At 70.9% G+C, this 53,999-nt stretch carries 52 protein-coding genes, 1 tRNA gene and 3 pseudogenes; 31 read left to right on the forward strand and 25 right to left on the reverse strand.

Annotated elements, in window-relative coordinates:
* Positions 1-91: 91 nt before the first annotated feature.
* Positions 92-1,717, reverse strand: a pseudogene (locus EAO72_RS27765) (ABC transporter permease).
* Entirely contained in the window at positions 1,714-2,652 is a 939-nt protein-coding gene (locus EAO72_RS27770) for an ABC transporter ATP-binding protein (protein WP_148019909.1), read from the reverse strand. Before EAO72_RS27770 ends, EAO72_RS27765 begins: the two are co-directional and overlap by 4 nt.
* A gap of 114 nt (positions 2,653-2,766) precedes the next feature.
* On the opposite strand from EAO72_RS27770, the gene EAO72_RS27775 reads away from it, so the two are divergent.
* Positions 2,767-3,324, forward strand: coding sequence for a GbsR/MarR family transcriptional regulator (locus EAO72_RS27775; protein ID WP_148019910.1), 558 nt, complete (start codon positions 2,767-2,769; stop codon positions 3,322-3,324).
* Positions 3,325-3,497: 173 nt separating this feature from the next.
* Here the strand turns inward: EAO72_RS27775 and EAO72_RS27780 are convergent, their stop codons facing one another.
* On the reverse strand, positions 3,498-4,352 hold the full coding sequence (locus EAO72_RS27780) for a diacylglycerol kinase (RefSeq protein WP_148019911.1): 855 nt from the start codon (positions 4,350-4,352) through the stop codon (positions 3,498-3,500).
* 186 nt (positions 4,353-4,538) lie between these two features.
* Between EAO72_RS27780 and EAO72_RS27785 the strand changes: the two genes are divergently transcribed.
* Positions 4,539-5,822, forward strand: coding sequence for an adenylosuccinate synthase (locus EAO72_RS27785; protein ID WP_148019912.1), 1,284 nt, complete (start codon positions 4,539-4,541; stop codon positions 5,820-5,822).
* A 63-nt stretch (positions 5,823-5,885) separates the two neighbouring features.
* On the opposite strand, the gene EAO72_RS27790 is transcribed toward EAO72_RS27785, so the two are convergent.
* Positions 5,886-7,421, reverse strand: a complete 1,536-nt coding sequence (locus tag EAO72_RS27790) for a substrate-binding domain-containing protein (protein ID WP_148019913.1) — start codon at positions 7,419-7,421, stop codon at positions 5,886-5,888.
* Positions 7,422-7,597: 176 nt separating this feature from the next.
* On the opposite strand from EAO72_RS27790, the gene EAO72_RS27795 reads away from it, so the two are divergent.
* Positions 7,598-8,569: a glycoside hydrolase family 19 protein gene (locus EAO72_RS27795; RefSeq protein WP_148019914.1), complete on the forward strand. Its 972-nt coding sequence runs from the start codon at positions 7,598-7,600 to the stop codon at positions 8,567-8,569.
* A gap of 526 nt (positions 8,570-9,095) precedes the next feature.
* On the opposite strand, the pseudogene EAO72_RS27800 reads toward EAO72_RS27795, so the two are convergent.
* Positions 9,096-9,539: pseudogene (locus tag EAO72_RS27800) on the reverse strand (MarR family winged helix-turn-helix transcriptional regulator); the annotation flags it as partial.
* Positions 9,536-10,129 (reverse strand): type 1 glutamine amidotransferase family protein, encoded by a 594-nt coding sequence (locus EAO72_RS27805; protein WP_148019916.1) that lies wholly within the window; start codon positions 10,127-10,129, stop codon positions 9,536-9,538. The pseudogene EAO72_RS27800 and the gene EAO72_RS27805, both read right to left, overlap by 4 nt.
* A 170-nt stretch (positions 10,130-10,299) precedes the next feature.
* On the opposite strand from EAO72_RS27805, the gene EAO72_RS27810 reads away from it, so the two are divergent.
* The 3 genes from EAO72_RS27810 to EAO72_RS27820 all read left to right on the forward strand — a co-directional run bounded on the left by EAO72_RS27810 (position 10,300) and on the right by EAO72_RS27820 (position 13,203).
* On the forward strand, positions 10,300-11,661 hold the full coding sequence (locus tag EAO72_RS27810; RefSeq protein ID WP_148019917.1) for an aspartate aminotransferase family protein: 1,362 nt from the start codon (positions 10,300-10,302) through the stop codon (positions 11,659-11,661).
* Positions 11,662-11,727: 66 nt separating this feature from the next.
* Positions 11,728-12,492: a GntR family transcriptional regulator gene (locus EAO72_RS27815; RefSeq protein WP_148019918.1), complete on the forward strand. Its 765-nt coding sequence runs from the start codon at positions 11,728-11,730 to the stop codon at positions 12,490-12,492.
* 165 nt (positions 12,493-12,657) lie between these two features.
* On the forward strand, positions 12,658-13,203 hold the full coding sequence (locus tag EAO72_RS27820; protein ID WP_148019919.1) for a hypothetical protein: 546 nt from the start codon (positions 12,658-12,660) through the stop codon (positions 13,201-13,203).
* A 53-nt stretch (positions 13,204-13,256) separates the two neighbouring features.
* Here the strand turns inward: EAO72_RS27820 and EAO72_RS27825 are convergent, their stop codons facing one another.
* Positions 13,257-14,051, reverse strand: a complete 795-nt coding sequence (locus tag EAO72_RS27825) for an SLATT domain-containing protein (protein WP_261991653.1) — start codon at positions 14,049-14,051, stop codon at positions 13,257-13,259.
* A gap of 378 nt (positions 14,052-14,429) precedes the next feature.
* On the opposite strand from EAO72_RS27825, the gene EAO72_RS27830 reads away from it, so the two are divergent.
* The 4 genes from EAO72_RS27830 (at position 14,430) to EAO72_RS27845 (ending at position 16,877) form a co-directional block, all read left to right on the forward strand.
* On the forward strand, positions 14,430-14,765 hold the full coding sequence (locus tag EAO72_RS27830; protein ID WP_148022075.1) for a YbaB/EbfC family nucleoid-associated protein: 336 nt from the start codon (positions 14,430-14,432) through the stop codon (positions 14,763-14,765).
* A gap of 142 nt (positions 14,766-14,907) precedes the next feature.
* Positions 14,908-15,507: a recombination mediator RecR gene (gene recR, locus EAO72_RS27835; protein WP_148019920.1), complete on the forward strand. Its 600-nt coding sequence runs from the start codon at positions 14,908-14,910 to the stop codon at positions 15,505-15,507.
* A gap of 101 nt (positions 15,508-15,608) precedes the next feature.
* The gene (locus EAO72_RS27840; RefSeq protein WP_148019921.1) at positions 15,609-16,268 is read left to right on the forward strand and encodes a DUF5063 domain-containing protein; all 660 of its coding nucleotides are present in this window, start codon (positions 15,609-15,611) and stop codon (positions 16,266-16,268) included.
* Between the two features lie 57 nt (positions 16,269-16,325).
* A complete protein-coding gene (locus EAO72_RS27845; protein ID WP_148019922.1) occupies positions 16,326-16,877 on the forward strand; it encodes a GNAT family N-acetyltransferase in 552 nt (183 codons plus the stop codon).
* A gap of 51 nt (positions 16,878-16,928) precedes the next feature.
* Here the strand turns inward: EAO72_RS27845 and EAO72_RS27850 are convergent, their stop codons facing one another.
* The gene (locus EAO72_RS27850; protein WP_148019923.1) at positions 16,929-17,756 is read right to left on the reverse strand and encodes an alpha/beta fold hydrolase; all 828 of its coding nucleotides are present in this window, start codon (positions 17,754-17,756) and stop codon (positions 16,929-16,931) included.
* A gap of 389 nt (positions 17,757-18,145) precedes the next feature.
* Here EAO72_RS27850 and EAO72_RS27855 point away from each other — a divergent pair, with 389 nt between their 5' ends.
* The 4 genes from EAO72_RS27855 (at position 18,146) to EAO72_RS27870 (ending at position 22,744) form a co-directional block, all read left to right on the forward strand.
* Positions 18,146-19,417: an aspartate kinase gene (locus EAO72_RS27855; protein ID WP_148019924.1), complete on the forward strand. Its 1,272-nt coding sequence runs from the start codon at positions 18,146-18,148 to the stop codon at positions 19,415-19,417.
* Complete coding sequence (locus EAO72_RS27860; protein ID WP_148019925.1) at positions 19,414-20,478, forward strand: aspartate-semialdehyde dehydrogenase; 1,065 nt, start codon at positions 19,414-19,416, stop codon at positions 20,476-20,478. Before EAO72_RS27855 ends, EAO72_RS27860 begins: the two co-directional genes overlap by 4 nt.
* A gap of 359 nt (positions 20,479-20,837) precedes the next feature.
* Positions 20,838-21,413, forward strand: coding sequence for a SigE family RNA polymerase sigma factor (locus EAO72_RS27865; RefSeq protein ID WP_148019926.1), 576 nt, complete (start codon positions 20,838-20,840; stop codon positions 21,411-21,413).
* Positions 21,410-22,744: a hypothetical protein gene (locus EAO72_RS27870; RefSeq protein ID WP_261991654.1), complete on the forward strand. Its 1,335-nt coding sequence runs from the start codon at positions 21,410-21,412 to the stop codon at positions 22,742-22,744. Before EAO72_RS27865 ends, EAO72_RS27870 begins: the two co-directional genes overlap by 4 nt.
* A gap of 158 nt (positions 22,745-22,902) precedes the next feature.
* Here the strand turns inward: EAO72_RS27870 and EAO72_RS27875 are convergent, their stop codons facing one another.
* Both EAO72_RS27875 and EAO72_RS27880 read right to left on the reverse strand, forming a co-directional pair.
* Positions 22,903-23,757 (reverse strand): SURF1 family protein, encoded by an 855-nt coding sequence (locus tag EAO72_RS27875; RefSeq protein ID WP_148019927.1) that lies wholly within the window; start codon positions 23,755-23,757, stop codon positions 22,903-22,905.
* Between the two features lie 77 nt (positions 23,758-23,834).
* The gene (locus tag EAO72_RS27880; protein ID WP_410090511.1) at positions 23,835-25,679 is read right to left on the reverse strand and encodes a S9 family peptidase; all 1,845 of its coding nucleotides are present in this window, start codon (positions 25,677-25,679) and stop codon (positions 23,835-23,837) included.
* A 143-nt stretch (positions 25,680-25,822) separates the two neighbouring features.
* Here EAO72_RS27880 and EAO72_RS27890 point away from each other — a divergent pair, with 143 nt between their 5' ends.
* Both EAO72_RS27890 and EAO72_RS27895 read left to right on the forward strand, forming a co-directional pair.
* Positions 25,823-26,653: a class I SAM-dependent methyltransferase gene (locus tag EAO72_RS27890; protein WP_148019929.1), complete on the forward strand. Its 831-nt coding sequence runs from the start codon at positions 25,823-25,825 to the stop codon at positions 26,651-26,653.
* A gap of 93 nt (positions 26,654-26,746) precedes the next feature.
* A complete protein-coding gene (locus tag EAO72_RS27895; RefSeq protein ID WP_148019930.1) occupies positions 26,747-27,160 on the forward strand; it encodes a nuclear transport factor 2 family protein in 414 nt (137 codons plus the stop codon).
* 120 nt (positions 27,161-27,280) lie between these two features.
* On the opposite strand, the gene EAO72_RS27900 is transcribed toward EAO72_RS27895, so the two are convergent.
* Positions 27,281-28,075: an SGNH/GDSL hydrolase family protein gene (locus EAO72_RS27900; RefSeq protein ID WP_148019931.1), complete on the reverse strand. Its 795-nt coding sequence runs from the start codon at positions 28,073-28,075 to the stop codon at positions 27,281-27,283.
* A 268-nt stretch (positions 28,076-28,343) separates the two neighbouring features.
* Complete coding sequence (locus EAO72_RS27905) at positions 28,344-29,540, reverse strand: cobalt-precorrin-5B (C(1))-methyltransferase (RefSeq protein WP_148019932.1); 1,197 nt, start codon at positions 29,538-29,540, stop codon at positions 28,344-28,346.
* A gap of 11 nt (positions 29,541-29,551) precedes the next feature.
* Between EAO72_RS27905 and EAO72_RS27910 the strand changes: the two genes are divergently transcribed.
* Complete coding sequence (locus EAO72_RS27910) at positions 29,552-30,307, forward strand: cobalt-precorrin-6A reductase (protein WP_148019933.1); 756 nt, start codon at positions 29,552-29,554, stop codon at positions 30,305-30,307.
* Positions 30,308-30,319: 12 nt separating this feature from the next.
* Here the strand turns inward: EAO72_RS27910 and EAO72_RS27915 are convergent, their stop codons facing one another.
* Complete coding sequence (locus tag EAO72_RS27915) at positions 30,320-30,946, reverse strand: precorrin-8X methylmutase (protein WP_148019934.1); 627 nt, start codon at positions 30,944-30,946, stop codon at positions 30,320-30,322.
* A 231-nt stretch (positions 30,947-31,177) separates the two neighbouring features.
* On the opposite strand from EAO72_RS27915, the gene EAO72_RS27920 reads away from it, so the two are divergent.
* Positions 31,178-31,366, forward strand: coding sequence for a hypothetical protein (locus EAO72_RS27920; RefSeq protein WP_148019935.1), 189 nt, complete (start codon positions 31,178-31,180; stop codon positions 31,364-31,366).
* Positions 31,363-32,394: a LacI family DNA-binding transcriptional regulator gene (locus tag EAO72_RS27925; protein ID WP_148019936.1), complete on the forward strand. Its 1,032-nt coding sequence runs from the start codon at positions 31,363-31,365 to the stop codon at positions 32,392-32,394. Before EAO72_RS27920 ends, EAO72_RS27925 begins: the two co-directional genes overlap by 4 nt.
* 35 nt (positions 32,395-32,429) lie before the next feature.
* Here the strand turns inward: EAO72_RS27925 and EAO72_RS27930 are convergent, their stop codons facing one another.
* Together EAO72_RS27930 and EAO72_RS42240 are read right to left on the reverse strand one after the other, a co-directional pair.
* Positions 32,430-33,437 carry an ROK family protein gene (locus tag EAO72_RS27930; protein WP_148019937.1) on the reverse strand — a complete coding sequence of 336 codons (1,008 nt, stop codon included), beginning with the start codon at positions 33,435-33,437 and terminating at the stop codon, positions 32,430-32,432.
* A 393-nt stretch (positions 33,438-33,830) separates the two neighbouring features.
* Positions 33,831-33,980, reverse strand: coding sequence for a hypothetical protein (locus EAO72_RS42240; RefSeq protein ID WP_187285243.1), 150 nt, complete (start codon positions 33,978-33,980; stop codon positions 33,831-33,833).
* Positions 33,981-34,194: 214 nt separating this feature from the next.
* On the opposite strand from EAO72_RS42240, the gene EAO72_RS27935 reads away from it, so the two are divergent.
* Together EAO72_RS27935 and EAO72_RS27940 are read left to right on the forward strand one after the other, a co-directional pair.
* Entirely contained in the window at positions 34,195-34,398 is a 204-nt protein-coding gene (locus EAO72_RS27935; protein ID WP_148019938.1) for a hypothetical protein, read from the forward strand.
* A 59-nt stretch (positions 34,399-34,457) separates the two neighbouring features.
* Positions 34,458-34,958: pseudogene (locus EAO72_RS27940) on the forward strand (tyrosine-type recombinase/integrase); the annotation flags it as partial.
* Positions 34,959-35,037: 79 nt separating this feature from the next.
* Here the strand turns inward: EAO72_RS27940 and EAO72_RS27945 are convergent.
* A tRNA-Pro gene (locus tag EAO72_RS27945) sits at positions 35,038-35,111 on the reverse strand.
* Between the two features lie 116 nt (positions 35,112-35,227).
* Positions 35,228-36,169 carry a metallophosphoesterase gene (locus EAO72_RS27950; protein WP_148019939.1) on the reverse strand — a complete coding sequence of 314 codons (942 nt, stop codon included), beginning with the start codon at positions 36,167-36,169 and terminating at the stop codon, positions 35,228-35,230.
* 79 nt (positions 36,170-36,248) lie between these two features.
* Between EAO72_RS27950 and EAO72_RS27955 the strand changes: the two genes are divergently transcribed.
* Positions 36,249-36,713: a GatB/YqeY domain-containing protein gene (locus tag EAO72_RS27955; protein ID WP_148019940.1), complete on the forward strand. Its 465-nt coding sequence runs from the start codon at positions 36,249-36,251 to the stop codon at positions 36,711-36,713.
* A gap of 147 nt (positions 36,714-36,860) precedes the next feature.
* Here EAO72_RS27955 and EAO72_RS27960 read toward each other — a convergent pair whose 3' ends face one another.
* Positions 36,861-39,104, reverse strand: coding sequence for a transglycosylase domain-containing protein (locus EAO72_RS27960; RefSeq protein ID WP_148019941.1), 2,244 nt, complete (start codon positions 39,102-39,104; stop codon positions 36,861-36,863).
* 398 nt (positions 39,105-39,502) lie between these two features.
* Between EAO72_RS27960 and EAO72_RS27970 the strand changes: the two genes are divergently transcribed.
* Complete coding sequence (locus tag EAO72_RS27970; protein WP_018551136.1) at positions 39,503-39,853, forward strand: WhiB family transcriptional regulator; 351 nt, start codon at positions 39,503-39,505, stop codon at positions 39,851-39,853.
* Positions 39,854-39,883: 30 nt separating this feature from the next.
* Here the strand turns inward: EAO72_RS27970 and EAO72_RS27975 are convergent, their stop codons facing one another.
* Positions 39,884-41,272, reverse strand: a complete 1,389-nt coding sequence (locus EAO72_RS27975; RefSeq protein ID WP_148022078.1) for an ArsA family ATPase — start codon at positions 41,270-41,272, stop codon at positions 39,884-39,886.
* Between the two features lie 116 nt (positions 41,273-41,388).
* Positions 41,389-42,378, reverse strand: a complete 990-nt coding sequence (locus EAO72_RS27980; protein ID WP_148019942.1) for an ArsA family ATPase — start codon at positions 42,376-42,378, stop codon at positions 41,389-41,391.
* Between the two features lie 82 nt (positions 42,379-42,460).
* On the opposite strand from EAO72_RS27980, the gene EAO72_RS27985 reads away from it, so the two are divergent.
* The 4 genes from EAO72_RS27985 to EAO72_RS28000 all read left to right on the forward strand — a co-directional run bounded on the left by EAO72_RS27985 (position 42,461) and on the right by EAO72_RS28000 (position 44,966).
* Complete coding sequence (locus EAO72_RS27985) at positions 42,461-42,619, forward strand: DUF4177 domain-containing protein (RefSeq protein ID WP_003967454.1); 159 nt, start codon at positions 42,461-42,463, stop codon at positions 42,617-42,619.
* Positions 42,619-43,089, forward strand: coding sequence for a RidA family protein (locus EAO72_RS27990; RefSeq protein ID WP_148019943.1), 471 nt, complete (start codon positions 42,619-42,621; stop codon positions 43,087-43,089). Before EAO72_RS27985 ends, EAO72_RS27990 begins: the two co-directional genes overlap by 1 nt.
* A gap of 147 nt (positions 43,090-43,236) precedes the next feature.
* A complete protein-coding gene (locus EAO72_RS27995; protein ID WP_148019944.1) occupies positions 43,237-44,139 on the forward strand; it encodes an NUDIX hydrolase in 903 nt (300 codons plus the stop codon).
* A complete protein-coding gene (locus EAO72_RS28000; RefSeq protein WP_148019945.1) occupies positions 44,136-44,966 on the forward strand; it encodes an MBL fold metallo-hydrolase in 831 nt (276 codons plus the stop codon). Before EAO72_RS27995 ends, EAO72_RS28000 begins: the two co-directional genes overlap by 4 nt.
* Positions 44,967-45,127: 161 nt before the next feature.
* On the opposite strand, the gene EAO72_RS28005 is transcribed toward EAO72_RS28000, so the two are convergent.
* A complete protein-coding gene (locus EAO72_RS28005) occupies positions 45,128-45,802 on the reverse strand; it encodes a Crp/Fnr family transcriptional regulator (protein WP_123460131.1) in 675 nt (224 codons plus the stop codon).
* A 470-nt stretch (positions 45,803-46,272) separates the two neighbouring features.
* On the opposite strand from EAO72_RS28005, the gene EAO72_RS28010 reads away from it, so the two are divergent.
* The 4 genes from EAO72_RS28010 (at position 46,273) to EAO72_RS28025 (ending at position 50,278) form a co-directional block, all read left to right on the forward strand.
* On the forward strand, positions 46,273-47,274 hold the full coding sequence (locus tag EAO72_RS28010; protein WP_148019946.1) for a hypothetical protein: 1,002 nt from the start codon (positions 46,273-46,275) through the stop codon (positions 47,272-47,274).
* 73 nt (positions 47,275-47,347) lie between these two features.
* The gene (gene nth / locus EAO72_RS28015; protein WP_148019947.1) at positions 47,348-48,181 is read left to right on the forward strand and encodes an endonuclease III; all 834 of its coding nucleotides are present in this window, start codon (positions 47,348-47,350) and stop codon (positions 48,179-48,181) included.
* 60 nt (positions 48,182-48,241) lie between these two features.
* Positions 48,242-48,985: an NUDIX hydrolase gene (locus tag EAO72_RS28020; RefSeq protein WP_148019948.1), complete on the forward strand. Its 744-nt coding sequence runs from the start codon at positions 48,242-48,244 to the stop codon at positions 48,983-48,985.
* 87 nt (positions 48,986-49,072) lie between these two features.
* A complete protein-coding gene (locus tag EAO72_RS28025) occupies positions 49,073-50,278 on the forward strand; it encodes a MarP family serine protease (RefSeq protein WP_148019949.1) in 1,206 nt (401 codons plus the stop codon).
* 310 nt (positions 50,279-50,588) lie between these two features.
* Here the strand turns inward: EAO72_RS28025 and EAO72_RS43385 are convergent, their stop codons facing one another.
* From EAO72_RS43385 to nhaA, 4 genes are all read right to left on the reverse strand, one after another.
* Positions 50,589-50,792 (reverse strand): hypothetical protein, encoded by a 204-nt coding sequence (locus EAO72_RS43385; RefSeq protein WP_148019950.1) that lies wholly within the window; start codon positions 50,790-50,792, stop codon positions 50,589-50,591.
* Positions 50,793-50,897: 105 nt separating this feature from the next.
* Positions 50,898-52,049: an alpha/beta fold hydrolase gene (locus EAO72_RS28035; RefSeq protein ID WP_148019951.1), complete on the reverse strand. Its 1,152-nt coding sequence runs from the start codon at positions 52,047-52,049 to the stop codon at positions 50,898-50,900.
* Entirely contained in the window at positions 52,046-52,576 is a 531-nt protein-coding gene (locus EAO72_RS28040; RefSeq protein ID WP_148019952.1) for a phage holin family protein, read from the reverse strand. The genes EAO72_RS28035 and EAO72_RS28040 overlap by 4 nt, the downstream gene beginning before the upstream one ends.
* Before the next feature lie 39 nt (positions 52,577-52,615).
* The coding region (gene nhaA, locus EAO72_RS28045) for a Na+/H+ antiporter NhaA (protein ID WP_148022079.1) at positions 52,616-53,999 on the reverse strand (1,384 nt) is incomplete at its 5' end.

Below are 53,999 nucleotides of genomic sequence, written 5' to 3' on the forward strand. Positions count from 1 at the left end.
GGAACGGCGTCAGGGGTGAGGGCGGAACGGCGTCAGGGGTGAGGGCGAGGGTGCCTGCGCGCCGCCCGCCTTGCCGCCCGCCCCCGTCGCCTCAGGTCAGCATGTCGCGCCGGCGCAGCGCCGCCAGGCCGCCCGCCGCCAGCACCATCGCGGTCGCTGTGAGGAGTGCCACCGGCCCCCACTCCATGGCCGCCCCCGGCAGCTTGGGCAGGTGCGTGAACGGCGACACGTCCATCACCGGCTGCGGCAGATCCAGGGCGGGGCCTATCCAGCCCAGCGCCAGGCAGAGACCGACCAGGCCTCAGCCCGCCGCCGCGGCCTTCGGCAGCGCCCCGTACAGCAGGACCGTCAGCCCGCCCAGCAGCCAGACGGCGGGCAGTTGTACCAGCGAGGCGCCCAGCACGGCGGGGAGTTCGTGTCCGTAGCCCGCCGCCAGGCCGAGGCCGCCGAGCGTCATGATCAGGGCAGCGCCGCCGAAGGCGATGAGCAGATGGCCGGCGGCCCAGCCCGTCCGGCCGACGCCGCCCGCGAGCACCGGTTCCGCGCGCCCGGCGGTCTCCTCGCCGTGCAGCCGCAGTACCGAGGAGACGATGTACAGCGCTGCCACCGTGCCGAGCACGGAGACCATCGAGGCGAGGAACGCGTCGGTCAGACCGGACTGGCCGCCCATCCGCTCGAAGATCTCCCTCGTCTTCTCGTTGTCCCCGACGAGATCCGCCGCGCCGCCGGTCAGCCCGCCGAAGACGACGCCGACCACGGCGAACGACGCCGCCCACCCCAGGAGCGCGCCGCGCTGGAGGCGCACCGCGAGGCCGAGGGCCGTGGAGATCCGGCCCCGGGCGGGCCCCGGCCGTGTGGCGAGGAAGCTCATGCCGACATCGCGGCGCCCGGTCAGCGCGTACGCCACGGCGCACTGCACGGCCACGGCGCCGGCGATCACCAGAAGGACCCACCACCGCTCGTCCGCGTACGGCCGGACGTTCTCCGCCCAGCCGAGTGGGGAGAGCCAGGTGAGGACCGACGAGCCGTCGTCCGTCGCGGAGTCGCCCGCCGCCTTCAGGACGAAGGCCGCACCGATGACCGCGGCCGTCAGCCCCTTCGCCAGCCGCGCGCTCTCGGTGAACTGCGCGGCGATCGCGGCGGTGCACGCGAACAGCGCACCGACACCGGCGACGGCCGAGGCGAGCGCCACCGCCCCGGCACCGCCCGCGCCTGACGCGGCCGTCCCCGCCACGATCACCAGCCCCAGTGCGGCGTTGGCGATCAGGGCGGCGAGCAGCGCGGCGGTGAGCGGCGCCCGGCGCCCCACCATGGCGGAGGAGAGCATCTCCTGACGGCCGGTCTCCTCTTCCTCCCGGGTATGGCGTACGACGACGACCAGGCTCATCACCGCGGCCAGCGCGGCGCCGAAGGCGGTCATGCGCCAGCTGACGAGCGCGCCCACGGAGTCGCCGAACACGGGTCCGTACATCGCGCGCAGCGAGCTGTTGCCGTTCATCGAAGCGGCGAGCTCGGCGCGTTGTGCGGCCGTCCCGTAGAGCGAGGCGATGGACTGCCCGACGGACGAGAACGACCCGCCGAGCACCAGCACCCAGACCGGCATGATGATGCGGTCGCGCCGCAGCGCGAGCCGCAGCAGGGGCCAGGTCCCGGCGAGCTGCCCGGTCCCCGTCCGGCGTCCTGTGCGGTCCGGCGCGGTCATGGTCGCGGCAGTCATCGAGCCGACACCCCCGCGCCCTGATCGGCGCCCTGTGGCGTGCCCTGCTCCGCGTCCGCCGTGTAGTGCCGGAGGAAGAGTTCCTCCAGGGTGGGCGGAGTGCTGGTCAGGGACCGGACCCCGGATGCGGAGAGCGACTTGAGGACGCCGTCCAGCTTGTCCGTGTCGACCTGGAGCGAGACCTGATGGCCCCGGATATCGAGGTCGTGGACCCCTGGCAGCTGCGCCAGGCCATGGGGGGAGTCCGCCAGCTCGGCGGTGATGTTCGTCCGTGTCAGATGGCGCATGCCGGCCAGTGAGCCGGTCTCCACCGTCCGGCCCGCCCGGATGATGCTGACGCGGTCACAGAGGGACTCGACCTCGCTGAGGATGTGGCTGGAGAGCAGCACCGTCCGCCCGCGGTCGCGTGCTTCGGTGACGCAGCTCTGGAAGACCTCCTCCATCAGCGGGTCGAGCCCGCTGGTCGGCTCGTCCAGGATCAGCAGGTCCACATCGGAGGCGAACGCGGCGATCAGGGCCACCTTCTGCCGGTTGCCCTTCGAGTACGTCCGCCCCTTCTTCGTCGGGTCGAGCTCGAACCGCTCGACGAGCTCCGCGCGCCGGCTGCCGTCGAGGCCGCCGCGCAGCCGCCCGTACAGATCGATCACCTCGCCGCCCGAGAGGTTGCGCCACAGCGTGACGTCCCCGGGGACGTACGCCACGCGCGGGTGCAGTTCCACCGCGTCGCGCCAGGGGTCGCGGCCGAGCAGTTGGGCGGCGCCGGAATCGGCCCGCAGCAGCCCCAGCAGGACCCGGATGGTGGTGGACTTCCCCGAGCCGTTCGGCCCGAGGAAGCCGTGGACCTCACCGGACTCGACGGCCAGGTCGAGCCCGTCCAGCGCATGTGTCCGGCCGAACGACTTGTGCAGTCCGGCCACGGTGATTGCCTTCGTCATGATTTTGAACGTACGCTACTTTCACAAACTTGTGAAGTTAAGGAAGCGTATAAACTCAGTACGGGTGACATGCGGGCGCCGAGAGCCCGAGGATGTCGGAGGGACGAGGGGTCGATGAACAGCGAAACCGCAGACACACGCGAGCCGAACGGTGCCGCCGTCCACGGGCGCGAGGGCCGGGACGCCGAGGCGGTCTCGCGGTTCGTCGAGCGGTTCGCGTCGGAGATGACCGAGGCGGGGATGCAGCGGATGGCGTCCCGCGTCTTCGCCGCGCTGCTCGCCGACGACGACGCCTCCATGACCTCGGCCGAGCTCGCCCTGGCCCTGCAGATCAGCCCCGCCGCCGTGTCCGGCGCGATCAACTACCTCACCCAGGTCAGCATGGTCGGCCGGGAGCGGGACCCCGGCTCACGCCGTGACCGCTACCGGCTGCACAACGAGATCTGGTACACCACCTTCGCCAGCCGCGACCGTGTCCTCACCCGCTGGGAGAACACCCTCAGGGACGGCGCCCGCACGCTCGGGGAGCACACCCCGGCCGGCGCCCGGATCGCCGAGACGGCGGCGTTCTTCGAGTTCATGCAGTCGGAGCTGGGCGCGATGATGGACCGCTGGGAGGAACACCGCAAAACCCTCGACCTGCCGACGGCCGAGGACGCGCGCGACGCCTGAACACCCGCACGGCTTGTGGCGCACGGCTGCTCATGTGCCGCTTGAACGGCGCCCGGCCCCTGGCGCACGCCTCACGTGGCGCCTGAACGCCCCACGGCCTATGGCGCACGCCTCACGTGGCGCCTGAACGGCGGACGGAGGCGTCCGCCGTTCAGGCACACCTCGGTCCGCGCTCAGCTCTCCACCACCGGCAGCATCAGCCCCCAGGCCCCCGCCCGTACCGTCCACGTCCGGGTCCGCACCGGGCCCGCGACCTGTATGTCCGCCCGGTAGCGGAAGTCCGCGCCGGAGACCGTGACGGCCTTGGCCTCCGTGGTCATCGGGTCGCCGCCCGGCGCGTGGATCGTGACCTCGGCCATTCCGCCGCCGCAGCCCGATGTCAGCGTCACCGACTCGACCGGGCGGCCCAGATCGTTCAGCACGACCCCGTCCGCCTCGACGCGCAGCCGGTGGGTGGCCGGCGGGCCGGCCGGGGCCGAGGGGGCGGGGCGGACCAGGGTGCGGACCAGGGAGCGGCAGGTGTCCCAGACCGCGGTGACGCCCGTGCGGTCCGGCTGCGTGCCCGGTGCGCCGGTCAGGGCCGGGATCCGCAGCGCGTCGAGGACGACGCCGTCGCTGTCGTCGACCAGCAGGTCCAGCCGGCGCACCGCGCCGTCCAGCGCGGTGCGCGCTGCCGCCACCGCACCCGTCGGCACGCCGAGCCGGTGCGCGAGTTCCAGCGCCGCCGCGGCCCCGACCGGGATGAGCGAGAGGGCGCTCATGGCCGGTTCTCGCTCCCGGTGGAGGAGGGCCACCGCACGCCGCAGCGCCCGGTCGTCGCCGATCACCACCGGCCGGCGGGCACCTCGCCGGGCCAGGGCCCGGGCGAACTCCTCGGGCCCGTCCGGGAGGCAGATCTTGGCGTGCGAACCGGCGCTCAACACGTCTTTTGCGATCCGGACGGACTCACCGTCCGTGCGGCGGGCGACCGGATCGATCACCACCAGCAGATGGGGCGCACCGTTACCGGAGGGCTGGGCAGCCGACACCTCGGTCCTTCCTCGGGTAGCATCTTGGTGCAAGAGCCCCTTGCGCTATTGCGCCAGGGGCTTCGTCTATTCCGGGGCACCCGGTTCGACGGTTCAGGCCTTGTCGTACAACGTCGTACGGCATGTACGGCGTTTACGTACGCCCCCTGACCTTGGACATGCCCCGCCCGGAAGGGGTGTACGCCTGTGCCCGCACTTGTGCTGCTCGGTGCTCAGTGGGGTGACGAGGGCAAGGGAAAGGCCACCGACCTCCTCGGTGGATCCGTGGACTATGTGGTGCGCTACCAAGGCGGCAACAATGCCGGCCACACGGTGGTCGTCGGTGACCAGAAGTACGCACTTCATCTCCTCCCCTCCGGAATCCTGTCACCGGGGTGTACCCCGGTCATCGGTAACGGTGTCGTCGTCGACCCTGCGGTCCTGCTCTCCGAGCTGAGTGGGCTGAACGACCGCGGCGTGGACACGTCCAAGCTGCTGATCAGCGGCAACGCTCATTTGATCACCCCGTACAACGTCACCGTCGACAAGGTGACGGAACGGTTCCTCGGGAAGCGCAAGATCGGTACGACCGGGCGCGGTATCGGCCCGACGTACGCGGACAAGATCAACCGGGTCGGCATCCGTGTCCAGGACCTCTACGACGAGTCGATCCTGGAGCAGAAGGTCGAGGCGGCCCTGGAGCAGAAGAACCAGCTTCTGGCCAAGGTCTTCAACCGGCGCGCGATCGAGGCCGGCAAGGTCGTCGAGGACATGCTCCAGTACGCGGAGCAGATCAAGCCCTACGTCGCCGACACGACGCTTATCCTGAACAACGCCATCGACGAGGGCAAGGTCGTCCTCTTCGAGGGCGGTCAGGGCACGCTGCTCGACGTCGACCACGGCACGTACCCCTTCGTCACCTCGTCGAACCCGACCGCGGGCGGCGCCTGCACCGGTTCCGGCGTGGGCCCGACGAAGATCAGCCGGGTCATCGGCATCCTCAAGGCCTATACGACGCGTGTCGGCGCCGGTCCGTTCCCGACGGAGCTGCTCGACGAGGACGGCGAGGCGCTGCGCAGGATCGGTGGCGAGCGCGGTGTCACCACCGGCCGTGACCGCCGCTGCGGCTGGTTCGACGCCCCGATCGCGCGGTACGCGACCCGGGTGAACGGCCTGACCGACTTCTTCCTCACCAAGCTGGACGTGCTGACCGGCTGGGAGCAGATCCCGGTGTGTGTGGCGTACGAGATCGACGGCAAGCGCGTCGAGGAACTCCCGTACAACCAGACCGACTTCCACCACGCGAAGCCGATCTACGAGATGCTGCCGGGCTGGTCCGAGGACATCACCAAGGCGAAGACCTTCGGCGACCTGCCGAAGAACGCCCAGGCGTACGTGAAGGCGCTGGAGGACATGTCCGGCGCCCCGATCTCCGCGATCGGTGTCGGCCCCGGCCGCACCGAGACCATCGAGATCAACTCGTTCCTGTAGGCACACGGGAGCGGAGGAGGGCCGGAGCGGCGTCGTCGCCCCGGCCCTTCCTCATATCCGGGCTCAGTCCTCGCCGCAGATCCGCAGCCCTTCCGGAGTCGCGCACGGCAGGTGGCCGTGGGTGCGGATGACGTCCTGGCCGCTGCCCCTGCTGAGGTAGGAGAGGAAGCTGGAGGCCAGCGAGTCGGCGGGCGGGCTGCCGTACGTGTACGCGTACTCGATCTCCCGGTACGGGTAGGTGCCGGTGCCGATCGTGTCGACGGACGGGGCGGCGCCGTCGATGGCGATCTGGTGCGCCCCGGCCGGTCTGGTCCCCGTCCGCAGTTCGCTGTAGCCGATCGCGCCGTCGAGCCGGCCGACCTCGGCCAGGACCTGGTCGGTGGAGTCGAGTTCGCAGCGGATGACGAGGGCCTCGGGGTCGTCCTTCGTGGCGCAGTCGCGGGAGGACTGGGCGGGTTCGTTGCGGCCGAGGACGCGGCGCTGGAAGACCTCGCGGGTGCCGGAGTTGGCGTCCCGGCTGACCAGCAGGACGGGCAGGTCGGGGCCGCCGAGCTGCTTCCAGTTGCGGATGTCGCCGCGGTAGAGGGAGCGGATCGCGTCCCGGCTGAGGTTCTTCAGCGGCACCTTGTCGTTGACGACCAGGCGGAAGAGCGAGACGGCGACGCGGTTCTCGCGCAGTTGCGGGAAGCCGCTCGGCTTCGGGCCGTCGGAGAGGGCCACGAGGGCGGGCGATCCGGACTTCCCGGCCGCGGCGCCCCGTTCGGCCAGTTCTCTGATCCCGGCGGTGCTGCCGTGCGGGTCCACGGTGACGGTGGCCCCGTCGCACGCCTTGCCGTACTTCTCCGCCAGTTCGTCCAGGACGGGTTTGAAGGCGGTGGAGCCGGTCACGGTCAGCTCGCCGCGGGCGCAGCCGATCGGGGGCGGGGTGTCGTCCCGCACCAGGATGATGGAGGCCAGGGTGACGACGCAGACGGTCAGGGCCACGGTGATGAACCGGGCGGCCCGGCCGAACATCGGGGGCTTCTCGTCCGGGCGGGCCGCGGTGTTCGTCCTGACCTCGCCGTCCCGGATGCCGCCGGTGACGCGGACGGGGCTGCCCACGCGTGAACCGGTGAGCAGGACCAGGAGCTTGAAGTGCTCGCCCCGGTTGAGCGGGACGCGGGGCAGCCGGATCAGGGACCCGCTGCCGCGGAGTCCTTCGGACGGGGTGAAGTGGTCCATGAGGTGGTCGGCGCCGGGGGAGTGGGTGACTGCGATGCCGCGTACGCGCCGGTCGGTGAATTCGACGACGAGCCCGTGGAGCTGTCCGTCCGGTCCGGTGTAGTCGCCGCGGTCGATGGACTGCGAGCCGTCGTTCTCGATGCGGAGCAGGACGAGGGTGGCGTCGGCCATGTCCGGGGTCTCGTCGAACAGGCCGAGCCGCACGTTGGCCCGCGCCTGGCTGACGTCACTGCCGATCGGCGTGTCCATCTGGACGCGGTAGCCGATGCGCTTGCGGCGGGGCACGCGGCGCTCGTACCAGAGCACGCCCACGGAGGCGAGGACGCCCAGCACTGCGGTGAGCACGGCCACGATGTTCTCGGCGCTGAACCACTCCACGGCCCGTTCCTCCTCGGCTGCCGGACGTCTGTACGAGTGCGGGTCACCGTATGAGGCGTGGGGTGCGGGTGGCGGTGAGTACCCGGTCCCGTCGTCAGGTGTTCGCCCGCCGTTCGGACAGCGGGCGATTGGTCCAGACCTTGACAGGTCCAGACCAATCGGGGTTGGGTGTCGGGATGCCCGGACGGCATGCGGAGCCTGTTCGGGCGCCCTGCCGAAGGAGTGAGCAGCGCTTGAACCGCATCAAGAGCCTTCTGACCGCACTGAGTGCCGTCGTCGCGACGGCGGCCTTCCTCCCTGTTACCGCGAACGCCGTTCCCGCGAATGTCGTCCCCGTGAAGGTCGTCTCCGCGAACGCCGTTCCCGCCGCCGCGTGCGCGTCCCTCTGGAACTCCTCGACGGCCTATACGGCCGGTGGCACCGTCGCCCATCACGGCCGCAACTGGACGGCGAAGTGGTGGACGCGGGGCGAGAACCCGGGCGCCACCACCGTCTGGTCCGACCGCGGCGCCTGTACGGGTGGGGTCTCCGACTTCGTCATCAGTGAGGCGGAGTTCGACGAGCTCTTCCCGGACCGCGACCCCTTCTACACGTACCAGGGCCTGATCGACGCCCTGCACGCCTACCCGCGCTTCGCGAACACCGGTACCGAGGCGACGCGGAGCCGGGAGGCTGCCGCCTTCCTGACGCACGCCGACTTCGAATCGGTCGGCCTCCAGTACGTGAAGGAGATCAACGAGGCCAACTACTGGATCAAGTGCGACTACAGCCAGCCGTTCGGCTGCCCGGCCGGCCAGTCCGCGTACTACGGGCGTGGACCGATCATGTTCAGCTGGAACTTCAACTACAAGGCGGCGGGCGACGCGCTCGGCCTCGATCTGCTGAACGATCCATGGCTGGTGGAGCGGGATCCGTCCGTCGCCTGGCAGACCGCGCTCTGGTACTGGAACACCCAGAACGGCCCCGGCACCATGACCTCGCACGACGCCATGGTCGGCGGTGCGGGCTTCGGTGAGACGATCCGGTCGCTCAACGGGGCGCTGGAATGCGACGGCGGCAACCCCGCGTCCGTGGCGGCGAGGGTCGCCAAGTATGAGCGGATCACGGCCGTCATCGACACCAGTCCTGGTTCTGGGCTCACCTGCTGACGGTCGGGCACGTGCTCCCGGACTGAACGTCCTGCCCCGCCCGGTGTCCCGCATGGTGGACGCGCCCGAAGGTTTTGCCTTCGGGCGCGTCGGCGTTCCGGACCGTGATCCGGACCGACTGCCTCCGCAATCACCGCTGTTGAGGGATCGTTTCGGGTCGGGCGCAGGGTGGCGGGGAGGATGACGACCGTCGCGACGACCGCGACCAGCGCGGCGAGCAGGCCCATGACGCGTTTGATCATGTGATCACTCCTTCGGCGCGGCGCACCGAGCTCATCGGTGCGCCGCCATGGGGGGTGCCGACACTCAAGCGTCATGGTCTGGACCTGTCAAGGGGGCTTGTCCGTGCGGGCGTCGGTCAGGGGTGGACGCGGACGTGCCCTCAATCGCCCGACGGGCCAGGGGAGTCGGCCGGGTCCGAGGCATCGGCCGGGTCCGAGGCATCGGCCGGGTCCGGAGCGCCGGCCAGGCCAGGGGCGTCGACCGGGCCCGCGGACCCCGTCAGGCCCGCGGACCCCGCCAAGTCCGGCGGTCCAAGGGTTTCCATCGCCCAGGTCAGCCGCTCCAGTACCCGTACCGTCTCCGTGAAGCCCTCATCCCCCAACTCCCGTGCCAGGCGCGCCGCGAACTCCGCATGACCCGGGTTGATCCGGGACATCGCGGCCCGGCCCTCCTCCGTGGGGCGGAGCAGTTTCGCGCGGCGGTGGGCCGGGTTGGGGAGGTACTCCGCGAGGCCCTTTCCCACCAGCAGATCGGCGATGCGCTGCACGGCCTGGCGGGTGATGCCCATCGAGCGGGCGATCCCGGAGACCGGCAGCGGCTCGGTGATCACCGCGCCGAGCACCTGCCACCACGCGGCCGTCAGTCCGGCCGGAGCGGCCAGCCTCTCCGCCACGGAGAGGAACCGGCCGTTGAGGTGGAAGATCCCGAGGGCGGTCCGGCTCAGCCGGTCCTGGTCCGCGTGGCTCATCCCTGCAGCACCTCGTACGCGCTCGGGTCCGAATCGTGGAAGAGCCGGTACCAGGCGTCGAGCTTCTTCCCGTCGTACACCCCGAGCCGGGCGAAGACCTCGCGGGCGAACGCGACCGGTTCGGTGGGTCCGGCGGTGATCAGGTCGCCGTCGGTCACGGCGTCGGCTTCCGTGTAGTGCGCGCCGCCCGCGTATCCGGTGGCCGCCAGGTAGAACGGGACCGCGCTCGTGTGCGCCCGCTCGTCGAGCAGTCCCTCGCGGGCCAGTCCCGCCGTCGCCCCGCAGATCGCGGCGACCGGCACGCCCGCGTCCAGGAAGGCGCGTGCGGTGCGGGCGAAGGGGGCGAGCGCGTCGCCGGAGTCCCACAGCGTGGCGCCCGGCAGGATCAGCAGCGCACTGTCCCCGGGGCTCAGCTCCGCGAGCGGGAGATCGGGCCGGACGGTCAGTCCGCCCATGCTGGTGACGGGGGCGGTGGTGGGGCCGACCGTCCGGACGGTGAAGCCGTTCTGGGCGAGATGGGCGGTCGTGTGCCCGGTCTCCCAGTCGGCGTAGGTGTCGTACACGGCCAGGTGCGCGGTCCTGAGGGTCATGACGGCCTCCTCGACAGGAAGAACGTATATGACAACATGTTGTCGCTACGACAGCATGTTGTCAATATCTCGTGGGGTGTGCGGCGACCCGACACCCTGCCGAACCAGGCGGCCCACGGCATACAAGGTGGCCATACCGGACGCCGCCCGCCGCCGCCTACGCTCGTCGCATGACCCCTCATCCCCCTGTCGACTCCGCTGCCGGCGCGGCCGTCAAGGCCGCCGACCGCGCGCACGTGTTCCACTCCTGGTCCGCCCAGGGCCTGATCGACCCGCTCGCCGTCGCCGGCGCCGAGGGCTCGTACTTCTGGGACTACGACGGCAACCGCTACCTGGACTTCACCAGCGGCCTCGTCTTCACCAACATCGGCTACCAGCACCCCACCGTCGTCGCCGCGATCCAGGAGCAGGCGGGGAAGCTGACGACCTTCGCGCCCGCCTTCGCGGTCGAGGCGCGCTCCGAGGCCGCCCGCCTCATCGCCGAGCGGACCCCCGGCGACCTGGACAAGATCTTCTTCACCAACGGCGGCGCCGAGGCCGTCGAGAACGCCGTCCGGATGGCCCGGCTGCACACCGGCCGTACCAAGGTGCTCTCCGCCTACCGCTCGTACCACGGCGCCACGTCGACCGCGATCAACCTGACCGGTGACCCGCGCCGCTGGGCGTCCGACAACGGCTCGGCGGGCGTCGTCCGGTTCTGGGCCCCGTTCCTCTACCGTTCGCCGTTCTACGCGCAGACCGAGGCGGAGGAGTGCGCCCGCGCGCTCCAGCACCTGGAGGACACCCTCGCCTACGAGGGCCCGTCGACCATCGCCGCGATCATCCTGGAGACCATCCCGGGCACCGCCGGCATCATGACGCCGCCGCCCGGCTACCTCGCCGGCGTCCGCGAGATCTGCGACCGGTACGGCATCGTCTTCGTCCTCGACGAGGTCATGGCCGGCTTCGGCCGCACCGGCAAGTGGTTCGCCGCCGACCACTTCGACGTCACACCCGACCTGATGACCTTCGCCAAGGGCGTCAACTCCGGTTACGTCCCGCTCGGCGGCGTCGCCATCTCGGCCGAGATCGCCGCCACCTTCGAGACCCGCCCCTACCCGGGCGGCCTCACCTACTCCGGCCACCCGCTGGCCTGCGCCGCCGCCGTCGCCACCATCCAGGTGATGGAGGACGAGAAGGTCATCGAGAACGCCGCCCACATCGGCGAGCACGTCCTCGGCCCCGGTCTGCGCGAACTCGCCGCGAACCACCCGTCGGTCGGCGAGGTCCGCGGCCTCGGCGCGTTCTGGGCGCTGGAGCTGGTCCGCAACAAGGAGACCCGCGAGCCGCTGGTCCCGTACAACGCGACGGGCGAGGCCAACGCGCCGATGGCCGCCTTCGGCGCCGCGGCCAAGAAGAACGGCCTGTGGCCCTTCATCAACATGAACCGCACGCACGCCGTTCCTGCCTGCAACGTCACCGAGGCCGAGGCCAAGGAGGGCCTGGCCGCTCTCGACGCCGCACTGTCCGTGGCCGACGAGCACACCGCGTAACGCTGCCGCGCCCCTTCCCGCCGCCCTCGTCTAAGGTGACCCGAGGCCGAAACGGGGAGGGGCGCCATGCGCGCGAGCGGAGCTGTCACACGCAGTACGCTGCGGCAGCAGATCGCGGACGCGTTGCGTGACGAGGTGCTCGCCGGGCGTTTGCAGCCGGGACGGGAGTTCACCGTCAAGCAGATCGCCGAGCAGTACGGGGTCTCCGCGACGCCCGTCCGCGAGGCGCTCTTCGACCTCTCCGCGCAGGGCCTGCTCGAATCCGACCAGCACCGCGGCTTCCGCGTCCACGAGTTCACCGTCGCGGACTACCGCGCGATGGTGGAGGCCCGCACCCTGGTCATGGACGGGGTCATCCGGGACATCTTCGCGGGGCCGCTCCCCGGACCCGCGCGCCAGGCCGTCCACCGGGACGCGCTCGTCTCCGTACGACGCCGGGCCGAGGAGGCCTCCCGTGCGGCGCGCGGCGGCGACCTGGACATCCTGATCGGCTACGACCTGCGCTTCTGGCGCGAACTGGGCGCCCTCGTCGGCAACACCTACATCACCGACTTCCTCCACCGGCTGCGCGTCCAGGCGTGGGTGTTCGCCGTGCCGTATCTGCGCGGCGACGGCAATGCGCGGAACTGGCTGTGGAACGGCCACCCCGAACTCGTCGCCGCCATCTCGCACCGCGACCGTGACGCCCTGCGCAGGGCCGTCGAGGACTACAACAACCACGCCCTGAGCTGGGCGGACCGGCTGGCGGCCGGAGATCCGGCCCGTCCGGGGGACGCGCTGCGGCCGGGCGGGCCGGACGGGCCGGCGGACCGGTCCCGCCCCACGCACTGAACCGTTCCGACCGGCGGGGCGAGCAGGGCGCGCCCTCCTGCGGACATGCCGGGCGGAGCAGGCACGAGCCGGTCCCGATGGGCCACTGTCCGCGACGCCCCGACCGCATTACGCTGTCCCGACCATCGCACCACCGCACGCATCCCCGCATGAGAGCGAGACTTCGTGGCCTGTGACCTGTGGCTGGTCCCCCTCGTCGATGTGCTGTGCCACAGCCCCGACAACCCGTTCGCCGAAGAGATAGCCGTCTACGACAAAGCGCTCGGCGAGGCAGGGCTGCCGCCCGTGCCCGTCTACGCGTACATGCCCGGGCTGACCGGTGACGTGGCCCCGGTCGCGGGCTTCGACTACGACGCGCTGCACTTCCTGCGCCGCGCCTATCTGCTTCACCTCAGCGGCCTCGCCGTCACACCCGTCGACGAACTGGGCGGGGACTACGAGCAGTTGCTGGAGATGTTCGAGCCGACCGCCCAGCAGTCGCACCTGGTGTGGCACTACGACCACGCGGGTGCGTACGTCCCCGTGGACTTCGCCATGCCGCTGTCCACCGACGCCCTGCTGGAGGGTGGCGGTCCGCTCGGCTCGGCGCACGGCCTGCTGCGCGAGCTGCAGTTCGTCGGCCCGTCCATCGGCATCGCCGGCTCCTCCAGCGAGGTGGGCGCGGCGGTCACCCGCAGCCTCGCCCAGGGCTCGATGATCATCTTCAGCTGAAGGGCTGTCGGGTGCGGCCTCCGCCGCTCCCCGCGGTGCTCACCGGTGACCGGTCACCGCGGGGACTCCGGCGGCCGCTGCCGCGGCATGTTCGGCCGGCCCATCGACTGCAACGGGAACCTTCCCGGCTGGACCCCGGAGTCCGCGCGCCCGCCGCCCGAGCCGCCCGAGACCAGCGCCTGCATGCCCATCGGGGCGGGACCGGCGCGGAACTCCACCATCCAGTCCGCGGTCTCCGACCGTACGAGTTCCGTGATGTCCTCCGAGAAGCGCCGCAGGACTCCCAGGCACCGTTCGGCCGCCTCGCTCGCCGTTCCCTCGGCCGGGCCGAGCACCTCGCGCACGCACTCCGACGCCCAGTCGAACTGGAGCACCTGGAGCCGGCGCTGGACCGCCTGGGCCGTGGCGAGATTCCTTATCCAGCCCGAGGTCAGGCCGAAGTACCGGTCGCACGCCATGCACGCGGCGCCCAGCAGCAGCGACAGATAGCCCCAGCCCGCCGCGCCGTGCAGCGCGCCCGTCAGGTCCAGCAGCGGCAGCGCGGCTCCCGCGACCACCCCGGCCGCCGTGCCCAGCCGCAGCGCCCTGGCGCCGCGCCGCTTCCACACCCGGTCGCCCAGATACCAGTCGGCGGTGCGCAGCGCGTCGGCCTCGACCCATCGGTACAGCTCGTCGAGCCGCTGGGCGGGTTCGCCCCAGTCGCCGAGCGGGAACGGCGTCCCGGTCAGGTCCCTGCCCCGCGCCTCACGGCTCCGAGCGCCGGAGCCCGCACCGGAAGGAGTGGCCGGACCGGGCACACCGGATTCGTTGCGGGGCGGCCCTTCGGGCTGCATCTCCGGCTGACTCACCGGGGTACTCCTCTGCATGCTGCATAGCGACGCGTGTTCTCGACCGCGTACTCGACGATGGGCGGATCTCTGCTCTCTGTGCACTCGCTGCTCACTGGCCCCGGTGCGACCCGCAGTCCCCCGTACGTAACCTTGCGTGACGGGAGATGAGCGTGCGCGTACCGGGACGCACCCCTTCCTACCGCCGAATGGTGGGCCGTGGGGTCGAAATCGCGGTATTCCCGGGTGCACAGGGCCTCTGGTCAGGTATAGGAGCCCCGCCACGGTCTGCGGGAACTCACTCGAAAGAGTTGCTCGCCAGTGGGTGGGGCGCGCCGCGCGGGGAGCACGTAGGCTCGGCTTACCGAAACATTTGTCGTCGAAATGCCTGGAGTGACCGTGATTCCCGGTGGTGGTCAGCCCAACATGCAGCAGTTGCTGCAGCAGGCTCAGAAGATGCAGCAGGACCTCGCCCAGGCCCAGGAGGAGCTGGCCAGGACCGAGGTCGACGGCCAGGCGGGCGGTGGCCTGGTCAAGGCGACGGTCAACGGCTCCGGCGAACTGCGCGGCCTGGTGATCGACCCGAAGGCGGTGGACCCGGAGGACACCGAGACGCTCGCGGACCTCGTCGTGGCGGCGGTCCAGGCGGCGAACGAGAACGCCCAGCAGCTCCAGCAGCAGAAGCTGGGCCCGCTCACCCAGGGCCTGGGCGGCATGCCCGGCCTCCCCTTCTGACCCGGACGCACCGCGCCGCCGCCGCACCCGGCCGCGGACGCACCGCACCCGTACCGCACGCGACCGCGGACATACCCAAGACCGTGCGTACCCCCTACGGTACGTACCACGAAGCAGCCGACCCGGCCCGAAAGGCGTTCCGTTGTACGAAGGCGTGGTTCAGGACCTCATCGACGAGTTGGGCAGGCTGCCCGGCGTCGGTCCCAAGAGCGCGCAGCGGATCGCCTTCCACATCCTCCAGGCCGAGCCCACGGATGTGCGCCGTCTCGCCCACGCCCTCCTGGAGGTCAAGGACAAGGTCCGCTTCTGCGCCGTCTGCGGCAACGTGGCCCAGCAGGAGGAGTGCGGCATCTGCCGTGACGCGCGCCGCGACCGGACGGTCATCTGCGTGGTCGAGGAGCCGAAGGACGTCGTGGCGATCGAGCGGACCCGTGAGTTCCGGGGTCGCTACCACGTGCTGGGCGGGGCGATCAGCCCCATCGAGGGCGTGGGCCCGGACGATCTGCGCATCCGCGAGCTGCTGGCCCGGCTCGCCGACGGCTCGATCACCGAACTGATCCTGGCGACCGACCCCAACCTGGAGGGCGAGGCCACCGCGACGTACCTGGCGCGGATGGTCAAGCCGATGGGTCTGCGCGTCACCCGGCTGGCCAGCGGCCTGCCGGTGGGCGGCGACCTGGAGTACGCGGACGAGGTCACTCTCGGCCGCGCCTTCGAGGGGAGGCGCCTGCTCGATGTCTGACCGCCTTCCGGCCGTCGGCCTGCGGCCTCACGACGGCTTTACGTTCAGCGCCGTTATCTTCTTCCCACCGTCTGCGACCGTGCCCACGGGAGGTCTCCTCGATGTCTGACGCCACGCTGAACACTGTCACTCAGGACCCGGACGACTTCGCCGTCCAGATCGCCGACCAGATCAAGACGTTCATCGTCGCGGTCACCGAGGTGTCCCACGTCGAGGAGCCGGAGGAAGCCGTTCCGGTCCTGCTCCTCCAGGTCTCCCAGCTTCTGCTGGCCGGCGGCCGGCTGGGCGCGTACGAGGACATCCTTCCCGACGAGCGCTACGAGCCGGACCTGGGCGCCGAGCCGGACGCGGACGGGCTGCGCGAGCGCTTCGCGACCCTGCTGGAGCCGATCGACGTCTACTCCGAGGTGTTCGACCCGTACGAGCCCCGCAAGGCCCCGGTCCCGGCGCGTATCTCCGACGACCTGGCCGACCTGGTCACGGACCTGCGCCACGGCCTGGCCCACTACGACGAGGACCGCACCACCGAGGCCCTGTGGTGGTGGCAGTTCTCGTACTTCTCCAACTGGGGCTCCACCGCCTCCGCGGCCCTGCGTGCGCTCCAGTCCCTGATCGCGCACATCCGGCTGAACCAGCCGCTCCAGGAGCTCGACGGCCTGGACACCGACCAGGACGCCGGCGACGACGACCTGGCCGAGGAGGCCGGCCGGGTCATGGCCGAGGAGATCGCGGGACCGCTGGGGCTGCGTCCGGTGAAGTAGTTCCGGGGCGCCCGCTTTTCAAGATCACTACGGGCCGGCCGGGAATATGATCACCGGATGATCGAAGGCACATCGGTAAGGCTGCGCGCGTTGCGCGCGGAGGATGCGGCGCACCACCTCCGGTGGCGCAACGACCCGGAGGTCGTGCACTGGGCTACGGCCGGTGACCCCCGCTTCGGGCCGGTGACGGAGGAGGCGCTCGCGCTCGCCTTCGAGACGATGCTGCGGCTGCCCCCGAGGGAGTCGGCCGTTTTCACGGTCGAGGACCTGACCGACGGCGCGGTGATCGGCATGGCGGACTACCGGGACCTGGACCCGTTCGCCGGAGTGGTGACGGTGGGCGTCACCGTGGGCAGCCGGGACCACTGGGGCCGCGGGTACGGCTCCGAGGCGCTGAGGCTGCTGGTGGGGCATCTGTTCGGCTCCTTCGGGCTGCACCGGATCGAGCTCGACACCTGGAGCGGCAACGAGCGGGCCGTCCGCGCCTTCACCCGGGCGGGCTTCCGCGAGGAGGGCCGACGCCGGGAGACCGTACGGGTGGCGGGCAGGCGGTACGACACGGTGCTGTTCGCGATGCTGCGCGGGGAATGGCCGGACGCGGCGGTCTGAGGACGCCTCCGGCCGGGTTCCCGCGGTCTCCTCCGCCGGGGCTCGCGGGCGCTACTTCTTGAGGAAGTCCAGGAGGTCCTTGTTGAACCTCTCCTTGTCGCCGGGGACCAGCGCGATGCCGTGGGAGCCGCCCTCGTAGACCTTCAGCTCGGCGTCGGAGATGATCTGCGCCGACTTGCGGCCGGTGGCGTCGAGGGGCACGACCTGGTCGTCGTCGCCGTGGACGATGAGGGTGGGGACGTCGAACCGCTTCAGGTCGTCGGTGAAGTCGGTGTACGCGAACGCGTCGACGCAGCGGACACCGCCCTCGATGGTCTGCGCCATGGCCATGTACCAGAACGCGTCCTTGTTGCCCTGCGTCACCTTGTTGCCGGGCTTGTCGGTGGAGAAGAAGCCCTCCGCCGTGTCCTTCCAGAACTGCGAGCGCTCCTTCAGGATGCCTGCCTTGATCTGGTCGAAGACCTCCTCCGGCACGCCCTCGGGGTTGGTGCCGGACTTGAGCATGAGCGGGGGCACCGCCGACAGCAGGACGGCGGACCGGATGCGCTCGGTGCCGTGACGCCCGATGTAGCGGGCGAGTTCGCCGCCGCCCATGGAATGGGCGACGAGCGTGACGTCCCGCAGGTCCAGGCTCGTGATCAGGTCGTCGAGGTCGTCGGCGAAGGTGTCGAAGTCGTAGCCGTCCCAGACCGGCGTGGAGCGTCCGTGGCCGCGCCGGTCGTGCGCGATGCCCCGGAACCCGGCGTCGGCCACCGCCTTGAGCTGGTCGTGCCAGGCGTCGCCGTTGAGCGGCCAGCCGTGGATGAACACCACGGGCCGGCCCCGCCCCCAGTCCTTGTAGAAGATCTCGACACCGTCGCGGGTGGTGCAGACAGGCATGGCCGGTCCTTTCGGTGCAGGAGACGGCGCCGGGCGGGCGCCGGCGTCGCCGCGTGGAACTCGGCAAGGCTTTCGATCCCCCAGTGACCGATCCTGGGACGACGGCCGTGAACCGCAAATCGGGGCGCGGCTCCCCGCGAGCCCGGGGCCGGGTACCGGGTCGGCCGTGCGGGGCCGGCAGGCCCTTCGACCGCCCGGCGTGTGGGCTGGGCCACATGGGGGAGTGGCGCGGTGATCAGCGGGCAGCAGCCTCGTACGAGCAGTTCGGAGCGACACGCCGTTGATCACGTGGTGAGCGGGACATCTCAGCATGTGGTAGTAACGGGGCGTTTCCGGACTGCTCGTTAAACTGAGCCGACCGCGATAAATGGATTGAGCGAGGAGCGCACGTGGGCCTTGTCGTGCAGAAGTACGGAGGCTCCTCCGTAGCCGATGCCGAGGGCATCAAGCGGGTCGCCAAGCGAGTCGTCGACGCCAAGAAGAATGGCAACCAGGTGGTTGTCGTGGTGTCCGCGATGGGTGACACGACGGACGAGTTGATCGATCTCGCCGAGCAGGTATCCCCGATGCCGGCCGGGCGTGAGTTCGACATGCTGCTGACCGCCGGGGAGCGGATCTCCATGGCCCTGCTGGCCATGGCGATCAAAAACCTGGGCCATGAGGCCCAGTCCTTCACGGGCAGCCAGGCCGGTGTCATCACCGACTCGGTCCACAACAAAGCGCGCATCATCGATGTCACGCCCGGCCGCATCCGGACCTCGATCGACGAGGGCAACATCGCCATCGTCGCCGGGTTCCAGGGCGTCAGCCAGGAGGGCAAGAACATCACCACCCTCGGCCGCGGCGGGTCGGACACCACCGCGGTGGCGCTCGCGGCCGCGCTGGACGCCGAGGTCTGTGAGATCTACACCGATGTGGACGGCGTCTTCACCGCCGACCCGCGGGTCGTGAAGAAGGCCCGGAAGATCGACTGGATCTCCTTCGAGGACATGCTGGAACTGGCCGCGTCCGGTTCCAAGGTGCTGCTGCACCGCTGTGTGGAGTACGCACGCCGCTACAACATCCCGATCCACGTCCGCTCGTCCTTCTCGGGACTGCGCGGAACCTGGGTCAGCAACGAGCCGCAAGGGGACCAGCAGGTGGAGCACGCCATCATCTCCGGAGTCGCCCACGACGTCTCCGAGGCCAAGGTCACGGTCGTCGGCGTGCCCGACAAGCCGGGCGAGGCAGCGGCGATCTTCCGCGCGATCGCGGACGCCGAGATCAACATGGACATGGTGGTGCAGAACGTCTCCGCCGCGTCGACCGGTCTGACCGACATCACCTTCACGCTCCCCAAGGCGGAGGGCCGCAAGGCCATCGACGCCCTGGAGCGCAGCCGGGCCGGCATCGGCTTCGAGTCGCTGCGCTACGACGACCAGATCGCCAAGATCTCCCTGGTCGGCGCGGGTATGAAGACCAACCCGGGGGTCACCGCGGGCTTCTTCGAGGCGCTGTCCGACGTCGGCGTGAACATCGAGCTGATCTCGACGTCCGAGATCCGCATCTCGGTGGTCACCCGCGCCGACGACGTCAACGAGGCCGTGCGCGCCGTGCACACCGCCTTCGGACTCGACAGCGACTCCGACGAGGCAGTCGTGTACGGGGGCACCGGCCGATGACCGCACGCCGCCCTTCGCTCGCGGTCGTCGGCGCGACCGGGGCGATCGGCGGCGTCATGCTCCAGATCCTCTCGGAACACGCGGATGTCTGGGGCGAGGTGAAACTGATCGCCTCACCGCGTCTCGTCGGCCGCAAGCTGATGGTGCGCGGTGAGGAGTCAGAGGTCCTCGGACTCACCGAGGACGTCTTCGACGACGTCGACGTGGCGCTCTTCCTGGTGCCCGACGAGGTGTCCGCGCGCTGGGCGCCGCTCGCCGCGTCCAAGGGCACGGTCGTCATCGACGACTCCGCGGCCTTCCGGACGGACGGCGAGGTCCCGCTGGTCGTGCCCGAGATCAACCCCCATGCCGTACGGATCAGGCCGCGCGGCATCGTCGCGAGCCCGAACTGCACGACGCTGTCGCTGATCGTCGCGGTCGGCGCCCTGCACGCCGAGTTCGGGCTGCGGGAACTGGTCGTCTCGTCCTACCAGGCGGTGAGCGGGGCCGGGCGCGACGGCGTCGCCGTCCTGCGCGAACAGCTCTCGATGGTGGCCGGTACCGAACTCGGTACGAAGCCGGGCGACGTGCGGCGCGTCGTGGGCGACACGGACGGCGGCCCGTTCGCCGCTCCCGTGGCTCTCAACGTCGTGCCGTGGGCCGGTACGGACGCGGGCGACGGCTGGTCGTCCGAGGAACTGGCGATCCGCGACGAGTGCCGCAAGATCCTGGACCTGCCCTCGTTGAAGGTCTCGGCGACCTGTGTGTACGTGCCCGTGATCGCCACGCACTCGATGTCCGTGCACGTCCGCTTCGAGAACGAGGTAGCGGTCGACCGGGCCCATGAGATCCTGGCGACCGCGCCGGGCGTGGTGCTCTACGACAACCCCGGAGCCGGCGACTTCCCCACCCCGTCCGATGTCGTGGGCACCGATCCCACGTGGGTCGGCCGGGTCCGCCGCTCGCTGGACGATCCCCGGGCGCTGGAACTCTTCCTCTGCGGCGACAACCTCCGTAAGGGAGCGGCGCTGAACGTGGCTCAGATCGCCGAAGCGGTCGCCGCGGAATTTCCCCGGTCCTGATCGAACCTGTTTTGTACGCTCTGTGAATGCCCTGTGAGCAAGTTGCTGGTCTGAACCTCTTGAGCTGGGGTATCGCGGTGGCCGACGATGACCTTTCGGCCCGTCGCAACCGCCGGCCGGCCGACAGGCGTCTCAGCGGTCACTTCTTGCGCGGCGGGGCGCACATTCGGGGCATTTGGGGAAGATCGGGTACGTATGAGGGCTTATCGCATGGAGCCAAACGCGGTGCCGTATGCGTACAACCCTGACGGGGGGAAACGTGTCCAACTGGCGTGGCAGAGGTTCTCGATATCACAGTGGTGGGCCCCCTGCGCGGCGCTTCGGTGCGACCGCTCAGACGGCCCCGCGCGTCCGGTGGTATGCCGGTGATCGCGCCCATGCCCGCAACGCGCGCCGCGGGGCTGCCGTCGCAGCGCGAGGGCGCTGAGGAGAGCGTGGCAGCCGGAACCACCGTCGACCACCTCACCGAGACCTACCGCGCCCACTACCGTTCGCTGCTCGGCCTCGCCGCCCTGCTGCTGGACGACACGGCGTCCTGTGAGGACGTCGTGCAGGAGGCGTTCATCCGCGTCCACTCGGCGCGCAACCGGGTACGCGAGCCCGAGAAGACGCTCGCGTACCTGCGTCAGACCGTCGTCAACCTCTCCCGCTCCGCGCTGCGCCGGCGCATCCTCGGGCTGAAGCTGCTCTCCAAGCCCATGCCGGACATGGCGAGCGCGGAGGAGGGGGCCTATGACCAACTGGAGCGGGACGCGCTGATCAAGGCGATGCGGGGGCTGCAACGGCGCCAGCGGGAGGTGCTGGTGCTGCGCTACTTCGCGGACATGACCGAGGCGCAGGTCGCCGAGACGCTGGGGATATCCCTGGGCTCGGTGAAGGCGTACGGCTCCCGCGGCATCGCGGCGCTGCGCGTGGTGATGGAGGCGCAGGCATGAGCGGGCGTCACGACGACGATCACCTGCGCGGCAATGAGAACAGCACCGAGAACGGCAACGAGAACAGCAACGAGAACAGCAACGAGAACGAGAACGGGAACAGGCGCCGGTCTGCCCGCGGACATCGGAATGACCGGACTGGAAACGGAATTGTGAACCACGGGCCGGAGAACACTCCGCACAGGGACGGCGACTCGGGCCAGGAAGCGCCTCCGGGCGCTGACGGCGTCGTTTCCGGTCCGGTCGGTCCGGTCGGTCCGGTCGGTCCGTTCGGTCCGGGCCCGGGCTCACTCGGCGGCGACCTCCTCGACGAGGCCGCGCTGCGCCGGATGATGCGCGGCGCCGTGCAGGGCCTCGAACCGAGCGACGGCACCCTCGACCACCTGTACCGCGCGGTGCCCGCCCGCCGTGCGCGGCGCCGCCAGGCGCTCGTCGGGGTGGCCGCGGCCGCCCTGCTCATCGGTACCGCGGTCCCCGCCTTCGTCCATGTGGCCGGCTCCGAGGGCTCCAGCACCGCCAGCCCCGCCATCGCCGGTCACGGTGAGCAGGCGCAGGGCGGCAACGGCGAGGAGCCCGGCGCGGAATCCGGCAACGGGGGCGGCACCGGCGGCAGCGACGGTCAGCAGAGCGGGACACAGGGCCTGCCGGACAGCACGGCGACGCCCTCCGACAGCAGCGGTCAGGGCGCGGACGAGGAGACGAACGGCGGCTCCGCGGACGATCCTTCCGCCAGTGCGCAGGCCGTCATGCCGGCCTGCGCCCCGGACCAGCTGGGGGTCGCCTCGGCGAGCACCGGCGCGGTGGGTGCCGACGGCACGGTGTACGGGACCTTCCGCATCGCCAACGTGTCCGGCAAGGACTGCTCGGTGAGCAGCGGCGGCACGGTGGGCTTCGCGGCGGCGGGTGCGGCCGACCCGGCGAGGATCGTGGTCGTCCGGCACACGCAGGGGGACCCGGCGTCCGGACTGCCCGATCCCGCGCAGGAGGAGGCGAGCATGCTCCTGAAGCCGGCCATGGTCTACGAGGTGCAGTTCGCCTGGGTGCCCCAGGAGACCTGTCCGACCACCGGCGGCTCACCCTCCCCGACGCCCACGGACGGAGCGGCCGGCACTACCGGCGGCGCGACCGGGGCGACGACGGGCAGCGCGACCGGGGACGGCGAAGCGGGTACGGAGACACAGCTCGGCAGCGACGAGGGCGACGGCGCGGCCAAGGGCACCGTGTCCGTGATGCACACACCGGAGCCGGGGGCGCCGATCGCCGAGACGACGATCGCCAACGCCTGCGCGGGCACGATCTACCGCACGGGCGTGCTGGCACCGCCTTCTTAGGGGCGGGGCGTGGCCCGGCCCGCCGGAGCCGCCCGGCACCGCGTGGCCCGGCTCGCCGACGCGCCCGGTGCCTCGTGTCTCCGCGTGTCGCCGGGGCGCGCGGGCGGGTCAGTTCGCCGGGGCGCGCGGGCGGGTCAGCTGGCCGGGGCGCGGGCGGGTCAGCCGGCCGGGGTGTCCTCGTCGGCGACGAGGCCGAGCTTCAGGTCCCGGGCCGCTTCGGCCTCGCGCCGGAGCAGCCGGAACCACATGAAGACGACGAACGCGGCGAAGACGAACCACTCGCCCGTGTAGCCGAGGTTCTGGAACGCCTTCAGGTCGAGCCCGCTGCCCTCCGGCGCGGCGGCCGGCACGGGACGCAGTCCGGCGCCGCCCTTTCCCGGTGAGTCGGTGAGGGCGGCATCGGCGGTCCCGGACGCACCCGTCCCCGACGCACCCGTGCGGGCGCCGGTGTCCTGGAGGGTCACCCAGGCGTCGTAGACGTCGTACTGGACGAGGTTGACCAGCGAGGCGGCGCTGATCATGCCGACCTGCCCGTCGGGGAGGCCGCCCTTCGCGTCGACGCCGTCCGTCCCCGTGTTCTCCGAGGCCTGGAGGTCGCCGGTCACGGTGACCCGGCCGGCCGGTGCGGCCGGCACCGGGGTCTGTCCGGCCTTCCCGGGCAGCCAGCCGCGTACCACCGGCAGGGCCTTGCCGCTGTCGGTGCGCAGCATGTCCAGCACGTAGAAGCCACTGCGGTCGCCCAGCTTCCGGCCGGGCACCAGGAACTGATCGGCGTACCGGCCGCTCGCGGTCGCGGGGCGGCCGGAGGTCACCGTGTCGACGGGCAGCAGCTCGTCGAGCGGCTCGGCGGCCATCGAGCCGGGGGCGGGCTGCTTCTCGGCGGCCTCGTGCGTCTGCACGCGGTCCTCGAAGCGGCCGAGCTGCCAGGTGCCCATGAACACGCAGAACGGGATGGCCAGCACGACGAAGAGGTTGATCCCCCACCATCGCGGGGTCAGCAGGAACCGGTACACCCCTCCACGGTACGGTCCCCGCTCCGGCCCCCCGGAGCTGGGGCACCCCGTACACCGCCCTTTATCCGGCCCCTACGTCACCGTTGGGCGGCCTCGGCCGGGTCTCCGAGGTGGCGCCGGGCGAAGTCGAGTTCCAGGCGCACCTGCTTGATGCGCTCCTCCACGACGAGCGAGCCGTGGCCCGCGTCGTACCGGTAGACCTCGTGCACGGCGTCGCGGCCCTTCAGCCGGTCGACGTAGTTCTCCACCTGGCGGATCGGGCAGCGCGGATCGTTGACGCCCGCCGAGATGTAGACAGGGGCCCGCACGGCGTCGACATAGGTGAGGGGAGAGGATGCCTCGAACCGCTCGGGCACCTCTTCCGGGGTCCCGCCCAGCAGCGTGCGGTCCATGGCCTTCAGGGCCTCCATCTCGTCGTGGTACGCCGTGACGTAGTCCGCGACCGGGACCGCGGCCAGGCCCACGGCCCAGTCGCCGGGCTGGGTGCCGAGACCGAGCAGCGTCAGATAACCGCCCCACGAGCCGCCGGCCAGCACCAGTTTCGCCGGGTCCGCGAGGCCAGACTTGACCGACCACTCCCGCACCGCCGCGATGTCCTCCAGCTCGATCAGCCCGACCCGGTGCTTGAGCGCGTCCGTCCACGCCCGCCCGTAGCCGGTCGATCCGCGGTAGTTGACCCGGACGACCGCGTAGCCGTGGTCCACCCAGGCGGCGGGTCCCGCCGCGAAGGCGTCGCTGTCGTGCCAGGTCGGTCCGCCGTGGATCTCGAAGACCGTCGGGAACGGGCCCTCGGCCGGAGCGGCCGGGCGCTGGACGAGCGCGTGGATGCGGCCTCCGGGCCCGTCCACCCACACGTCCTCGACCGGGACGGACACCGGAGCCTTCGCGCCGGGCGGATCGAGCACCACCGCACCGGTGGTGGAGCGGACGACGGGCGGTTCGGCGGCCGACGACCACAGGTACTCCACGGTGCCGTCCGGCCGGGCCGTGGCGCCCGAGACCGTGCCCGCGGGCGTCTCCACCCGCGTCAGGGTCCCGTCGGCCGTGGCCGGTCCGTACCGCCAGAGCTCGCTGCGGGCCTCGAAGCCGTGCTCGACGAGCAGCGCGGAGCCGTCCGGATACCACTCGGCGCCGACATCGCCGGGCAGCTCGATGGCGAGGTCCGTCTCCGTGCCCGCCACCGGGTCCCAGATCATCGGCTCCCAGCGGCCGCGCCGCTGGTGCCCGACCAGCAGCCGGGTGTCCCCGGCGACCGGTGCGAAGCCGAGGACCGTGAGGCCGAGCTCCTTCGTGCCGCCCTCGGTGTCGTCCAGCTCCGCGACCGCGGTGCCGTCGGGCCGGACCACGCGCAGCGCGGAGTGCATCGCGTCACCGTGCTCGGTGTGCTCCAGCGCGATCAGCGATCCGTCGTGCGACAGGTCGCCGACCCCCGCCGACTCACGGTGGCGGTAGATCTCCACGGGCGCCGCCCCGGGCCGTACGACGTGGACCGTGGTGCCGTCCTCGTCCGTCGAACGGCCGATCACGGCGGTCCCGTCGCGTCCGATGGCGAGCCCGGCCGGGTAGGAGGGGCCGAGACCGGGAGCCGCGGGCTCGTCCGCCGCTCCCTCGCTCCCGGCGCTGAACGGCTGGCGCATCCACACCCCGAACTCGTCCCCGTCGGTGTCGCTGAACCACCACACGGCTTCGCCGTCCGGCGTCAGCACGCCGTCCGTCGTCCCGTTCGGCCGGTCGGTCACCTGACGCTGTCCGCCCGTCGACCGGTCCCATGCGTACAGCTCGTACGTCCCCGTCGCGTTGGAGACGAACAGCGCGCGGTCCGGCGCGTCCTCCGCCCAGTCGGGCAGCGACACCCGGGGAGCCCGGAAGCGCTGCTCCCACGCCGGGGCGGAATCGTCTCTCGAACCAGTGGTCTCAGTCATGCCCTCCATTCTGCGCCGGACGGCCGACAATTCGTTCGCGTCGCCCGCAGCCTGTGGATAACCTCGCCGGCATGGCTGCTCCGATACCCGCCGACAAGCCTGCTCCGGTACCCGCCGACGTGCCTGCTCCAGTACCTCCCGACATGCCTGCTCCCCTTCCCGCCGACTGGCGCGAGGCCAACCGCGCGTTGTGGGATGAGCGTGTGCCCATCCATACCGAAAGCGACTTCTACGACCTGGACTCCTTCCGCGCGGGCAAGGAGGCCCTGCGGGACTTCGAGCTGTCGGAGGTCGGGGACGTGACCGGCCGGACGCTGCTGCACCTGCAGTGCCACATCGGTGTCGACACCCTGTCCTGGGCCCGGCACGGCGCCGCGCAGGTCGTCGGCCTCGACTTCTCCGAACCGGCCGTCGAGACCGCCCGCGCGCTCGCCCAGGAGCTGGGCATGGGTCCGGACCGGGCGGCGTTCGTCGCCGCCGACGTCTACGACGCGGCCCAGGCGGTGCCGGACGACGCGTACGACATCGTCTACACGGGCATCGGAGCGCTGAACTGGCTGCCCGACATCGACCGCTGGGCCGAGACGGCGGCCTCCCTCGTCGCACCCGGCGGGTTCCTCTACCTGGCGGAGTTCCATCCGCTCACCGACTGCCTCGACGACGCGACCGGTTCGCGCGTCGTGCACGACTACTTCTCCCGCGAGGCGTGGGTGGATGAGACACCGGGCACGTACGCGGACTTCGACGCGCCGACCGTCAACAACCGCAGCGTCGAGTGGCAGCACCCGGTGGGCCGTGTGGTCTCCGCGCTGGCCGAGGCGGGCCTGCGGATCGAGTTCCTGCACGAGCACGACGCCTCGCTCTTCGCGCGGTTCCCGGTGCTGGAGCACGGATCGGACGGCTACTACCGCTTCCCGGCGGACCGGCCGCGGATTCCGCTGATGTACTCGGTCAAGGCGAGCCGGCCGGCCTGACCGGGTGGCTGCCGATAGCGCAACGGGCCGGTCGGCGGCAGCCGTTCGCCGGGGCCGGGCCGATTGTCAGTGGTCGGGTCCAGACTCGGGACCATGACCACGACTGCTGATTCGACTGCTGATCCGACGGCTGATCTGCGCGCCACGGTCGAGAGGTACTGGACCGCGGCCGACGTCCGTGACTGGGACACCTTCGCGGCGACACTCGCCGACGAGGTGCTGTACGACCTGCCGCAGACCCGCGAGCGCATTCGCGGCAAGGAGCGGTACATGGCGTTCAACCGGGAGTACCCGGGGGACTGGCGGGTGCGTGTCGAGCGGGTCGTGGCCGACGGCGGCGGGCGGCAGGCCGCTGCCCGGACGCTGGTCACGGACAACGGGCAGGAGTCGCACGCCGTCCACTTCTTCACCTTCGACGCGCAGGGGCGGATCTGCGGGATCACCGACTTCTGGCCCGAGCCGTACGAGCCCCCGGCAGGCCGGGAGCACTTGGTGGAGCGGTACTGACGAGCGGGACTGACGAGCGTCCTGAGTGGGGATGGGAATCGAGCGGTACGCACGGACGCGGCACCTCTTCGGAGCCGGGAACTCCGAAGCGATGCCGCGCCCGGTACAACCGTGCCGAGCCTATGCGACCGAGCGGAAGGCGGGCAGATAGCCGCCCAGCTGGCCGGAGTCCCTGGGGTGGTACGAGTTGTAGACGGGGATCGTGACGCTGTGGAGCCACGGGCTGCCGGAGCACAGCTCGTGCCCGGTGAACTCGTCGACGACGCTGGAGAAGGTGAATCCGGCGTTCGCCGCCTGCTTGGCGATGACGCCGTTCAGTACGTCGGAGGCGTTGTTGATGGCGGTGCGCTCCTTCTCCGTGAGACCGGCGATGCAGTTGCCGCCGATCTTGTAGAAGCGCGGGTAGCCCAGCACCACGACGTGTGCCTGCGGGGCCTTGGAGTGGATCGAGGTGTAGAGCGAACCCAGCCGGGACGGCAGCGTGTTGTTCATCTGACCGACGGCCGTGCTGACAGCGGAGAGGCAGGCGGCCTCGCCGGACAGCACGCAGTCCTGCATGACATCGGCGAAGCCGACATCGTTGCCGCCCGCGGTGACGCTGACGAGCGAGGTGGACGAGCTCAGCGAGCCGAGCTGGCTGCTCGCCACGGAGCTCGTGGTGGCGCCCGAACAGGCGACGAAGGCGAAGGACGAAGGGGAGTTCGCCGCCGCCCACAGGTAGGGGTAGGACTTGGTGCTGCGACGGCAGTCGCCGCTGTCGGACAGATAGCTTCCGGCGCCGACGCCGGACGAGTACGAGTCGCCCAGGGCGACGTACCCGCCGGCGGCGGCCGAGGCCGGCTGGGCCATGCCGAGAGCGGCGGCTGCGGCGAGGAGCAGCGTGGACGCGGATGCCCAGAATCTCCGTACTGACATAGCTGTCAGCCCTCCGAAGTGTGGGGGGTGGGTGGGGGATTGATGAAGCGTCACCTGTTGTAGCAGCTCCCGGTACCCGCCGGTAATGGCTGCGCGAGAACGTGCCGGATTTGCCCGAATGATCATTCGGTGGTCGTAGCTCCGCGCGTAGATAAACCTGTAACTGGCCCTGAAACCAAGGTTTGAGGACCATCTGGTCATCACTTCGGAGGTGGCGGCGGAAGGGTCCTGCGAGGGGAAGGGCGATGGGGCAACGCCGGACGGTGCCTCAGCGCACCGTGCTGCGCCCGACCACCGCGCCTGCCCGGTCGATGCAGATGACGTCGACGGCGACCGGTGCGCCCCGCAGCACCGTCAGCGCCTCGTCCCGCGCCGCCGAGGCCACCAGGTCCCCGAGCGGGATACCGCGCGCGAGGCAGGAATGGAGCGCCGCAAGCCCCGTGTTGGCCGCGGCCACCTCGGCGGCCAGGGCCTCGTCCGCCCCGCCCCGCCGGGCCAGTGCGGCCAGGAACGACGGATCCACCTGGGAGCGTGCGGAGTGCAGGTCCAGATGGCCGGCGGCGAGCTTCGACAGCTTGGCGAACCCTCCGCAGACGGTGAGCCGCTCCACCGGATGACGGCGCACGTACTTGAGTACCGCGCCCGCGAAGTCACCCATGTCCAGGAGGGCGATCTCCGGCAGCCCGTACTCGGCCACCACGGTCTTCTCCGAGGTGGAACCGGTGCAGCCCGCCACATGGGTCTGCCCGTCGGCCAGCGCCACGTCCACGCCGCGCCGGATCGAGTCGATCCACGCCGAGCAGGAGTACGGCACCACGACCCCGGTTGTGCCGAGGATCGAGAGCCCGCCCAGGATGCCCAGACGCGGATTCCAGGTGGAGCGGGCGATCTCCTCGCCGTCGTCCACCGAGAGCGTGATCTCCACATCACCCGCGCCCCCGTGCGCCGCCGCGACCCGCTCGACGTGCTCGCGCATCATCCGGCGCGGCACCGGGTTCACCGCGGGCTCGCCGACATCGAGCGGCAGGCCGGGCAGCGTCACGGTGCCCACGCCCGGACCGGCCCGGAACACCACGCCCGAGCCGGGCGGCAGCGGTCGCACGGTGGCCCGGACGAGCGCCCCGTGCGTGACGTCGGGGTCATCGCCCGCGTCCTTGACGATGCCGGCCGTGGCCCGCCCGTCGTGCAGCTCCTCGACCGCGAGCGCGAAGGCGGGGGTCTGCCCGCCGGGCAGGGTGATGGTCACCGGGTCCGGGAAGTCGCCGGTCAGCAGGGCCGTGTACGCGGCCGTGGTGGCCGCGGTCGCACAGGCCCCGGTGGTCCAGCCCGGCCGCAGACCCGTGTGCTTGAGTTGGGCGCTGCGCCCGCCCGATGCCCCACTCGAGCGGCGCCCGCCCGACGCCTCATCCTTACTGCCCCGGCCCGACGCCTCATCCTTGCCTCGCCCGCCCGACGCCTCACCCATGGAGGGATCCGATGCACGTGCTCGTACTCGGCGGCACGACGGAGGCCCGTCGGCTGGCCGGGCTGCTGGTGGCGGAGCTGCCCGAAGGGGCCGGGGTGACGAGTTCGCTGGCCGGCCGTGTGGCCGGGCCGAGGCTGCCGCCCGGGGAGGTGCGCATCGGGGGCTTCGGCGGAGCCGGGGGCCTGGCCGCATGGCTGCGTACGCACCGGGTGGATGCGCTCATCGACGCCACCCATCCTTTCGCCGGGACGATCAGTTTCCACGCGGCCGCCGGTGCCGCTGCCGCCCATGTTCCTCTCCTCGCTCTGCGCCGCCCCGGCTGGGTGCCCGGCGCGGGCGACGACTGGCACCCGGTCGCCTCCCTGGAGGAGGCGGCGGCGGTGCTCCCGGCCCTCGGCCGGCGCGTGTTCCTGACGACGGGGCGCCTCGGCCTGGCCTCCTTCGCCGGGCTGGACGGGCTGTGGTTCCTGTCGCGGTCGGTGGACGCCCCCGAACCGCCGTACCCCGCCCGCATGGAGACGCTGCGGGACCGGGGACCGTTCACCCTCGACGGCGAGCGCGAGCTGATCCGCCGCCACCGCGTCGACGTCCTCGTCACCAAGGACAGCGGAGGCGCCGCCACAGCCCCCAAACTCGCCGCGGCCCGCGAGGCACGGATCCCGGTGGTCGTGGTGCGCCGGCCCCCGGTCCCGGAAGGCGTGGCGGTGGCGGGCACGCCGGAAGAAGCCGTCAGCTGGCTGCGCTCCCGGCTCGGCCACCGGGGCTGACCGGTCGTCGGCTCACTCCTCCTCGGAGGCCAGGGCGTTGATTGCCGAGGCCGCCATCGCGCTGCCACCGCGCCGGCCCCGCACGATCAGGTGAGCGAGGCCCGACGGGTGCGCGGCCAGGGCGTCCTTGGACTCGGCGGCGCCGACGAAACCGACCGGCACACCGATGACGGCGGCGGGCCGCGGTGCCCCCTCCTCGATCAGTTCGAGCAGCCGGAACAGCGCGGTGGGCGCGTTCCCGACGGCGACGACCGCACCGTCCAGCCGGTCCCGCCACAGCTCCAGCGCGGCGGCGCTGCGGGTCGTGCCGAGCTCCGCCGCGAGACCGGGAACGGCCGGGTCGGACAGGGTGCACACCACCTCGTTGTCCGCGGGCAGCCGCCGCCGGGTGATGCCGCTGGCCACCATCGCCACGTCGCACAGGATCGGCGCGCCGCCCCGCAGCGCCGTACGGGCGCGGCTCACCACGTCCGGGGTGAAGGCGAGATCGCGGACCAGGTCGACCATCCCGCAGGCGTGGATCATCCGGACCGCGACCTGGCTCACATCGGCCGGCAGCCCCGTCAGATCGGCCTCGGCCCGGATGGTGGCGAAGGACTGGCGATAGATGGCCGGTCCGTCCTTCTCGTACTGGTGCACAGTGCTGTCGCTCTCTTCACGTGGCTGCCTTCTCGGCCCGGCGCGGACGCCGGGGCGGCCGTACGGGCCCGACCGAGGCTATCCACTGGGCCGGCGGCCCCCGCACAGACGTCCCGGGCGCCCGAAGGGGCGAATCCTTTCGTCACCATGGACAAGGACGGCGTCTGCCCGCGGCCGGAGTGCGACGTCACGGTGGAAGCAGTGGCGGGCAAGGGAGATACAGTCGGCGTCGTGGTAAGTGAGCACACTCTGCTGAGAGACCTCCTCCTTCGGACCGACCACCTCGCCCCGCACGCCGCGGCCGGGCAGGGCCTGCGGACGCCGCTGCCCGGCGAGCAGGCCCGGTTCCGCGTGACCGGCTGTGGTTCCGTGGACGGGAAGAGGGCGCGGACTGCCCGCGTCTGCGCGGACGCGAGGTGAACAGTCCCGCACGTGTGACCATCAAGGACGTCGCCGCCCGCGCAGGCGTGTCCAAGGGCGCCGTCTCGCTCGCGTTCAACCAGAAACCGGGCGTCTCGGACGTCACCCGCCGGAGGATCTTCGAGGCCGCGAAGGAACTGGGCTGGGCCCCGAACCTCACCGCGCGCAGCCTCTCCAGCCAGAAGGTCGACATCATCGGCCTGGCCCTGTGCCGTCCCGCCCGGCTGCTCGGCCTCGAACCGTTCTACATGGACTTCATCTCCGGCATAGAGAGCGTTCTCGCCGAACGGTCGTACTCGCTGCTCCTGAGGCTGGTGCGGGATCTCGACGAGGAGACCGAGCAGTACAAGTCCTGGTGGCGCAGCCAGACGATCGCCGGTGCCATCCTGGTCGACTTCCACGAGAACGATCCGAGGGTCGCGTCGCTGCAGCCCATCGGGCTGCCGGCGGTGGCCGTCGGCCATCCTTCCCTCACCGGCTCGTTTCCCGCGGTGTGGACCGACGACGCCACGGCCGCGGCCGAGGCCGTCCGCTATCTGGCGGCGCTCGGCCACCGGCGCATCGCCCGCGTCGGCGGCCCGGTCGGGCTCGGCCACAGCACCATCCGGGCCACCGCCTTCGCGTCCACGATGCGGGAGCTGGGGCTGGACGAGGGCCGCCAGATAGCGACCGGCTTCGACGGGAGCGAGGGGGCCAGGGCCACCCGCTCCCTCCTGATGTCGGCCGACCGTCCGACGGCCATCGTCTACGACAACGACATCATGGCCGTGGCGGGAGCGGGGGTCGCCGCGGAGATGGGCTTCGCGGTCCCCGACGACGTGTCGCTGCTCGCCTGGGACGACTCGCAGCTGTGCCGGATCACCCATCCCACGCTGTCGGCCATGAGCCACGACGTGCACAGCTTCGGCGCGCAGGTGGCCCGCACTCTGTTCGCCGTCATAGAGGGTGAGCACACCGGTTCCGTACAGGTTCCGACCCCGTCCCTCACACCGCGCGGTTCCACCGCACAGGCACCCGCCCGGAACTGAGAACGGCGCTGATGTGTCTTCGGGGGAGGGCCGGCTTACGGACGCGGCCCCGAGGCGAGGGCGGGGACGCCGGCCTGTGAGGAGGCGACAGGAGCCTGCGAGGAGGTGACGCCGGCCTGTGAGGAGGCGACGGCTGCCGCGCCTATCAGCCCGGCGTCCAGGGCCAGGAGGGCCGGTACCACGGGCAGCCCGCGGGTGAAGTCGAGGACGGCGTAGTCGGCCAGGTGCCGGCGCAAGGGAGCGAAGAGCGTGTCGCCGGCCTGCGCCACGCCTCCGCCGATCACCACGAGATCGAGCTCGACGAGAGCCGCCGTCGCCGCGATGGCGGCCGCGAGCGCCTGGGCCGCCCGCTCGTAGGCCGCCAGGGCATGCAGGTTCCCCGCCCGCGCCGCTGCCGCGACCGCTGCCGCGGTCGGGGGCACCCCGGCCGGCGCGGACCACCCGGCCGCCTGCGCGTGCGCGGCGATGGCCGTACCGCTGGCGAACCCCTCGACGCAGCCGGGAGCACCGCAGGGGCACAGCGAACCGTCCAGATCGACGGTGATGTGCCCGATGTGACCCGCGTTCCCCGTCCTGCCGGCGTGCAGCCGCCCGTCGAGGATCAGGCCGCCCCCGACCCCGGTGGACACCACCATGCACAGCGCGTTCGCGAACCCGCGCGCCGCGCCCAGCCAGTGCTCCGCGGCGGTCATGGCCACCGCGTCCCCGACCAGCACGGGCCGCACCCCCGCGGGCAGCCGCGGGTGCGCCGCCACCCGCTCGGTCAGCGGGAAACGCCGCCACGCGGGGATGTTGACCGGGCTGACCGTGCCCGCGGCGGTGTCGACCGGACCGGCGCTGGCGATGCCGAGGCAGGCCAGCTCGGCCCACATCGGGTGGAGGGCCAGTTCGTCGAGCACCGAGGTCACCGCCGCCATGAGCTCGTCGGCGGACCGCTGAGCGGGAGTAGGCCGCTGCGCGCGTACGAGCAGCGTGCCCGCATCGTCCACGAGCGCTCCGGCGATCTTCGTGCCGCCGATGTCCAGTGCTCCGTACACCGTCACGTCACCACACCTTTCGTGAAGGAAGCGGGATTCCTTCGCTCCGGAGCACACTCTGACGGGTTCTGACAACGTTGTCTAGTGATCTGTTTAGTTTAGGTAAAGGTTTAGTAAGGCCCGCGCGGGATTCCTGTCACCCGTCCTGTGTGCTGCGGGTGCGCGGGGCGGCCGAAAACACCGGGCCGCACCAGTGCCGCTGGGTGCCCGCGCCTGCTCGCCGATCGGCTGGAAGTTGTGCGGATTGCGGCGGATGTCCGGGCCGGCCGGAGCCGATGGTGACGGGGTGCTGTCGACACTGCTGGACCGGTCCGGCGCTTCGGTCGAGGGCCCATCGAGATATGGCGCTGACCGCCGTTGTTCGCGCTTGTTGGTGTCAGCCGCTGATGTCAGCCGGCCCTATGTCCTGCCGATCAGTACGTAGAACAGCAGAGTCGCGGCCCACATGAGGACCATCGGCAGGACAATCACCGCCACAATGATCTTAAGGAAGATCAGCAGCCGGTCCGCTGCCGTGAAGGGCTCCCGCATCAGGCCGTCATCACTCATGAGTCTCCCCTTTGGCCGCACTGTTCAGCGGTGGTGAGCGGAGCCCAGTAATCGAGTCACTCCGACCGGTGGATGCCCCTTCGATGCGAACTACGGGCGCGATGGCCGCTGAGGTTCGCTTGGCCGTTCAGCAGGGTTGGCAACGTCATACTCGGTTGGCTGTGGTCTCCTCGGTTGCTGTACTCGGCTGCTGTACAGCAACTTCGGAGGACTCATGACCGAACTGCCGGCGAGCGTAGACCGCGACATCCTCGATCACCGGACCATCCTCGCGATCAAGACTATCCGCGAAGCGATGGGCTGCACGATTCATGAAGCCATTGACGTGTTCGCGGTCCGGTATGAGGAGTTGAGGCGTGATCGTCCGGGCGACTTCACTGTCGGGCCTGAAGAGTACGGCCGAGGCTTCTCCTCCTGATCCGTGGCGCACCAGTTTGAAAGACCCCGTACGCGAAGGTGCGCTGACCTGCGGGAGAGCTTGGCGGCCGGCCGGATGCCGATCCGCCGCAGCCCCCGCACATCGTCGTGTGGCGCTCGGTCCGGCGGGGTGGGGACACGAAGACCCGGAAGTCCCGGCGGACGCTCGCTCTACCGGCGCGGTGCGTCGAAGCTCTCTGGCGGCAGTTCGAGGACCAGGGCTGGGAGCGGCTTGCCGCGGGCGACGACTGGGAGAAACACGGGTTGGTCGTCGCCTCGGCAGTCGGCAAGCCTCTCGATGCGACCAGCGTTCGGCGCGCCTTCCGGGTGGTGCTCAAGGTGGTCGAGGGGATTGACGCCGACGGGACGCCCCGGGAGCTCCGGCACAGCTTCGTATCCCTGCTCTCCGACCGTGGTGTCCCTCTGGAGGAGATCTCTCGCCTTGTCGGCCACTCCGGCAGGGCCGTGACCGAGGAGGTCTACCGGAAGCAGATCCGGCCCGTAATCCAGACCGGTGCCGTGGTCATGGACGGCATCTTCAAGCGGGACCCGGGAAGGTAGTCACGCGGATAGACACGCAGACCAAAACAGGTGAGGCACCTACGGAAATCCGTAGGTGCCTCACCTGCTGTTTTGGCTGTCGGGGTGGCGGGATTTGAACCCACGACCTCTTCGTCCCGAACGAAGCGCGCTGCCAAGCTGCGCTACACCCCGATCGCCGCCGGTCTCCCGGCGACATCGATTACTTTAGCCCACCGGCGGCCGGAGACGAAATCCGCTTTTTGCGCCGATCGCGTGGGCGCCGGCGGTCAGTGGCCGGGCACCCTCGGTCACACGTCCCGCGCCGTGAGGGTCAGCAGGGTCGCCTCCGGCGGACAGGCGAAGCGGACCGGGGTGTAGCGGTTGGTGCCGCAGCCGGCCGAGACGTGGAGGTAGGCGCGGTGGCCGTCGGCCGTGTGGCTGGAGAGGCCCTTCACCCGGTCCGTGTCCAGGTCGCAGTTGGTGACCAGGGCTCCGTAGAAGGGGATGCAGAGCTGGCCGCCGTGGGTGTGGCCGGCCAGGATCAGCGGGTAGCCGTCCGCGGTGAAGGCGTCGAGAGAGCGCAGGTAGGGGGCGTGGACCACGCCGATGGAGAGGTCGGCGCCCGTCTCGGGGCCGCCCGAGACCTCCGCGTAGCGGTCGCGCTTGATGTGCGGGTCGTCGAGGCCCGTGAAGGCCAGCTCCAGGCCGTCGATCTTCAGGCGTCCGCGGGTGTTGGACAGGTTCAGCCAGCCAGCGTCGTCGAAGGCGTCGCGCATCGGTTCCCACGGGTTGTGGACGACGCCGACGGCCGGGGCGTTGCCGTTGAGGCCGTGCTTGCCCGCGGCCTTCTCGAAGAGGTAGCGGGCGGGGTTGCGGAGCTTGGGGCCGTAGTAGTCGTTGGACCCGAACACGTACACGCCCGGGAACTCCATCAGCGGGCCCAACGCGTCGAGCAGTTCGGGCACGGCCTCCGGGTCGGAGAGGTTGTCGCCGGTGTTCACGACGAAGTCCGGGCGCAGCCCGGCCAGGGACTGCAGCCAGGCGCGCTTCTTGCGCTGACCGCCGACCATGTGGACGTCGGAGACCTGCAGGACGCGCAACGGGCGTGCCCCGTGCGGGAGTACCGGGATGGTGACCCTTCGCAGACGGAACGAGCGGGCCTCGAATCCGGCCGCGTAAGCGAGACCGGCGGCGCCGGCCGCGGCGGTGACCGCCGTGATTTTCAGGGGTACTCCGTAGCGTGCGCGCATGCGCCCATCGTCGCAGACAGTGTGTGTCCACGGGAAAACCGGCGGGCGGCGAGCACCCCGCACCTGCCACAATCACCCCATGACCACGCTCAAGTCCAAGCTCAAGGAAGACCTCACCACGGCCATGAAGGCGCGCGACGAGCTGACCTCGTCCACGCTCCGGCTGACCCTCACCGCGATCACCAAGGAGGAGGTCGGCGGCAAGACGGCCCGCGAACTCTCCGACGACGAGGTGCAGAAGGTGATCGCCAAGGAGGCCAAGAAGCGCCGCGAGGCGGCCGAGGCCTTCGCCAAGGGCGGCCGGACCGAGCAGGCCGAGCGGGAGAAGAGGGAGGGCGAGCTGCTCGACGCCTACCTCCCGCAGCAGCTGAGCGACGACGAGCTGACCGCGATCGTGGCGTCCGCCGTCGACGAGGCGAAGGCCGCCGGGGCCGAGGGGCCGCGTGCGATGGGGGCCGTGATGAAGATCGTGAACCCGAAGGTGGCGGGGCGCGCCGAGGGCGGCCGGGTGGCTGCCACGGTGAAGCGGCTCCTCGCGGGCTGACGGTACGCGAGGCTCAGCAGTCAGCGCAGTCAGCGCAGTCAGCGCAGTCAGCGCAGTCAGCGCAGTCAGGCAGACATGAAGGTGGGGCGCCCCCGGGCCGGGGGCGCCCCACCTTCATGTCCGACGTACGCGCAAGGACGGGCCGGGTCAGGGGCCGTTCGTCCCGCCGTCGTTCTGGCCGCGGCCGTTGCCGTTGCCGTCGTTCCCACCGATCAGGTCCGGCGAGATGCTGATGCCGGGGAAGGGCGTGTCGTCGCCGGGCTTGTCGTCCTCCTCGCCCGGCTTCTTCTTGTCCTTCTTGTCCTTGTCCTCCTTCGGCTTCGCCCGCGGTACGTCGACCGGGTTGAAGGCCGGGGTCTCGGAGGCGTCGAGGGAGCCGGTCATCGCCGTCTTCCAGATCGGACCGGGCAGACAGCCACCGCAGACGTCCTCGTAGTACTGACCGCCGATGGTGATGTTGCTCATCGGGATCTGGTGGGCGCCGTCGCTGCCGACCCACACCGCCGTGGACAGGTTCGGCGTGTAGCCGACGAACCAGGCGTTGATGCGCTCGTCGGTCGTACCGGTCTTGCCCGCGTTGTCACGGTCGCTGAGACCGGCCGACTGCCCGGTGCCGTCCGCGACGACGCCCTTGAGCATCTGGTTGATGGTGTCGGCCGTGTGCTCGCTCATGGCCCGGTCGCACGTCGACTTCGGTACGCCGATCTTCTTGCCGTCCGGCTTGGTCACCGAGAGGATCGCGACCGGCGAGCAGTACGTGCCCCGGTTGGCGAACGTCGCGTAGACCGAGGCCATCGCCAGCGGCGTCGACTCCTGGCCGCCGAGCGTGGTGTTGGCGACCTGCCACAGCGGCTTGTTGTCGCCGCGGTTGTAGCCGACCTTCTTCGCCATCGCGAGCGTCTCGCAGAGACCGGTCTTCTGCTCCAGCTTCGCGAAGTAGGTGTTGATCGACTTGCCCAGCGCGCTGGTCATGTCGAACATGCCCTTCTCCGTCTCGAGCTCGTTCCCCACCTCCCACGGTTTGTCGTCCGCGGGCTGGTTGTCGCAGGTGCGGAAGCTCTCGCCGGGCAGGGAGATCTCGTGGGGGGTGGTGAAGCTCTGGGCCGGGCTGATGCCCTTCTCCAGCGCCGCCGCCGCGGTGATCGGCTTGAAGGTCGATCCGACCTGGAAGCCGGCGTAGCTGCCGCCCATCTCGTGGTCGACGGAGAGGTTCAGCACAGTCTGGTGCTTGGACGCGTCCAGTCCGTACGGGCGGGACTGCGCCATCGCCAGGATCTGGCCGGTGCCGGGCTGGACCTGCACGACCGAGGCCGCGACCTTGTCGGTCTCGTTGACCCGGGAGGTCGCCGCCTCGTTGGAGGCGGCCTGGGAGCGCGGGTCCAGGGTCGTCTTGATGGTGAGTCCGCCGGTCGCCCAGAGCTTGGCGCGGTCCTTCGCCGTCTTGCCGAAGGCCGGGTCGCTCGTGACGATCTGGCGTACGTAGTCGCAGAAGAAGCCGGATCCGCTGACCGCGGTGATGCAGCCGTTCTTCGGCCGCTTCACCTTCAGCTTGATCGGGGTGGCCTTGGCCTTGTCGGCCTCCTCCTGCGAGATGTCCTTGACGTCGGCCATCCGCTGGATGACGGTGTTGCGACGCTTGGTCGCCTCTTCCTTGTCGTTGACGGGGTCGTAGCGGCTGGGTGACTGCACGATGCCGGCCAGCATCGCCGCCTCCTCCAGCTTGAGGTCCTTCGCCGGCTTGGAGAAGTACCGCTGGGAGGCCGCCTCGACGCCGTACGCCTGCTGTCCGAAGAAGGTGATGTTGAGGTAGTTCTCCAGGATCTTCTTCTTGCCGAGCTCTTCCTCGACCTGGATCGCGTACTTCAGCTCCTGGACCTTGCGGCCCAGCGTCTGCTGGGTGGCCTGGGCGACCTTGGTCGGGTCGTCGCCCGCTTCCTCGACGAAGACGTTCTTCACGTACTGCTGGGTGAGGGTCGACGCGCCCTGCGCGGTCCCGCCCGCCTGTACGTTGCGGTTCATCGCACGCAGGATGCCCTTGAGGTCGACCGCGCCGTGCTCGTAGAAGCGGGCGTCCTCGATCGCGATGATCGCTTTCTGCATGTACGGGGAGATCTTCGTCAGCGGCACGACGGTGCGGTCCCGCGAGTAGACCGTGGCGATCTGGCCGCCCTGGTTGTCCAGGATCGTGGTGCGCTGGCTCAGCGGCGGAGTCTTCAGATTGGCCGGGATCTCGTCGAATCCGTCGACCGTTCCCTTGGCGGCGAGACCCAGTGCTCCGGCGGCCGGCAGCGCGATGCCCGCCAGGACCACTCCGGAGAGTGCGGCGACACCGAGGAACTTGGCGGCCTGCTGGGTCGTCGTGAGACCCCCGCCCGAGCGCTTCTTTGGCATGGGGGCAGCCTACGTTCTCATTCGCCGGACACACGTATATGCCTTGGCCTAAGCTGCTCTCAACTGTCACAGCAGTCCGGTTTTGTATCAACCCCCCTGCATGACCCTGTGCATGACCCGGCCACGAGTTCAGGCGCTCCCGAAATCGCCTCGTGTGTCATCGAACGTCCGTTATGACTCAGGTGGTCTGTCCCGATTCTGTCGGGATAGTCGCGGATGTCCTCACCTCACTCCCCTGGGTGATCTGCCGCATACGCATAGTCCGTTCGGGCCATTCAAGATTGGGCCCGAAGGGGGTGTTGTGCTGTCGCCACCTTCCGTAACGTCCTCAACTGGCAGCGGTGAATATGCCGCTACCGCCGTGGGGGAGCCTCGATTCGGGAGAGGACGGCGCCGGGATGGGCTGGGTAACCGACTGGAGTGCGCAGGCAGCCTGCCGCACTACCGATCCGGATGAACTGTTCGTACAAGGGGCAGCGCAGAACAGGGCCAAGGCGGTGTGCACCGGATGCCCGGTGCGGACCGAGTGCCTTGCCGATGCGCTCGACAATCGCGTCGAATTCGGCGTGTGGGGCGGAATGACCGAGCGGGAGCGCCGCGCACTGCTGCGCCGGCGCCCGACGGTCACGTCCTGGCGCCGGCTGCTGGAGACCGCACGCAGCGAGTACGAGCGGTCCACGGGCATCCTGCCCGTGGCGATCGGGCTGGAGGACGACGAACTGCACGAGACGTTCGCCGCCGTGGGGTAGCCCCGGTCGGCAGGACGGACGACGGGGAGACTACGCAGCTCCGGCCGAGGCGGAACCGGTCGCGAGCCGGTCCCCGATGGCGCGCAGCCCTGCGAGGTCATGGACATCTCCAGGCAGCGCGGCCACCGCGGTCACGGCCACCTCGGGATGCAGCGCGGTGAAGCGGTCGCGTGTGTGCTGTTCGCGCGCGACCACCTGCATCCGTTCGGCATGCAGGCGCAGCAGACCGGCCGTCAGCTGTTCGACGGTCACGGCGGCAGTGGCAGCTGTGTTCGTTGCGGCGTCGGGGCGGGTGTCCGCCTCCGTGTCCGGGAGGTCGGCGGGGTCATGCTCCGAGGCGTGCTCGGACGGTTCGGGGGTGGCGGCTCCTGCGGTGTCCGGGGTCGGTGCGGAGCCGGCCGCGGGGGATTCGGCGGGCTCACGAAGTCCAGCCTTCCCGGCCCCCTGATCCACAATGCCGTCGGCATCAAGATTTTCTGCGGCAGCCAGCGCGCGCTCCGCGGAGAGCCGGGCGGCGTCACTGCCGTGGACCCGGTTGAGCACCAGGCCGGCCAGCGGCATGTCCTCCGCGGCCAGCCGCTCCACGAAGTACGCGGCCTCGCGGAGCGCGTCCCGCTCGGGTGTGGCGACGACGAGGAACGCCGTGCCAGGTGCCTGGAGGAGCTTGTACGTGGCATCGGCGCGGGTGCGGAATCCGCCGAACATGGTGTCCATCGCGGCGACGAAGGTCTGCACGTCCCGCAGGAACTGACCACCGAGCAGCTTGCCCAGCGTTCCCGTCATCATCGACATGCCCACGTTGAGGAACTTCATTCCGGCCCGGCCGCCCATCTTCGCCGGTGCCATCAGCAACTTGATGAACTTCCCGTCCAGGAACGAGCCCAGCCGCTTCGGCGCGTCCAGGAAATCCAGGGCGGACCGTGACGGCGGGGTGTCGACGACGATCAGGTCCCACTCGTCGCGCGCCCGCAGCTGACCGAGCTTCTCCATCGCCATGTACTCCTGCGTGCCGGCGAAACCGGCCGACAGGGACTGGTAGAAGGGGTTCTCCAGGATCGCCCGGGCCCGCTCCCCGTCCGCGTGCGCCTCGACGATCTCGTCGAAGGTCCGCTTCATGTCGAGCATCATGGCGTGCAGTTCGCCGGCGCCCTCGGTCCCGACGCCCTGCACCCGGCGGGGGATGTTGTCCAGCGAGTCGATGCCCATGGACTGGGCCAGCCGGCGCGCCGGGTCGATGGTGAGGACGACGACCTTGCGGCCGCGCTCGGCCGCCCGTACGCCGAGGGCCGCCGCGGTCGTCGTCTTGCCGACGCCGCCCGAGCCGCAGCACACGACGATCCGGATGTCCGGGTCATCGAGCAGGGCGTCGGTGTCCAGGGAAGGGGCCGGGGCCGTGCCGGCGTCAGTACGGGCGCCCACTCCGGCGTCACCGTCGGTGTCCGCTCCGGCGTCCGTACCGGTGCCGGTGTCCGCGCCGGTACGCGCTTTCCTGCCCGTGCCCACACCCGAACCCGAGTCCTTGCCCCTGCCCGATGTCATGAACCCACCCCTTGTTCCGCCGCCCCTTCGCCCACGCCCTGCTTGCGCAGCTCCACCGCCAGTTCGTACAGCCCGGCCGGGTCCACGCCCTCGCCGATCAGCGGGAGTTCGTACGTCGGCAGCCCCAGCCCCGTCAGTACGGCGCGCTGCTCACGCTCCAGCTCCACCCGCTGGGCGTGCTCGGCCGCCTGTTCGACCAGGGGGCGTACGAGTCCGGCGGAGCCGGTCACGCCGGCCCGGGTGAGGGTCTTGGCGATCTCCTTGCGCCGCCCGCCCGCGGCGGTGCGCAGCGCGTCCTCGTCCAGCAGGTGCGGGCGCACCATGTTCACGATGACCCGGCCCACCGGAAGCTCGGCGGCCCGCAGTTCCGTGATGCCGTCGGCGGTCTCCTGGACCGGCATCTCCTCCAGGAGGGTCACCAGGTGCACCGCCGTCTCGGGGGACTTCAGCACCCTCATCACGGCCTGCGCCTGATTGTGTATCGGGCCGATCCGGGCCAGCCCCGCCACCTCGTCGTTCACGTTGAGGAAGCGGGTGATCCGGCCGGTCGGCGGAGCGTCCATGATCACGTAGTCGTAGACGAACCGGTTCCGCTTGTCCTTGCGCCGCACGGCCTCGCACGCCTTGCCCGTCAGCAGGACGTCCCGGACACCGGGGGCGATGGTGGTGGCGAAGTCGATCGCGCCGAGCTTCTTCAGCGCCCGGCCCGCGCTGCCGAGCTTGTAGAACATCTGGAGGTAGTCGAGGAGGGCGCGCTCGGCGTCGATCGCGAGTGCGTACACCTCGCCGCCGCCGGGCGCGACGGCGATCTTGCGCTCCTCGTAGGGGAGGGAGTCCGCCTCGAAGAGCTGGGCGATGCCCTGTCTGCCCTCGACCTCGACGAGGAGGGTGCGCCTGCCCTCGGTCGCGAGGGCGAGCGCGAGGGCGGCGGCGACCGTGGTCTTACCGGTACCGCCCTTGCCGCTGACGACCTGGAACCTGCTCACGTATTCGAGCCTAACCAGTCGTGCCGCAGGCTACGCACGAGGTCGGGCGTCCCGTGGACCGGCCAGGCATTACAGTCGGGCCATGACCAAGTGGGAATACGCGACCGTGCCCCTTCTCGTGCACGCGACCAAGCAGATTCTGGACACCTGGGGCGAGGACGGCTGGGAGCTGGTCCAGGTCGTTCCCGGCCCGAACAACCCCGAGCAGCTCGTGGCCTACCTCAAGCGGGAGAAGGCCTGATGGCGGGCGCCGTCGAGGCGAAGCTCGCCGAACTCGGGCTGGCGCTGCCGGACGTCGTACCGCCGCTCGCCTCGTACCAGCCCGCCGTGCGGTCCGGGGTGTACGTGTACACCTCGGGCCAGCTGCCGATGGTGGACGGCAAGCTCGCCGTCACCGGCAAGGTCGGCGCGGAAGTCACGCCCGACGAGGCGAAGGAACTGGCGAAGACCTGCGCGCTGAACGCGCTGGCCGCCGTGAAGTCGGTCGCGGGTGACCTGGACCGGATCGCCCGTGTGGTGAAGGTCGTCGGGTTCGTCGCCTCGGCCACGGACTTCACCGGCCAGCCCGCCGTGATCAACGGCGCGAGCGAACTGCTCGGCGCGGTGCTCGGCGACAAGGGCGTGCACGCCCGCAGCGCCGTCGGCGTGGCCGTGCTGCCGCTGGACGCGCCGGTCGAGGTCGAGGTCCAGGTCGAGCTGACCGGAGCCTGAGCCGAAGCCGTACCGCTGCCGGGGCGCCGCCCCGATTCCGTGGGGTCCCGTCCGGTCGTGACGACCGGGCGGGATCATCTGTGTACGGGGCATGTACGGATCACCGCGCCCCTCGAACATCGGCACGGTTCCGGATAGCCTCCGGCCATGTCCAATGGTCAGTGGTACCCACCGGAATGGCCCGGCCGGATCCGGGCCCTCGCCGCAGGCGAACTGACGGCGGCGGCCCCCAGGCGGGCCGCCACCGTGATGCTGCTCCGGGACTCCGCCGCGGGTGCCGGGGACGGGCCCACGGTCCACATGCTGCGCCGGCGCACCTCGATGGCCTTTGCCGGAGGTGCGTACGCCTATCCGGGTGGCGGGGTCGACCCGCGCGACGACGACCGGCTCGTCGGCTGGTCCGGACCCGCGCTGGAGGACTGGGCGAAGCGGCTCGGGGTCGGTACGGCGGCCGAGGCCCAGGCCATCGTGTGCGCCGCGGTCCGCGAGACGTACGAGGAGGCGGGCGTCCTGCTCGCCGGTCCGACCGCGGGCACGGTCGTCACGGACACCACCGGTGCGGACTGGGAGGCCGACCGCGAGGCGCTGGTCGCGCGGGAGTTGTCGTTCGCCGAGTTCCTCGACCGGCGCGGGCTGGTGCTGCGCTCCGATCTGCTCGGCGCCTGGGCGCGCTGGATCACTCCGGAGTTCGAACCGCGCCGCTACGACACCTGGTTCTTCGTCGCCGCGCTCCCGGCCGGTCAGCGCACCCGCAACGCCTCGACGGAGGCCGACCGCACGGTGTGGATCGGTCCGGCCGAGGCGGCCGACGGATACGACCGGGGTGAGCTGCTGATGATGCCGCCGACGGTTTCCACGCTGCGTGCGCTCAGGCCGTACGCCACCGCCGCGCAGGCGCTGGAGGCGGCATCGGGCCAGGATCTCGCCCCGGTGCTCGCACAGGCCCGTCTGGAGGGCGGAGAGCTGGTGCTGAGCTGGCCGGGGCACGAGGAGTTCACCAAGCACATCCCGGTGGGCGGCGGGAGCGGTGCGGGCGGTGGTTCCGCATGAGTGACGCGGCCGCGCTGCCCGGACAGCCGCGCGGCGGGGTGCTGTCCGGCCCCGCCACGACCCGTGCGGTCAACGTCCTCGCGCCGAACGCGTCGGCCATGACGCTGGACGGCACCAACACCTGGATCGTCGCCGAGCCCGACTCGGACCTCGCGGTGGTCATCGACCCGGGCCCGCTGGACGACGCCCATCTGCGGGCGGTCATCGACACGGCCGACCGCGCGGGCCGGCGGATCGCGCTCACGCTCCTCACTCACGGGCACCCCGACCACGCGGAGGGCGCGGCCCGGTTCGCCGAGCTGACCCGGACGAAGGTGCGGGCCCTGGACCCGGAGCTCCGGCTCGGCGACGAGGGCCTGGGCACGGGGGACGTGATCACGACCGGTGGGCTCGAGATGTACGTGGTGCCGACCCCGGGCCACACCGCGGACTCGCTCTCCTTCCATCTGCCCGCCGACCGCGCGGTGCTGACGGGCGACACGATCCTCGGGCGCGGGACGACGCTGGTGGCGCACCCGGACGGGCGGCTGGGGGACTACCTCGACTCGCTGCGGCGGCTGCGTTCCCTGACGGTCGACGACGGGGTGCACACCGTGCTGCCCGGCCACGGCCCGGTGCTGGACGACGCGCAGGGCGCGGTCGAGTTCTACCTGGCCCACCGCGCACACCGCCTGGCCCAGGTGGAGACGGCCGTGGAGGCCGGGTATCTGACGTCATCCCAGGTGGTGGCACACGTGTACGCGGACGTGGACCGGTCCCTGTGGCCCGCGGCCGAGCTCTCGGTGCGGGCGCAGCTGGAGTATCTGCGGGAACACGGACTGATCTGACGGGCCCCGCCGGTACGTGCGGAGCCGGGCGGCCCTGCCCCGCACGTACGGACCCGGGCGGGCCCCGCCCCGTACCGACCGGGCGGGCCCGCTCTGTGACGTACGCGAGGGGCCCCGCCGGTGTCCGGCGGGGCCCCTCGGGCGTTGCGTACGACGACGGGTCAGCGGGACCGCTTGGCCAGCCGCTCCACGTCCAGCAGGATCACCGCACGGGCCTCCAGCCGCAGCCAGCCGCGGCCGGCGAAGTCGGCGAGGGCCTTGTTGACCGTCTCGCGGGACGCGCCGACCAGCTGGGCCAGCTCCTCCTGCGTCAGGTCGTGCACGACGTGGATGCCTTCCTCCGACTGGACGCCGAAGCGGCGCGACAGGTCGAGAAGGGCGCGGGCGACGCGGCCCGGCACGTCGGAGAAGACCAGGTCGGACATCTGGTCGTTGGTCTTGCGCAGGCGCCGGGCTACGGCGCGCAGCAGGGCCGTGGCCACCTCGGGGCGTACGTTCAGCCAGGGCTGAAGGTCGCCGTGGCCGAGGCCGAGGAGCTTGACCTCGGTCAGCGCGGTCGCGGTGGCGGTACGCGGGCCCGGGTCGAAGAGCGACAGCTCACCGATCAGTTCGCCGGGGCCGAGGACCGCCAGCATGTTCTCGCGCCCGTCGGGGGACGTGCGGTGGAGCTTCACCTTGCCCTCGGTGACCACATAGAGGCGGTCACCCGGGTCACCCTCGTGGAACAGCGCGTCGCCGCGCGCGAGGGTCACCTCACTCATCGAGGCGCGGAGCTCCGCGGCCTGCTCGTCATCGAGCGCCGCGAAAAGCGGGGCGCGCCGCAGAACGTCGTCCACGAGTTCTCTCCTTGTCGGCCTGTTCAGGGAACCGTGGTCCCCATCATGCCGGACGGTAAAACAGTGCGATCAATCACAAACCAGTTTGACGCACGCGCGTGCCGGGGCGTACGGCAGGGGGCCGATTGGGGGCGGATCCCCCGCGAGCGGGGTGGATGCCGGGGCCCGGCACGGGGCCGGACGGGTGACCTGCGTGCCGGTGAGCGTGCAGGCGGACGGGGCCGACCGGGTGGCGACGTGGCCTGATTCAGCCGTGGGCGAACAGGGCGTCAGGGGCCGCGAAAAGCCGGCGAACGGCGCCCTGTGCGGGAGTGGGAGGCGCGGGCGGGCCGGGGGTCCTCTCTCGAGCCGACATACCCCCTGCTGGTATCCAAATGCGGGTTGACCTCATACCCCTAGGGGGTATGTACTGCTGACGAGGGTCCGACCCCGCAGCTGTCCCGCCCGCTCGATCCGCCGAGGAGTCCGCCATGAACACCGCCCTGAAGATCACCGCCTTCACCGCCGGTCTCGCCACCGTCTTCGGCGCCTCGTACGGCATCGGCCACGCCACCGGTGGCCCGTCCGCGAAGCCGGCCACCGCCGCCCACGCGGGGCACACCTCGGCCGCGCCTTCGGATCCGGCCTCCCCGCGCGCCGCCGATGCCTCGGACGCCGACGGCGCCGCGGACGGCGACGGCCCGCTGCCCGGGGGTCTGCAGATCTCCGAAGGCGGCTACACGCTCAGCCTCAGCGACCCCTACGTCACCGCCGGAGCGCCCGCCGATCTGCGCTTCCGGATCCTCGGGGCGGACGGCGAGCCCGTCACCGCCTACCGGGCCGCGCACGGCAAGGAATTGCACCTCATCGTCGCCCCGCGCGACCTCTCCACCTTCCAGCACCTGCACCCCACCCGCGCCGRCGACGGCACCTGGCGGACGTCCGCCGCCCTGCCCGCCGCCGGCGAGTACCGCGTCTTCGCCGACTTCACCCCGGCCGGCGCCTCCGAGGGCCTCACCCTCGGCGCCGACCTGCATGCCGCCGGCGACCTGCGCCCCGTACCGCCGGCCAGGACAGGGCGCACCGTCACCGTCGACGGCTACCAGGTCACCCTGACCGGTGACCTCGTCCCGGGCCGCTCCACGCGGATCGGCCTCGCCGTGGCCAAGGACGGCAGGCCCGTCACCGATCTCCAGCCCTACCTCGGCGCGTACGGCCACCTGGTCGCTCTGAGGGCCGGTGACCTCGCCTATCTGCACGTCCACCCCGACGGAGAGCCCGGCGACGGCACCGCGCCCGGCCCGGACATCACCTTCACCACCACCGCGCCGAGCCGGGGCGGCTACCGCCTCTTCCTGGACTTCCGGCACGGGGACGTGGTCCGCACCGCGGCCTTCACGGTCACCGCCGCCGACAGCCCGGCGGAGGCCTCCCCCACCGCTTCGGCGTCTGCCTCGGCTTCCGCGGAGCATGACGGGGATCATCAGCACTGAAGCGCCCACGCCCCGATCCGCACCTGAAGAGAACCGGCCCCGGGGCCTCGCCCCTTCGGCGTAGCCTTCGGACATGGCAGAGAGCAAGGTCCGTAAGCCCGCGGCCGAACCTGTGGTGAAGGCGGCTGCGAAGCCGGCAAAACCGGAGTCGCGCCTGGCGATGGTGCGGCGTGCGCGGAAGATCAACCGGGTCCTGGCGGAGACGTATCCGTACGCACATCCGGAGCTGGACTTCGAGTCGCCGTTCGAGCTGCTGGTGGCCACCGTGCTGTCGGCGCAGACGACGGACCTGAGGGTGAACCAGACGACGCCGGCGCTGTTCGCGAAGTACCCGACTCCGGAGGACATGGCGATGGCCGTCCCGGAGGAGATGGAAGAGATCATCCGGCCCACGGGCTTCTTCCGGGCCAAGACCAAGTCGCTCATAGGCCTCTCCGTCGCGCTCCGGGACCGTTTCGGCGGCGAAGTGCCGGGACGCCTCGCCGATCTCGTGACCCTGCCCGGGGTCGGCCGCAAGACCGCCAACGTCGTCCTCGGCAATGCCTTCGGCGTACCGGGCATCACCGTCGACACGCACTTCGGCCGGTTGGTCCGCCGCTGGAAGTGGACCGAGCAGGAGGATCCGGAGAAGGTCGAGGCGGAGATCGCGATGATCTTCCCCAAGAGCGAATGGACGATGCTCTCCCACCGCGTCGTCTTCCACGGCCGCCGTGTCTGCCACGCCCGCCGTCCCGCCTGCGGCGCCTGTCCGGTCGCCCCGCTCTGTCCTTCGTACGGGGAGGGCGAGACGGACCCCGAGAAGGCCAGGAAGCTGCTGAAGTACGAGATGGGCGGTCAGCCGGGCCAGCGCCTGAAACCGCCGGCGGACTACCCGGGCAGCCCCGCCCCCGCGCTGGGCGCGGGCTGACCGGCGAGGCGCTCCGGAACGAAATGCGTAAGGACAGGCGTTGTGAAACGAGGGGTGCCTATGAAGACGCATGAACACAGCACGGACGCGGCCGCCGCCGCTGGGCGGGATACCGCCGACCACATCGCCGACGACGCCGCGATCGACGTCACGACCGAGGGCCTGCCCGACTGGCTGGATCCCGTCGCCCGAGCCGCGCGGACCATCGAGCCGCAGCAGCTCAGCCGCTTTCTGCCGCCCGCGAGCGGCGCCGGGCGGCAGTCCGCGGTGCTCGTCCTGTTCGGCGAGGGCGCACACGGGCCGGAACTGCTCCTGATGGAGCGCGCCGGAAGCCTGCGCTCCCACCCTGGCCAGCCCTCCTTCCCCGGCGGTTCGCTGGATCCGGCCGACGGCGACCAGGAGACGACAGGGCCGCTCCGGGCCGCGCTGCGCGAGGCGGAGGAGGAGACCGGTCTCGATCCGCGCGGGGTGCAGATCTTCGGCGTGCTGCCCCGGCTCTACATCCCGGTCAGCAGCTTCGTGGTGACTCCGGTCCTCGGCTGGTGGCGTTCGCCCAGCCCGGTCGGGGTCGTCGACCCGGCGGAGACCGCCCGGGTCTTCACGGTGCCCGTGGCGGATCTCACGGATCCGGCCAACCGGGTGACCACGCGCCACCCCAGCGGTCACCGCGGCCCGGCATTTCTGGTCGAATCCGCACTCGTCTGGGGGTTCACGGCCGGGGTGATCGACCGGATTCTGCACTTCGCGGGCTGGGAGCGCCCCTGGGACAGGGCCAAGCAGGTGCCGCTCGACTGGCGCGCATGACAGGCTGACTCCCGAGCTCCGCTACCGGGCCTTCCCGGCCACGGGGAGCCGTACGGGCCCGGTGACGAATCTGCGAGGCAATAGACGGTGAACGTGCTGGACATCCTGCTGCTGGCCGGCGCCGTGTGGTTCGCGGTCATCGGCTACCGCCAGGGGTTCGTCGTCGGCATTCTGTCGGTGATCGGGTTCCTGGGCGGCGGTCTCGTCGCCGTCTATCTGCTGCCCATCCTGTGGGACCAGGTGACGGACGGCTCGGAGGTCTCGTCGACCGCGGCCATCGTCGCGGTCGTCATCGTGATCGTGTGCGCCTCGGTGGGCCAGGCCTTCACCACCCACCTGGGGAACAAACTCCGCCGGTACATCACGTGGTCGCCCGCGCGCGCCCTCGACGCGACCGGCGGCTCCCTCGTCAACGTCGTCGCGATGCTGCTGGTGGCCTGGCTGATCGGCTCCGCGCTGGCGGGCACGTCCCTGCCGACGCTGGGCAAGGAGGTTCGCAGCTCCTCCGTCCTGCTCGGCATCTCCCGGGTGATGCCGCCCCAGGCCTCCACCTGGTTCACGGACTTCTCCTCGGTCCTCGCGCAGAACGGCTTCCCGCAGGTCTTCAGCCCGTTCGCCAACGAACCCATCACCGAGGTCAGGGCCCCGGACCCCGCCCTGGCCGGCAGCCCCGTGGCGGCCCGCGCCAAGGAGTCGATCGTCAAGGTCGTCGGTACGGCCCCGAGCTGCGGCAAGGTCCTCGAAGGCACCGGATTCGTCTTCTCCGACCGCCGGGTGATGACCAACGCCCACGTCGTCGGCGGCGTCGACGAACCGACCGTGCAGATCGGCGGCCAGGGACGCCTCTACGACGCGAAGGTCGTCCTCTACGACTGGCGGCGCGACATCGCCGTACTCGACGTGCCGGACCTCGACGCGAAGCCGCTGCAGTTCACCGACACCGACCACGACGCCGCGACCGGGAACAGCGCGATCGTCGCGGGCTTCCCGGAGAACGGCTCGTACGACGTGCGCTCCGCGCGTGTCCGTGCCCGTATCGACGCGAACGGGCCCGACATCTACCACCGCGGCACCGTCCGCCGCGATGTCTACTCGCTCTACACGACGGTCCGTCAGGGCAACTCCGGCGGCCCGCTGCTGACGCCCGACGGCAAGGTGTACGGAGTCGTGTTCGCCAAATCGCTCGACGACCCCGACACCGGCTATGCCCTCACGGCCGACGAGATCCGCCAGGACATCACGCAGGGCCGTACCGCCAACCAACAGGTCGACAGCCAGGCGTGCGCGCTCTAGTAGGGCTTTGCCAGGTGGTGCCGTAGGTCTGCCACGGGTGGGTTGCCGGTGGGTTGCCACCCTGTCGTCACAGTGCCGTCTGCCGCGCGGCGGTCTGTGCGCTCGTTCGCCGTACCGGCTCCAGGCCCCGGTACGTCCAAGTGCAGGGGCCTGGAGCCGGCACGCCGAGAGCACGCACCGGACGGCCGCGCTGCCGCCCGTCGTCCGAAGGGCGCCAGCGCGGCCGCCCTTCGGACGACGACGGCAGTCCGATGACGGGCCCAGGGAGCGTGGGTCGAAGGCCCCGCCGGCGAGGTGGCGGGACCGCGCATCATCCGCGCGGGTGGCGCAGCCGCGCGGAGACCCAGCGGGCCCTGCGGCGGAGGATGTGCGGAATGCCGAGCCGGGGATCATGCAGAACATGCATAGCGTGCACCCGGCCCTGGAGGCCGCCCCCCTCATGAGTGCCCGGTGCCGCCGTGGCGGTCGAGCGACGATTGCGTGCTGCGTCACCGAAGTCGTGCGTCCAGCCCATACCCGGACGTCTGCCCGTGACGCATGGTCGGTAACCGCCCATCCGCCAGCCAATTGGCCTATGCGGCAGGCAAGTGGCTGTTCGTCGGACATGTGTGCCCGCCGGCTAGCGGTCGGGCTCGGAATCCTTGAGCCAGTTGATGAGTTCGGCCGAGAAACCGGCCGGATCCTCCTCATGGGGGAAGTGGCCCAGACCGTCGAAAAGTCGCCAACGGTACGGTGCCTCGACGTACTCGCCGGACCCCGCCGAACTACGGGTGCGGACCGCCGGATCGAGTGAACCGTGCAGATGCAGGGTCGGCACCCGCACCGGCCGTTTCATGCGCCGGTTGAACTGGATGCCGTCCGGCCGTGCCAGCGAGCGCACCATCCAGCGGTAGGGCTCGATCGAGCAGTGCGCGGTCGACGGGATGGACATGGCGCGCCGGTACACGTCCACCGCGGCGTCGTCCGGGAACTCCGCGGTCCCCGGGCCCGCCCACTCGTGGATCAGCCGTCCCACCAACGCCGCGTCGTCCGCCACGAGCTGACGCTCCGGAACCCAGGGCCGCTGAAAGCCCCAGACGTACGACCCCGCACGGGACTGGGCGAAGTCGGAGAGCATCGAGGAGCGCCACCGGCGCGGATGCGGCATCGAGGACACCACCAGCCGTCGCACCAGCTTGGGGCGCATCACCGCGGCCGTCCAGGCCAGGTAGCCGCCCATGTCATGGCCGACCAGCGCGGCGTCCGGTTCGCCGAGTGAGCGGATCACGCCGGTGATGTCGAGTGCCAGGTTGGCGGGGTCGTAGCCGCGGGGCGTCCGGTCGCTGCCACCCACCCCGCGCAGGTCCATCGCCACGGCGCGGAAGCCCGCGTCGGCGAGTGCCGGAAGCTGGTGGCGCCAGGTCCACCAGAACTGCGGGAAGCCGTGCAGGAGAAGGACCAGCGGGCCTTCGCCCATTTCGGCGATGTGGAAGCGGGCGCCGTTGGCCGCGACGTCCCGATGGGTCCAGGGGCCGTCGAGGCGGACGGGACCGCCTGCCGCGGACGCGGGAGCCGCTGGACTGTTCGCCGCGGACGACGGGGGAGCCGTGGGACTGCTTGCTGCCGACGCGGGAGCCGCTGGGCCGCCCGCCGCCGACGCGGGAGCTGTTGGGTCGCCGGGAGCCGGGGCGGCCGGGCCGGGGTTGTGGCCCGCCGGACCGGCCGGCTTCTCCTGACCTGCCCGGTCTTCCGGGCCCACAGGGCGAAATGCGCTGGAATCGGGGACCGTCATGTGGATGAGCGTGCCACAGCAGACGCCTTGTCCTGGACCGGACGGTTCTCGATGGCCTTGTCCGCAAGTGTGCTGCCGCCGATCGGCAGGATCGCGTCCGCGCCGACGCTCGCGCGCGGGTGCGGCTTGACCCCCTGAAGGACGGCGGCGGTCTGCTTGGCCGAGGCGATGGACTTCTCCGGCGGCTTGACCTTCTTGAACTTGGCGTAGCCGAAGAGCGCGAGCAGGATCCCCAGCAGGATGAACGCACCGCCCACGATCAGAAACGACCAGGCGAGGCCGAGTCCCAGGTTGTGGATTCCGTACGCGGCCGCGAAGCTCAGCACCGGGATCGCGAACAGAATCAGCACGCCCGTGACGATGAACGCCACGCTGCCGATGACGCCACGCTTGACGTCCTGTCGTACCTCGGCCTTGGCCAGGGCAATCTCGTCGTGCACCAGCGCCGACAGTTCGGCCGTCGCCGAGGCGACCAGCTGGCCGAGACTGCGGTCGGCGCTGCCCGCGTAATTGCCGGGGTCGCTCATCCCTGACTCCCTCTCCTGTTCAACACATCCGATGTCAGATCATGCCGGACTGTCCGGCTTGTTGCTCGCTGCCCCCGCCACTTGGGCAAGGCGGCGGTGCTCGGCCGCCTTCTTCTCGTAGAGCGCGGCCATCCGCAGGTGGTACTCCGGATCGTCCTGCTCGTAGATGTCCGGAATCCCGGACGCGTCCTCGTCGAGTTCCTCCGCGTCGAACAGCGCCCGGTATCTGCGTACCCGCAGTTTGAGCAGTACACCGGAGAGTACGGCCGCAATCAGGGAACCGATGAGAACCGATGCCTTGATCTCGTTGATCATGTCGTCGTCGCCGACGAAGGCGAGCTCCCCGATGAGCAGCGAGACGGTGAAGCCGATGCCGGCGAGTGAGGCGACCGCGAAGACATCGGCCCAGGCCAGATCCTTGTTCAGCTCCGCTTTGGTGAACCGGGTGGCCAGCCACGTACCGCCGAAGATGCCGATCGTCTTGCCGACGACGAGCCCCAGGACGACACCGAGCGTTTCGGGCCGGGTGAACACGCCGGCCAGCGCGCCGCCGGAGAGGGAGACACCGGCGGAGAAGAGTGCGAACAGCGGTACGGCGAGTCCGGCCGACAGCGGGCGGACCAGGTGCTCGATGCGTTCGCCGGGCGAGTGCTCCTCGCCCTCGCGCCGGGTGCAGCGCAGCATCAGGCCCATGGCGACACCGGCGATGGTGGCGTGGATGCCGCTGTTGTACATCAGCCCCCAGATGATCAGGGCGAGCGGCACGTAGACGTACCAGCCGCGGACGTCGAACCGCAGCAGGAGGTAGAAGACGGCGAGGCCGGCGAAGGCGCCGATCAGCGCGACGAAGTCGATGTTCTCGGTGAAGAAGACCGCGATGATCAGGATCGCGAAGAGGTCGTCGACCACGGCGAGGGTCAGCAGGAACGCGCGGAGCGCGGCGGGCAGCGAGGTGCCGATGACGGCGAGGACGGCGAGCGCGAAGGCGATGTCGGTGGCCGTGGGCACGGCCCAGCCGCCGGTGGAGCCGTCGCCGAGCACAGCCACGAGCGTGTAGACGACCGCCGGTACCGCCATGCCGCACAGGGCGGCGACGACCGGGAGCGCGGCCGCCTTGGGGTCGCGCAGCTCGCCCGCGACGAGTTCGCGCTTGAGCTCGACTCCCGCGACGAAGAAGAAGACGGCGAGCAGCCCGTCGGCCGCCCAGTGCGCCACGGACAGATGGAGGCCGAGCACCCCGGGCCCGAAGTGGAAATGGCTGACGCTCGTGTAACTCGATCCGAAGGTGTTCGCCCAGACGAGGGCTGCCACGGCGGCGACCAGGAGTATGACTCCGCCGACCGTCTCCGTACGCAGGGCGTCGGTGAGGTAGTTCCGCTCGGGGAGCGGCAGACGGCCCAAGAAGGTGCGGCGGGGGGAGGGG

The sequence above is a fragment of the Streptomyces sp. OR43 genome (assembly GCF_008042275.1).
Classification (GTDB): domain Bacteria; phylum Actinomycetota; class Actinomycetes; order Streptomycetales; family Streptomycetaceae; genus Streptomyces.

Bases quoted from the DNA above. Each gene is read 5' to 3' on its own strand.
- EAO72_RS27770 (WP_148019909.1), bottom strand. From the start codon at position 2,652: ATGACGAAGGCAATCACCGTGGCCGGACTGCACAAGTCGTTCGGCCGG.
- EAO72_RS27775 (WP_148019910.1), top strand. From the start codon at position 2,767: ATGAACAGCGAAACCGCAGACACACGCGAGCCGAACGGTGCCGCCGTC.
- EAO72_RS27795 (WP_148019914.1), top strand. From the start codon at position 7,598: ATGCCCGGACGGCATGCGGAGCCTGTTCGGGCGCCCTGCCGAAGGAGT.
- EAO72_RS27805 (WP_148019916.1), bottom strand. From the start codon at position 10,129: ATGACCCTCAGGACCGCGCACCTGGCCGTGTACGACACCTACGCCGAC.
- EAO72_RS27810 (WP_148019917.1), top strand. From the start codon at position 10,300: ATGACCCCTCATCCCCCTGTCGACTCCGCTGCCGGCGCGGCCGTCAAG.
- EAO72_RS27815 (WP_148019918.1), top strand. From the start codon at position 11,728: ATGCGCGCGAGCGGAGCTGTCACACGCAGTACGCTGCGGCAGCAGATC.
- EAO72_RS27840 (WP_148019921.1), top strand. From the start codon at position 15,609: ATGTCTGACGCCACGCTGAACACTGTCACTCAGGACCCGGACGACTTC.
- EAO72_RS27845 (WP_148019922.1), top strand. From the start codon at position 16,326: ATGATCGAAGGCACATCGGTAAGGCTGCGCGCGTTGCGCGCGGAGGAT.
- EAO72_RS27850 (WP_148019923.1), bottom strand. From the start codon at position 17,756: ATGCCTGTCTGCACCACCCGCGACGGTGTCGAGATCTTCTACAAGGAC.
- EAO72_RS27860 (WP_148019925.1), top strand. From the start codon at position 19,414: ATGACCGCACGCCGCCCTTCGCTCGCGGTCGTCGGCGCGACCGGGGCG.
- EAO72_RS27865 (WP_148019926.1), top strand. From the start codon at position 20,838: ATGCCGGTGATCGCGCCCATGCCCGCAACGCGCGCCGCGGGGCTGCCG.
- EAO72_RS27870 (WP_261991654.1), top strand. From the start codon at position 21,410: ATGAGCGGGCGTCACGACGACGATCACCTGCGCGGCAATGAGAACAGC.
- EAO72_RS27880 (WP_410090511.1), bottom strand. From the start codon at position 25,679: ATGACTGAGACCACTGGTTCGAGAGACGATTCCGCCCCGGCGTGGGAG.
- EAO72_RS27890 (WP_148019929.1), top strand. From the start codon at position 25,823: ATGCCTGCTCCCCTTCCCGCCGACTGGCGCGAGGCCAACCGCGCGTTG.
- EAO72_RS27895 (WP_148019930.1), top strand. From the start codon at position 26,747: ATGACCACGACTGCTGATTCGACTGCTGATCCGACGGCTGATCTGCGC.
- EAO72_RS27900 (WP_148019931.1), bottom strand. From the start codon at position 28,075: ATGTCAGTACGGAGATTCTGGGCATCCGCGTCCACGCTGCTCCTCGCC.
- EAO72_RS27905 (WP_148019932.1), bottom strand. From the start codon at position 29,540: ATGGGTGAGGCGTCGGGCGGGCGAGGCAAGGATGAGGCGTCGGGCCGG.
- EAO72_RS27910 (WP_148019933.1), top strand. From the start codon at position 29,552: ATGCACGTGCTCGTACTCGGCGGCACGACGGAGGCCCGTCGGCTGGCC.
- EAO72_RS42240 (WP_187285243.1), bottom strand. From the start codon at position 33,980: ATGAGTGATGACGGCCTGATGCGGGAGCCCTTCACGGCAGCGGACCGG.
- EAO72_RS27935 (WP_148019938.1), top strand. From the start codon at position 34,195: ATGACCGAACTGCCGGCGAGCGTAGACCGCGACATCCTCGATCACCGG.
- EAO72_RS27950 (WP_148019939.1), bottom strand. From the start codon at position 36,169: ATGCGCGCACGCTACGGAGTACCCCTGAAAATCACGGCGGTCACCGCC.
- EAO72_RS27955 (WP_148019940.1), top strand. From the start codon at position 36,249: ATGACCACGCTCAAGTCCAAGCTCAAGGAAGACCTCACCACGGCCATG.
- EAO72_RS27960 (WP_148019941.1), bottom strand. From the start codon at position 39,104: ATGCCAAAGAAGCGCTCGGGCGGGGGTCTCACGACGACCCAGCAGGCC.
- EAO72_RS27970 (WP_018551136.1), top strand. From the start codon at position 39,503: ATGGGCTGGGTAACCGACTGGAGTGCGCAGGCAGCCTGCCGCACTACC.
- EAO72_RS27985 (WP_003967454.1), top strand. From the start codon at position 42,461: ATGACCAAGTGGGAATACGCGACCGTGCCCCTTCTCGTGCACGCGACC.
- EAO72_RS27990 (WP_148019943.1), top strand. From the start codon at position 42,619: ATGGCGGGCGCCGTCGAGGCGAAGCTCGCCGAACTCGGGCTGGCGCTG.
- EAO72_RS27995 (WP_148019944.1), top strand. From the start codon at position 43,237: ATGTCCAATGGTCAGTGGTACCCACCGGAATGGCCCGGCCGGATCCGG.
- EAO72_RS28000 (WP_148019945.1), top strand. From the start codon at position 44,136: ATGAGTGACGCGGCCGCGCTGCCCGGACAGCCGCGCGGCGGGGTGCTG.
- nth (WP_148019947.1), top strand. From the start codon at position 47,348: ATGGCAGAGAGCAAGGTCCGTAAGCCCGCGGCCGAACCTGTGGTGAAG.
- EAO72_RS28020 (WP_148019948.1), top strand. From the start codon at position 48,242: ATGAAGACGCATGAACACAGCACGGACGCGGCCGCCGCCGCTGGGCGG.
- EAO72_RS43385 (WP_148019950.1), bottom strand. From the start codon at position 50,792: ATGGGCTGGACGCACGACTTCGGTGACGCAGCACGCAATCGTCGCTCG.
- EAO72_RS28035 (WP_148019951.1), bottom strand. From the start codon at position 52,049: ATGACGGTCCCCGATTCCAGCGCATTTCGCCCTGTGGGCCCGGAAGAC.
- EAO72_RS28040 (WP_148019952.1), bottom strand. From the start codon at position 52,576: ATGAGCGACCCCGGCAATTACGCGGGCAGCGCCGACCGCAGTCTCGGC.